The following is a 55,107-nucleotide window of genomic DNA, read 5'->3' as shown; positions in this document are numbered from 1 at the left end:
AGGCCCGGCACGCGGCAGCGCTGGAAGCCGCACAACAGCAATGGGTGGAGATCGCCCAGGCACGAACGCGGCTCGATGAGACGCTGTCCGCATTGCAACAGGCCGAACAGGCCGAGCGCGCGGCCCTGCAGCAGCGGGCCCTGTCGGACAAGGATCTGCAGGCTGCCCGAGAGCGGGCGGATGAGTTGGCGCGGCACCTCCAACAGCAGCAGAGCCAGCACGCCGAGGCCGAAGCGGCGCTGGCGGACCAATTGCGAACGTTGGGCTACACGCTGCCCAGCGATGGGGCGGACTGGCTGCAGCAGCGTGCGCAAGAACATCGCGCGTGGCAATCGGCGCAGGCGCGCCTTCAGGCATTGGCGGCCAGTGAATCGGCATTGAAACAGGTGGCCGACATGGCGGGGGATGCCGCCCAGCGTTGGGCGGCCGTGGGAGCGCCTGGCACGCGGGCCGAAGTCGATGCCCTGCTGCGGGAAGATCCCGAATCCGGGTCCGAAGACTTGGTACAGGCGGTCGAACAAGCCGAAGCGCTCTGGCGTGCGGCAGAGAACGAGCTGGCCACGCTGCAAGGCATGCTGGAGTCCTTGCAGCGCCGGCATGCCGAGGTGCAGGAGGCCCAGGTCCGGGCCGAGCAGGATTGGGTGCAGGCGCTGTCGCTCAGCCCCTTCGCCGATGAAACCGCTTTTCGCGCGGCAGGCATGGGCGAGCCAGAGCGCGAAGCGCTGCGCGCACAGCTGGCGCAGCGGCAGCAGGCGCTGGCCGAGGCGAACGCCCTGCAGGCAGCCGCTGAAGCAGCCTTGGCGGAGTTGCAATCCCTGCCGCTCACCGAACGGAGTTCAGAGGATCTGGCCGCGCTGATGGCACAGTGGGAGGCCGAGCTCACCTTGGCGCAGCAGCAGCAGGGCGCCATCGCGAGCCGGCTGCAAGACGATGCGCAGCGCCGCGATGGCTTGCAAGCGCTGTTGGCGCAGATCCAGGCCCAGGAGGCCGACCACGATCTGTGGCAGCACCTCAATGGCCTGATCGGCTCTGCAGACGGCGCCAAATACCGGAAGTTCGCGCAGGGCCTCACGCTGGACCACCTGGTGCATCTGGCGAATCGTCAACTGGGGCGGCTGCACGGGCGCTACCGGCTGGGCCGCCGCTCTGCGGGCGAACTGGAGCTGGAGGTGATCGACACCTGGCAGGCCGATGTGGCCCGCGACACCCGCACCCTGTCGGGTGGCGAGAGCTTTCTGGTGAGCCTGGCCTTGGCGCTGGCGCTTTCCGACCTGGTGAGCCACAAGGCCAGCATCGACTCGCTTTTTCTCGACGAGGGATTCGGCACGCTGGATGGCGAAACACTGGAGACCGCCCTGGACGCGCTCGACACCCTCAACGCCAGCGGAAAGACCATCGGCATCATCAGCCACGTGGAGGCCCTCAAGGAACGCATCCCCGTGCAGATTCGCGTGCACAAGGGCGTGGGCCTGGGCTACAGCGCGTTGGAGCGGCGATTCTCCGTGGGCTGAGCGGGCCGCGGTCCGTTGTACGCAGCGCGCGGCCGGATGAGCTGTCCGCTGTCGCGCTGCTCCAGCGCATGGGCCACCCAGCCGATGGATCGCCCCAGTGCGAACAGGCCGAAGGCCGCTCCTTCCGGAAGCGCCAGATGGCGTCGAAGGGCGACCAGCGCAAAATCGATCGAAGGCCGTTGGCCGGTCAAGGCCTGGGCCTCCGCGATCCAGCGCTGCAAGCGTTCGTTGTGCGGCAGCAGAGGGCGCAGCAGGCATTCGGCGCGCACATCCCCTTGCGGATAGAGGTGGTGGCCGAAGCCTGGCAGGTCTTCTCCCCGTGCCAGGCGCTGGCGCAGGCGTTGCTCCGGCGCGGCGTTGTCCAACTCGTCCCAGAGGGCTTCCACGCGTGCGGTGGTGCCGCCGTGCTTGCCGCCCGTGAGCGCGGCCAGACCGCCGATCACCGCGGCCCGCAAGCTCGCGCCGGTGGAGGCCACACACCGGGCGGTGAAGCTGGACGCGTTGAGTTCGTGGTCGGCGCAAAGCACGAGCGCCTGGCGTACGAGGTCCGCCCCGTGGTGGTCCAGCCCCCATGCCGCGGCGCATTGTCGATGGATGGGGGCCGTTAGGGGTGCCGTGCCCAGCAGGCACGCAGCCAGCAGCCGCACCAGCGCACCGCATCCTTGCGCCAGCCGCTCTGGCGACGTCTGCCACACAGCGGTGCTGGCGTCCTCGCTGCCCGCGGTAAAGAGCGGCAGCAGCGTTTCTTCGGGCCGGAGCCCGGCCAGGCAGGGCTGCAATGCCGCCATGGCCCGGGGCAACGCAGGCGTGTCGGAGCCGAAAGCCGATTCGGTGGGGCAGCGCCACAGTCGGCCTGCGAGATCTTCCACAGTACAGGCGGCGGCCAGCGAGATGGTGTTTTCTCCACGGTAGTAAAGCTGCCCATCCTCGATCAATGTGATGGAGGACTCCAGCACCGGCAGGCCCCAGTCCAGCGCCGCCTTGACCACCTCCTTCGGCTTGCGGCCCCGCGTGCGCTGGCCTGCGAGCCGTTCCACGTCCTGCTGCAAGTATCGGCTTTCGCGGATGCTGTCGCCCGCGTGGGCTGGCAGCAGGCCCCGGCTCACATAGGCGTAGAGCGTCTGTCGGGAAACACCAAGGCGGGCGGCAGCGTCAGGGGCTGACAGATAGACGGGCATCACGGCTCCCGGATAGAAATAGGTTGATGTTGAAAATATAAATCAATATTGACAATTTAATGGGTTGATCTAGGCTGATGCATCGTTTTTGAGGCCTGCCATGTCCACCCATTCCTGCGCTCCTTTGCCCCCTTCTGCGTCACTCACCCATTTCGCGCGCACGCTGTGGAAGGGCTTGGGCGGCACAACGGATCCGATGGATGCGCTGTCTTTCACGGGCGCTGGGCAATTGCCATCGGTCTTTCCCGTGACCGACCTGGCCAGTGCCTCGATGGCGGTGGCCGGTCTCGCATTGGTGGAGGTCGCCGCACCTTCCCGCGCACCGGTGCCGCAGGTTCGGGTGGACCGGCGGCTGGCGTCCTTCTGGTTCGGTGGGTCGTTGCGTCCGATCGGCTGGGCCTTGGCACCGCTGTGGGATACCGTCGCAGGCGACTACCAAGCTGCGGATGGATGGATCCGCTTGCACACCAATGCGCCGCATCACCGGGCCGCGGCGCTGGCGGTGCTCGGCGGGGTGACGGACCGGGAGTCGGCGGCCCAGGCGGTCGCTGGCTGGCGTGCAAGCGATCTGGAGTCCGCCATCGTGGAGCAGGGCGGGTGTGCCGCAGCCATGCGAAGCCTGGACGAATGGTCGTCTCATCCTCAGGGAGAGGCTGTCCAGGCGGAACCGTTGCTCCACATGGCCTTTGGTGCGGAAGGACCTGCGCGCGCCTGGGTGGGAACGGCGCAGCGCCCCCTGCATGGCGTGCGTGTTCTGGACCTCACCCGCATCCTGGCGGGGTCGGTGGCGACGCGTTTCCTCGCCGGCTTTGGCGCCGAGGTCCTGCGCATCGACCCGCCGGGCTGGGAAGAGCCAGGCACTGTGCCCGAGGTGGTTCTGGGCAAGCGCTGCGCGCGCCTGGACCTTCGGCAAGCCGCCGACCACGCGGTGTTCGAGCATTTGCTGCGCCAGGCCGACGTGTTGGTACACGGGTTGCGGCCGGAAGCCCTGGAGCGGCTGGGGCTGGGCGTTTCATGGCGGCGCGCGGTCCATCCCGGATTGATCGACGTCTCGCTCGACGCCTATGGGTGGAGCGGTCCGTGGCGCGGACGCCGGGGCTTCGACAGCCTCATTCAGATGAGCACCGGCATTGCCGAGGCAGGCATGCGCCGGACCGGGCGGCAGGTGCCGGTGCCACTGCCCGTGCAGGCCATCGACCATGCTACCGGCTACCTGATGGCGGCCGCGGCCCTGAAGGCGCTGGCGCATCGCCGGCAGACCGGCCGGGGCTGCGAGGTGCGAGCATCGCTGGCGCGAACCGCCCACTGGCTGGCACAGGCGCCGTCGTCGCTGGACCAGGAGCCGCTGTTGCCCGAGGCCTTGCATGACCAGTCTCCGGAGATCGAAGCCACCGCCTGGGGGCCGGCCAGGCGCTTGCTGGCGCCGCTGTCCATCGAAGGCATGCCGATGCGCTGGGAGCTGCCTGCACCTGCGCTGGGATCGTCCGCCGCCGCGTGGTCCGGTACTTGAGCGGGGAGGTTGCGGCCTTCAGCAAAAAGCCCCGCAGACCGGATGGCCTGCGGGGCTTTTGGATGTACACGGGAGCGGCGCAAGCCACCCCATGCGAACGGCAAAAATCAGCCGCCGCGGCGCATCATGTCGAAGAAGTCCACATTGGTCTTCGTCGCCTTCATGTTCTTGATCATGAGTTCCATCGACTCGATCTCGTCCATGTTGTACATGAACTGGCGCAGGATGCGGGTCTTTTGCAGGATCTCGGGCGGCAGCAGCAGTTCTTCGCGGCGGGTGCCGCTCTTGTTGAGCTCGATGGCCGGGAACACGCGCTTTTCGTACAGGCGGCGGTTCAGGTGGATTTCGCTGTTGCCCGTGCCCTTGAATTCTTCGAAGATCACTTCGTCCATGCGGCTGCCGGTATCGACCAGCGCCGTGGCGATGATGGTCAGCGAACCGCCTTCTTCCACCTTGCGCGCCGCGCCGAAGAAGCGCTTGGGGCGCTGCAGCGCAGCGGCATCCACGCCGCCCGACAGCACCTTGCCGGAGGAGGGCACGACGTTGTTGTAGGCACGGGCCAGGCGCGTGATGGAGTCCAGCAGGATCACCACGTCCTTTTTCAATTCGACCAGGCGCTTGGCCCGCTCTATCACCATCTCGGCCACGTGCACGTGGCGTGCGGCAGGCTCGTCGAAGGTGGAGGCGATGATTTCGCCCTTCACGGTGCGCTGCATTTCGGTCACTTCCTCGGGGCGCTCGTCAACGAGCAGGACCATGAGGTGAACGTCGGGGTTGTTGGCGGTGATGGCGTGCGCGATGTGCTGCATCATCATCGTCTTGCCGCTCTTGGGCGGTGCGACGATCAGTGCGCGCTGGCCGCGGCCGATAGGGGCGATGATGTCGATGATGCGGCCGGTGATGTTCTCTTCGCCCTTCATGTCCCGCTCGAGCTTCATTTGCTCCTTGGGGAACAGCGGCGTCAGGTTCTCGAACATGACCTTGTGCTTGTTCTGCTCCGGCGGGCCGCCGTTGACCGCATCGAGCTTGGTCAGCGCAAAGTAGCGCTCCCCATCCTTGGGGGTGCGCACTTCGCCTTCGATCATGTCGCCGGTGTGCAGGTTGAAGCGCCGGACCTGGCTGGGCGAGATGTAGATGTCGTCGGTGCTGGCGGTGTAGCTCGTGTCGGGGCTACGCAGGAAGCCGAAGCCATCCGGCAGGATTTCCAGCACACCGTCGGCAAAGACCTGCTCACCGGCCTTTGCGCGCTTCTTGATGATCGCGAACATCAGCTCTTGCTTGCGCATGCGCCCGGTGTTCTCGATCTCCAGCTCTTCGGCCTGCTTGAGCACTTCGGACACGTGCAGTGCCTTGAGTTCGTTTAAATGCATGGGGTGACTCCTGAACGGAGCGGATTTGAATCAGGGGGGAGGCCGGGAGCCGGGCTGCCGCTGTTTGCGGACCTCGGATGGCCTGGGGATCTGGAACCGGCCGCTAGTGCATGCGGACGCGATGATCTGCGGCGATTATGACAGGAAAAAAAACCGGTTTGCCAAGGCACGTGCAGCAAGATCGCTGCCATCGAACAATGCGTGCACGCGGGATGGCGCGCTGCGGACGAGGCCGCCGCCCACGCCAGCCCCGACCGTCACCAATCAGGCCAGTTGCTGGTCGATGAACGCGGTGAGCTGCGTCTTGCTCATCGCGCCGACCTTGGTGGCGGCCAACTGGCCGTCCTTGAACAGCATGAGGGTCGGGATGCCGCGGATGCCGAACTTGGCAGGCACTTCGCGGTTCTCGTCCACATTCATCTTGGCGACGGTCAGCTTGTCTTTGTAGGTGCTGGCGACTTCGTCCAGGATGGGCGCGATCATTTTGCAGGGACCGCACCATTCGGCCCAGTAATCCACCAGCACCGTGGTGCCCGGTTGCAGTACATCGGTTTCAAAACTGGCGTCGGAAAGGTGTTTGATGAGTTCGCTTGCCATGGCACATTCCTTTGTGGAGCAAGTTGAGGTGGGCGGGTACGGATAAAGTCAGGGGATTGTGACAGAAAGATATTTCCCGCCCCACGGTGTGGCCGCGGCCTCCACCGCTATGACAGTCATAGCGAAAAACGATGCGCCCGGCAGCGTTTGGGGCCCGGTGCTGGACCGGGTGCAGGCCCACATCCGGCGCACCGGCGCGCACCCCGCGGCCACCGTGGTGCTGGTGCCGTACGCCCAGCTCATGGCCGAGGCGCAGCGCGAATGGGCGCGCCGCGTGCCCGATGGCTTCGCGCCGCGTTTCGAGACAACCCGGAACTGGGCCTCCCGCATCGCCCCGTTCGTGCCGGAAGGCGACGACCTCTCGCACGACATGGGGCGCGACACCCTCACGGCGCGCGCGTTGCTCGACCGGGTCGGCCTGACGGAGCAGCGCGACGTGCTGGCCGCGTCGCTGCTGGAGGCGGCGGCCCAATTGGCCAGCGTCGTCTGCGCCGTGCCGCCGTCCGAGCGCGACGCTTGGGCGGTGGGCGCGCGCGAATCGATGCCCCCCGCAGGTGACGGCGCGGCACTGCGCTACGAGGCGGCGGTGGCGCGCATCGCTCTCGAATGGGTGCTGGCGTCCCGCCACGCAACGGACGTGCTGTTCGATCCGGGCACGCAATCGGCCGTGGATGCGCTGGTCGTGCTCGGTGGCTTCCAGGCCGATCCGCTGGCCAAGACGCTCTGCACGCGGTGGGGCGACCGCGCACTGTCCCTGCCGCTCGGTGAGCCACCTGAAACGGCGTTGCCCGCGCTCGGCGAGGTGTTCCTGCACGAGGCCACCGATGCCGAGGATGAAGCCCAACGCGCGGCGGCGTGTGTGCTGCACCGCCTGGCGCAGGGCCACGCGCCGCTGGCCCTGGCCGCGATCGACCGGGCGTTGACGCGCCGCATCAGCGCGCTGCTGCAGGGCCGCGGGGTGGCCGTGCACGACGAGAACGGCTGGACCTTGTCCACCACGCGCGCGGCGTCCCATGCCATGGTGGCGCTGCGGGCCTGTGCCTGGAACGCCTCCGCCGACGCGGTGCTGGACTGGCTCAAACACGTGCCGGCCGCCAGCCCGCAGGCGGTGGGCGCGGCCGAGAAGTGGCTGCGCAGGGCCGGCACCGGCCACTGGACGGCCATCGAGGAACGCAGCGATGCCATGCCGCCTGCAGCGGCTGCAGTGCAAGCGCTCATCGCGCAGGTACAGGCCTGGCGCACGCCCTGGCAGGCCGCGAGGCCGGTGGCGGCATGGCTGGACGCACTGCGCGAGCTGCTGCAGGCAACGGGGCAATGGGAGGCGCTGCAGGCCGACGCCGCGGGGGAGCGCGTGCTGGCGGAGCTGCGGCTGCAGGACGGGTTGCCCTCTGATCTGGAGGGGCTGGCGAGCGCAGGGCGGCCCATGGCGCTGGCCGAGTTCACCCGCTGGGTGAACGAGGTGCTCGAAGCCGCACGCTACCGGCCCGGCCACGACGGCAGCGCCTCGGTGTTCGTCGTGCCGCTGCCGCAGATCCTGGCGCGCCGGTTCGCCACGCTGGTGGTGCCCGGCTGCGACGAAAAGCGCCTGCCGCCCGCTCCGGAGCCCCCCGGCACCTGGACCCGGGCGCAGCGCGAGGGCCTGGGCCTGCCCACCCGCGAGGCGCTGGAGGCCGCCCAGCGCGCGGCCTGGCGCAATGCCTTGTGCACCGCCCACGTGGATGTGCTGTGGCGCAGCGGCGATGACGGGGGAGAGCCGTTGCTGGCCAGTCCGCTGGTGCTGGCCCTGCAGCTGGCCGGCCAGGCCCGCGCCGGCACCGATCCGCGAAGCGTGCGCGAAGTGCCGCTCGCACCCGTGCCCCGGCCGATGCCGACGGGCGAGGCCCTGCCCGTGCTGCAGTTGTCCTCCACCGCCTATTCCGATCTGCGCCACTGCCCCTATCGTTTCTTCGCGCTGCGCCAGTTGGGCCTGCAGGAATCCGACGAGCTGGGCGCCGAAGTGGGCAAGCGGGATTTCGGCAACTGGCTGCATGCCGTGCTCCAGCACTTCCACGAGGCGCTGCAGGCGGCGCCCACCGAAGCGCTGCCGGCGCGCCGCGCGCTCATGGATGCCGCGGCCGAGGCCGTCACCCGGGCGCAGCGGCTGGCGTCGGGCGAGTTCCTGCCGTTCGCCTCCGGCTGGCCGGCCCTGCGCGACGGCTACCTTCGCTGGCTGCAGGACCACGAGGGGCAGGGCGCAGCCTTCCGGCAGGCCGAGGTGCGCTCGACGCAGTCGCTCGGTCCGCTCCAACTGGTGGGCCTGCTCGACCGCATCGATGCCGTCCGCTCCGGCGTTCCGGGCGAAGCACCGACCTTGCTGGTGATCGACTACAAGACCGAGAACGAAGCCGTCACCCGCAAGCGCCTGGCTGCCGGCACCGAGGACACACAGCTGGCGTTCTATGCCGCGTTGCTGCACGACGACCACCTGCGCGCGGCCTACGTGAACGTGGGCGAGCGCGGCGACACACGGACCTTCGAGCAGCCCGACATCGTGGCCCTGCGCGACCAGCTGGTGGAGGGCATCCTGCACGACTTCGAACGCATCGCTGCCGGTGCCGCCATGCCGGCGCTGGGCGAGGGGGCCGTGTGCGACTACTGCGCCGCGCGCGGCCTGTGCCGCAAGGATTTCTGGGCATGAAGAACGCACCATGACGCTGGCCGCCTACGAACACAACGGCCGCCCGGTCACGCGCGAGGCGTTCTATTCGATTGCCTGCGATCCGGACCGCAGCGTGGCGGTGGAAGCCTGCGCGGGCGCGGGCAAGACCTGGATGCTCGTCTCCCGCATGCTGCGTGCCTTGCTGGACGGCTGCGCGCCGCACGAAATCCTGGCCATCACGTTCACGCGCAAGGCCGCGGGCGAGATGCGCCAGCGGCTGCAGGAATGGCTGGAAGAATTTGCCGAGGCCAAGCCCGAGCGCCTGGCCCGGGAACTGGTCGCCCGCGGCATCCCGCCCGATAGCGCGCTGGAAAAGCGCGCGCTGCTGCAGACGTTGTACCGCTCGATGCTCGAATCCGGGCGGCCGGTGCAGATCCGCACCTTCCACAGCTGGTTCGCCGCGCTGCTGGGCACCGCGCCGCTGGCGGTGCTGCACGCGCGCGGGCTACCCGGCAACTACGAGCTGCTGGAGGACGACGCCGAGGCCGTGCGCCAGGTCTGGCCGCCGTTCCTGCAGCAGGTGGCCGACGATGCGGCGCTGCATGCCGACTACCTTGCGGCGGTGGCCTCGCATGGGCGGTCGCAGACGCACAAGGCCCTGGGCGCAGCGCTGTCCAAGCGCATCGAGTTCGAGCTGGCGGACGCGGCCGGCGTGATCGACGCCTCGGTCCCGCCGTTCCATGCGCAATTCCCCGACCTGCAGGGGCTGGACAGCCCGGCCCACGCGCTGGAGGGCGATGCGGCGCGCGCCCGCTGGCTGGCCCGCGCGAGCGCCCTGGGCACCGAATCCAACAAGACGCCGCAAAAGGCGGCCGACGCGGTGATCGATGCCTTCGCATGCGAGGACCCGCACAAACGCCTGGAGCGTTTGCGCCGCGCCTTCTTCGTGGCCAAGGAAGACCGGCTCAGCAAGAACCTGGAGAAGTTTGCCGTGGCGCAGGAGGCCGAGGCCGAGCTGCAGCGCCTGTGCCTGGCGCGCCGCCAGCACGAGGCTTGGGGCCACCACCACCGCATGGCCCGGCTCACGCGCGCCCTGGTGGCTGCATTCGCTGCGCTCAAGCGCGATCGCGGCTGGGTGGACATGAATGATGTCGAACGCACGGCGCTGGTCATGCTGTCCGACCCGGTGCTGAGCGGATGGGTGCAGGAGCGGCTGGATACGCGGGTGCGGCATCTGCTTGTGGACGAGTTCCAGGACACCAACCCGCTGCAGTGGCAGGCGCTGCACGCCTGGTTGTCTGGCTATGTGGGCGCGGGCGGTGGGCGTGCGCCCAGCGTGTTCATCGTGGGCGATCCCAAGCAGAGCATCTACCGCTTTCGGCGTGCCGAGCCGCAGGTGTTCCTGGCCGCGCAGGCCTTCGTGCGCCAAGGCCTGGGCGGAGACCTGCTGAGCTGCGACCACACGCGCCGCAATGCCACGGGCGTGATCGACGCGGTCAATCACGTGATGCAGGCCGCGCAGGGCCAGGGGGAATACGCTGGCTTTCGCGACCACACCACCGAGTCCACCGACCCGGGAATGCGGCTGCGGCTGCCCGCCATCACCGCGCCCGACGATGGCGCGGGCCCTGCCTTGGACCCCATGGCGTGGCGCGACAGCCTCACGCAGCCGCGGCACGAGGCCGAGGAAACCCTGCGCATGCGCGAATGCACGCAGGCCGCCCGCTGGGTGGCCGGGCGCATCGCCGACGGCGTGCCGCCGCGCGAGGTGATGGTGCTCGCCCGCAAGCGCGACCGGCTGGCCGCCATGCAGGACGCGCTGCGCGACCTGCACCTGCCCTGTGTGCAGCCTGAAAAAGCCGAGCTGGCCGAGGCGCCCGAAGTGCAGGACGTGGTGGCGCTGCTGGATGCGCTGGTCTCGCCGGGCCACGACCTGTCGCTGGCCCGCGCGCTGCGCTCGCCGCTGTTCGGGGTGGGCGACGACACGCTCGTGCGGCTGGCGCTGTGGCGCCGCCAGCCGGAGAACCTCGAATGCAGTTGGCTCGATTTGCTATTAAAAAGTGAGCATGATGCCCTAGAATTTATTGTGCTGGGAGCCGATTTGGCTCTGTACAAGGGTTGGTTCGACGCATTGCCGCCCCACGACGCGCTGCAGGCCTTCTACACCCACCGCGACGTGCTGGCCCGCTATGCTGCCGCCGCGCCCGCCACCCAGCGCGCCAGCGTGCTCGCCAATCTGCGCGCGTTGCTGTCGGCCGCGCTGCAGATCGACGGCGGGCGCTACCTCACACCCTACGCCTTCGTCCGGGCGATGAAGCGCGCCGGCCAGCGCGCGCCGGGCCGGGTGGACGCGCAGGCGGTGCGCCTGCTCACCGTGCACGGCGCCAAGGGCCTGGAAGCGCACAGCGTGCTGCTGCTGGACACCGACACCCGCCCGCAAAAGGCCGAGACCATGGGCGTGCTGGTGGACTGGCCGGGCGAAGAGCCGCTGCCGCGCCGCTTCGTGTTCCTCGCCAGCGAAAGCACGCCGCCGCCCAGCGCGGTGGACATGCTGGCCGCCGAACAGGCCGAGCGACAGCGCGAAGAACTCAACACCCTGTACGTGGCCATGACGCGGGCCAAGCACTGCCTGGCGGTCTCGTCGGTGCAACCCTCGTCCTCGGCGCCCGGCAGTTGGTGGAACCGGCTGGCGCCCCTGCTGCAGGATGAGGACGAGAACGTCTTGGCTGAACCTGCCGGCGAAGCCTTGCCGCAAAACGATGGGCGGGCGCAGGACCATGCCGTGCTGGCCGAACTGCCGGCCTGGTCGCCGCCGCCGAAGCCGGAGCCCGATGGTCCGGCCGTGCCGGCGGTGGCCGTGTCCACCCCGGCATCGCGCCAGGGCGAGGCCATGCACCAGTTGCTGGAGCAGGCCGCCATGGCAAGCGCTGGCGGGCCGGTCCCGTCCGGGGGCGGATGGCCCGCCACGCGGCTGGCACGGCTGGCGGCAGACTTCGACCTGGCGCCGGAGTCCGCCACCCTGGCCGCCGGCATGGCCCAGCGCATCCTGGGCGGCCAGGGCGCCTGGGCATGGCAGGCCGACGCGGTCGATCGGGCGGTGAACGAGGCCACCATCGTCCACGCCGGGCAGACCTTGCGCATCGACCGACTGGTGCGGCGCGTCGATTCCGGCGGCGAGCCGGTGTGGTGGGTGCTCGACTACAAAAGCGCGGCGGACCCCGAGCGCCGCCCCCATCTGATGGCCCAATTGGCGCGCTACCGCGAAGCCGTTCAGGCCCAGATGCCGGGCCACGCGGTGCGCGCGGCGTTCCTCACCGGCGACGGGCGGATGGTGGAGGTGGGCAGCGAGACTGCGCCACCGCCACCGCCACCGCCACCGCCACCGCCACCGCCACCGCCGGCTCCGGCTCCGGCTCCGGCTCCGGCTCCGGCTCCGGCTCCGGCTCCGGCTCCGGCTCCGGCTCCGGCTCCGGCTCCGGCTCCGGCTCCGGTGCAGGTGCAGGTGCAGGGCGCCCTGTTTTGATGGCGCGGCGCGCTGCAGGCTCCCGGCCTGCGGCGCCGCGCCCCGATGTTTCAAAAGCAAAGGTTGAAGATGACTGTTTCCGAATCGATCGCCCCCGTGCTGGCCTGTGATGTCGCCGTGATCGGCGGCGGCCCCGCCGGCCTGATGGCGGCCGAAGTGCTGGCCCGTGGCGGCCTGGCCGTGCATTTGTTCGACGCCATGCCTTCCGTGGGGCGCAAGTTTCTGCTGGCGGGCAAGGGGGGGCTCAACCTCACGCACTCCGAGGCGTTCGAGCCGTTCGCGGCCCGCTTCAGCGATCGCCGTGCCGCCATCGAGCCCCTGCTGCAGGCCTTCGGCGCCGATGCGGTGCGCGCTTGGGCGCAGGGCTTGGGGGTGGAGACCTTCGTCGGCACCTCGGGCCGGGTGTTCCCCTCCGACATGAAGGCCGCGCCGCTGCTGCGCGCCTGGCTGCACCGCTTGCGCGGGCAGGGGGTGGTGTTCCACATGCGCCACCGCTGGCTGGGCTGGAGCGACGAGGGCGCCGCGCAGGACGGCGATGCGGCCGCCATGACACTGGGTTTCACCAGCCCTGCGGGCCTGGTGCCGGTGCAGGCCCGGGCCGTGGTGCTGTCGCTGGGGGGTGGCAGCTGGGCCCGGCTGGGCTCCGACGGCGCGTGGGTGCCGCTGCTGGCCGAAAAGGGCGTGCCCGTGGCCCCGCTGCGCCCGGCCAACTGCGGCTTCGACACGGTGCGTGCCGGTGGCGCCCAGGCAGGCGAGACGCGGCGGGAATTCCTGCGCGAGCTGATGGGGCGGGCACCCGATCCGGCCGGCTGGACGCCGCATTTCACCGAGCGCTTTGCCGGACAGCCCTTCAAATCGGTCGCGCTGCATTTCTCCGACCACCAGGGGCGCACGTTCAGCCGCCGGGGCGAGTTCGTGGCCACGGCCACCGGCGTGGAGGGCAGCCTGATCTACGCGGTCTCCAGCCTGCTGCGCGACGAGATCGAGGCGCATGGCCATGCCACGTTCACCCTGGATCTGCTGCCCGACCACACGCCCGAGCGCGTGCTCAAGGAAGTGCGCCATCCGCGCGGTGCCCGCAGCCTCAGTAGCCACCTCAAGAGCCGCCTGGGGCTGGACGGCATCAAGATGGGCATCCTGTACGAGCAACTGGGCAAGGAGGGCATGAACGACGCCACCGCCCTGGCCCAGGCCATCAAGGCGCTGCCCATCACCGTGGGCGCGGCCCGTCCGCTGGACGAAGCCATCAGCACCGCGGGCGGGGTGCCGTTCGAGGCGATGGATGGCCGCCTCATGCTGACGGCCCTGCCCGGTGTTTTCTGCGCGGGAGAAATGCTGGACTGGGAGGCCCCCACGGGCGGCTACCTGATGACGGCCTGCATGGCCAGCGGCATGGCGGCTGCCGAAGGGGCGAAGGCCTGGCTGCAGCGCGCCTGATCAGGCGCTTTGAGGCTGGGGCTGGGGCGGTGCCGTCGCTGCCGGGGGCGCCTCGCCGTCGGGGCCGAAGTGCATGCAGAAACGATTCTTGCCTTCGCGCTTGGCCCGGTAAAGGCCCAGGTCCGCGCGCCGGATCAGTTCGGAGGTGGTGCAGTCCGCCTCCCCGCGGGTCAGGCCGGCGCTGATGGACAGCCGGCGGCCCTGGAAGGCAGGGTGGTCCACGGGCACCGCGTACAGCGTGTTCACGGTGTTGACCAGCGCCTGGGCGAGTTCACAGGCCTCGGGCAACGTGGCGGCCTCCACCACCACGCCGAACTCCTCGCCGCCCAGGCGGCCGCACAGGTGCCGGCCGGCCTGCCGCTTCAATGCCGACGCCACGTCCTTCAGCACCACGTCGCCCTGGTCGTGCCCGAACTGGTCGTTGATCGACTTGAAGTCATCGATGTCGATCATCATGAAATACAGGCCTTCGATGTACCCGGCGTCCTGCAGCGACTGCATGTGCTTGAGCAGGCTGCGGCGGTTGGCCAGGCCGGTCAGCGCATCCTGGTAGGCCAGGGTTTCCAGTTCCAGTTGCTGCCGATGGCTGTCTTCCCGCAGGCGAAAGAGGGCCATGTTCAGCAGCATCCCGCACAGCGACGACAGGGTGACGATCAGCATGCTCCAGACGGGGTCGTGCGCGGAACGCATCTGCTGGAAATCGCCGTGCCCGAACGCGAGCCAGATGACGGCCACGGATGCCAGGTACTGCCATTTCGAAATGAACATGAAGGCGATCAGCAGCGTGAAGGCCACCCCCAGGGCCAGGCAGAAGTAGACCCCGACCGGGCTCGGCACCGACAGCAGCCAGAACCCGTGGGCCAGCAAGCCACAGGCCGGCAAGGCGGCCAGCACGACCCTGCCAGGGGTGCTTGCGAACATCGATGTGATGATGCAGCAGTAGAAGGCGATCGCCAGCAGGGCGAACAGGATGTTGTCGTAGTGGTAGGTGGGCGCGGCCGTCCACCACGCCGCCAGCCAGCCCAGGGAGCCGAACGCAAGGAGGGAGCCGTTGACGCGCCGCATCTTTTCGAACGTGAACTGGTCCAGCGGCTTGGCGTTGGACTTTTCCTCGATCACAGACGGGCTGGCACTGGCGACACGCGCCGGCTCGGCCGCCGGTGGCGCATCAGCCGTGTCGCACAGGTAGGCGGTTCCTTGCGCTTGACCTTCTGCCATATCGGCTCCTCAAAAGAAACAAATGGTAACTTGAAAATGCTAAATGTGAATATTTTGGAAAGTCGCCTGGGGTCTTAAGCCTTGAACGGCCGGCTTGGCATGACAGTCGGCGGGGGCAGGTCTGGCTTTCTTGGGCATACGCCAATAGACAAAAGCAGCCACTGCACAGGACAGGCTTGGCAAGAAGGCATGGAACATGCCCCATCCACGCATGCCGATGCCGTTGCCTGTTTCCGTGAGTTGGGTTGGAACATGCGCGTTGCAGGGAACGCACAGGATGCGCAGGGCTCAGGCTGCGAGCGGTGAGTGCCCAGGCGGCGCTTGCCGGTCACTGGATTGGCCGAGCCGGATGTCGCGAGAGTTTTGGAAAGGGAAAAAAGCCGCGGCGTGGACCGCTTTGAGGGGACATGCCCTGCGCCAAGGGCCGTGAAAGGCTTGGCAGGGATGGCTGGAAAGATAGTTGACGAGCCTTACCCCCGGCACTGACTCTACAGTTAGGGCTGCTTGGTTCCCCACCTGACCCGGTTGGCTGCTTCACCATGCGGGGAGGCCCGTCACCGCCGATTGTAGGCGATAAAGCAGGCCGTTCCGGCCGGGCCGACCCTGCACGCCGTGCAGGTGTTGGCCACGGTGGCCTGACAGCGGGGCGCACCGGTGCGCGGTGTGGAATCGGTACCCCGGCGATCCGGGAGGGCGCGCCCAGCCACATAGAATCCCCCCATGTCTTACCTCGTGCTCGCCCGCAAATACCGTCCCAAGACCTTCTCGGAGATGGTGGGCCAGGAGCATGTGGTGCAGGCGCTGTCCAATGCGCTCACGCAGCAGCGGCTGCACCATGCCTATCTTTTCACCGGCACGCGCGGCGTGGGCAAGACCACGGTGTCGCGGATCCTGGCCAAGTCGCTCAATTGCCAGGGGCCGGACGGGCAGGGCGGCATCACGGCCACCCCTTGCGGCGTGTGCCAGGCCTGCACCGACATCGACAGCGGCCGCTTCGTGGACTACACCGAGCTCGATGCCGCCTCCAACCGCGGCGTGGACGAAGTGCAGGGCCTGCTGGAGCAGGCGGTCTACAAGCCGGTGCAGGGGCGCTTCAAGGTCTTCATGATCGACGAAGTGCACATGCTCACCAACACGGCGTTCAACGCCATGCTGAAGACGCTGGAAGAGCCGCCCGAATACCTCAAGTTCGTGCTGGCCACGACCGATCCGCAGAAGGTGCCGGTCACGGTGCTCTCGCGCTGCCTGCAGTTCAACCTGCGCCCGATGGCGCCCGAGACGGTGCTCGAGCACCTGGGACGCGTTCTGGCGCAGGAGAACGTGCCGGCCGAACCCCAGGCGCTTCGCCTGCTGTCGCGTGCGGCGCGGGGCTCGATGCGCGATGCGCTTTCGCTCACCGACCAGGCCATCGCGTTCGGCAGCGGCCAGTTGCAGGAAGCGGGCGTGCGCCAGATGCTGGGCAGTGTGGACCGGTCGTACGTGTTCCGCCTGATCGAGGCCCTGGCCCAGGGCGATGGCCGCACGGTGGTGGAAACCTCCGATGCCCTGCGCTTGAACGGCTTGTCTGCCGCCTCCACGCTGGAGGAGATGAGCGCGGTGCTCCAGCGCATGGCCGTCATGCAGGCCGTGCCGAACATGGCCCAGGCGCTGGATGCCAACGACCCCGAGGCCGTGGAAATCGCCCGCCTGGCCGCACAGATGCCCGCAGACGAAACCCAGCTGCTCTACAGCATTTGCCTGCACGGCCGTGCCGAACTGGGGCTGGCCCCGGACGAATACGCAGCGCTGACCATGGCGTTGCTGCGGTTGCTGGCCTTCAAGCCGGCGGATGGCTCGGCCGCCCCGGCCCCTTCGGCTGAAAAAAAAACTCTGACGCCGGTTGAGCCGGCACCCGCGCAGCCCGCGACCCGGGGGGCAACCGCCACCGATGCGATGCCATTGCAGCGGCCGGCGGCCGAATCGGCGCGCGATGCGGGTGCGCCTGCAGCGCCGGTGCCGGCGCAGGCCGCCAGCGCCGTTGTTGCCGAGACGGAACCATCCGTTGCAGCCACGCCGGTGCCCGCGCCCGATTCCGCGCCTCCGTGGGAAGACGCTGCGGCGCCGGTGCAGCCCTCTCCCGGCGAGCCGGGGCCGGCAGCGGCCCCTGTGCGGCTGCCGGTCCATTCGGCCGAGGATTTCCGCCGCGCGGCGGCCCCACCTGCGCCTGTGCCAGCGCCTGCGCAACGACCGGTGGCGTCGGCGCCGTCGTCGCCCGAATACATGGCGATCCCCGTGCGCACGTCGCCCGAACCGGGCGCGCGCCTGCAGCCGCTCGCGCCGACGGGCTCCCTTCCTGCATCCGCCCGCTACACGGCCACGGAAGAGGGCGATGTCTGGCACGCCACCGTGCAGCAACTGGTGGCTGCCGAGGCCATTGCGGCGCTGGTGCGGGAGTTGGCCCTGCAGTCCCAGTTGGTGGCGCGTGACGCCGGACACTGGCTGCTGCGCGTGGAGCGCGAATCGCTCAACCAGCCGGTGGCGCGCGAGCGCCTGCGGGCGGCGTTGGAGGCCGCGGGCCATGCGACCCAGATCAGCGTCGAACTGGGCGTGGTCATCGACAGCCCGGCGCGGCGCAATGCGGCCGCGGCGGCAGAGCGCCAGCGCGTGGCCGAGGAGATCGTGCACAACGACCCGTACGTGCAGACGCTGGTGCGGGACTTCGGCGCCAAGATCGTGCCGGGCAGCATCAAGCCGGCGTGACGGAAGTCGTTGCCATCTGTCCCACGGTTCATTCGCTCATTCATTCAAGCCTCCCCTTCATTCCCATCAGAAAAGGAAAACTCACATGTTCAACAAGGGACAACTCGCCGGCCTCATGAAGCAGGCCCAGGCCATGCAGGACAACCTGAAGAAGGCCCAGGACGAACTCGGCAACATCGAAGTGGAAGGCGAATCCGGCGCGGGCCTGGTGAAGGTGCTCATGACCTGCAAGCACGACGTCAAGCGCGTGACCATCGACCCCAGCCTGTTGGCCGATGACAAGGACATGCTCGAAGACCTGGTGGCTGCCGCTTTCAATGCGGCCGTGCGCAAGGCCGAAGAAACCTCGCAGGAGAAGATGGGCAAGCTGACTGCGGGCATGCCGGGACTGCCTCCCGGAATGAAATTCCCTTTCTGAGACAGGCGGCCGTCCCAGTCCGTGCGACTGCAGCGGCTGGAGCGCCGGTGGATGGCTTGGACAGGGGCCGGATCGTTCGCTTGCCTTCCGTTTGCGGCCGCCGGGCTTGCCGCACCCTTTCCATGCCCTTCACGGGCATGTTTTCTTGATTCTTGAACGGCGCCTTGCATGTCCGACACCAATTCCCTCGATGCCCTGGTCCAGGCGCTGCGCCGCCTGCCGGGCGTGGGCGTGAAGTCGGCGCAGCGCATGGCCTTCCATCTGCTGCAGCACGACCGCGAAGGCGCCGAGGTGCTGTCGCGGGCGCTCCATGAGGCGACGGTGTCGGTGCACCACTGCGAACGCTGCCACACCTTCACCGAAGCCGCGGTGTGCGACACCTGCCTGGACCCGGAACGCGATGCCAGCCGGCTGGCCGTGGTGGAAACCCCGGCCGATCAGGCCGCGCTGGAGCGTACGGCGGCGTTTCGCGGGCTGTATTTCGTGCTCATGGGGCGGCTGTCGCCACTGGACGGGGTGGGTCCGAAGGACATCGGGCTGCAAAAGCTCATGGAGCGGGCCACCGATGGCGTGGTGCAGGAGGTGATCCTGGCCACCAATTTCACGGCCGAGGGCGAGGCCACGGCCTATGTCATCAGCGAGGCACTCAAGAGCCGGGGGCTGCACGTCACCCGGCTGGCCCGCGGCGTTCCGGTGGGCAGCGAACTGGAATACGTGGACCTGGGCACCATCGCGCATGCGCTGGTCGATCGCCGCTGACACTATAAAATTGATAGCTGCCAGCGCAATACTCAGTTGCGCTGGAGCATGAAAAGGCTTGAACCATGAATTCCCTGCATGTCGCGCATTTCACCGTCGCCTACTGGTGCGTGCTCCTGATGGCGCTGCTGCCCATAGTGTGCGCCCTGATCGCCAAGCGCGGCAGCTTCCAGGTGTCCGACAACCGCGATCCGCGAGGGTGGGCCTCCCGGCAGACCGACTGGCGCGCCCGCGCGCTGGCCGCGCAGTCCAACACCTTCGAGGCGCTGCCGTTCTTCATCGGTGCGGTGGTGATCGCGCACCAGTTGGGGGCCGGGCAGACGCTGCTGGATATCCTGGCGTTCCTCTTCGTGATGCTGCGCGTCTTCTACGTGATGATGTACGTGTCCGACCTGCCCACCGCCCGCAGCGCCGTGTGGCTGGGGGCGCTGGTGGTCAACATCGCCATTCTCTTCACCGGCTACCGCTGAGGCGGCGCCGCGGTCATGTCGCGGTGATCCACCTGCCTGGATCGCCCTGGCACCCATCCTATTAACCCGACTTTCCGTTCATGTCCCTCAGGGATTGCCCTGACGGGGCGGCTGCGCGCAGGTGGCACGATTGCTGCACTGCAGCATTTTCTTGAATTCGCTTTTTCCCATGGATTTTCCTCGCATCCGCCGCCGCCACTTCGGTACCTTGTCCGCCCTTTCGATGGCGGGCTGGGCGGGTGCGGATGCCTTGGCGGTGCCGTCGCCGTTCACGGCCGGGACCGGTCCGCTGCGGGTGGCGGTCGGGGGCTCGGGGCTGCTGTACCACCTGCCGCTGACCATCGCTCAGGAGCTGGGTTTCTTCCGGTCCGAGGGGCTGCACGTGGTGGTTCAGGACTACCCGGGCGGTGCCCTGGCCCTGCAGGCACTGCAGGACGGCGAGGCCGACGTGTGCTCGGGCGCCTACGACCACGTGCTGCGCCAGCAACTGCTGGGCCGCAGCTATTGCACCATCGTGCTGCAGGGGCGTGCGCCGCAGCTGGCTCTGGCGGCATCGGCGCGGGCCTGGCCTGTCAAGAGCGTGAGCCGCTTCAAAGGCATGCGCGTGGGCGTGTCGGCCCTGGGGTCTTCCACCCACCATGTGGCGCAATTGATGCTGTCGCGGGACGGCGCGCCGCTGGACGAGGTGTCCTTCGTCGGCGTGGGCTCCGCCCTCGGGGCGGTGGCCGCGCTGCGACAGGGGCGGGTGCATGCGCTGTGCCATGCCGACCCGATCGTTAGCGCGCTCGAGCAGCGCGCCGAGGTGCGGGTGATGTGCGACACGCGCTCGCTCAAAGGGTCGCAGGAGCTGTTCGGCGGCACCATGCCGGCCGCCAGCCTCTATGCGCCGCAGTCGTTCGTGCAAAAGCAGCCGGCCCGCTCGCAGGCCCTGGCCAACGCCATGGTCCATGCCCTCAAATGGCTGCAGACGGCCAGCCCGGCCGACCTGGTGCGCGCCGTGCCGTCCGGCTACCTGCTGGGCGAGCGGGGCGCCTACCTAGCGGCATTCCACAAGGTGCGCGACACCTTCTCGCCCGACGGCCTCATGCCCGATGACGGCCCGGCCAACGCGGCGCGGGTGGTGGCCCGCCTGCGATCCGAACTGGCGCCGCTCAAGATCGATCTGGGGCGCACGTTCACGAACGAATTCGCGCGCAAGGCCAAGCAGAAGTTCAACGCCTGAAGGGTGGGGGGCACACGGTGCCGTGCCGGGGGCGGCCGGCACTTTGGCTGAACTGTCCGACACACGGCGGCAAGGGTGTGGCGCTAGAGTCGACGGGGCGCCGACGGCGGTCTTGCCACGGCGCTGCAACGCACCGATTGCGCTCCTTCATTCCATCACTCCAACAAGGATCTTTCCATGTCGCTGAACCTCAGTATCGGCCCCCTCGTTTCCCTGATCGCAGGCATCCTGATCCTGGTCATGCCCCGCCTGCTGAATTACATCGTGGCCCTGTACCTCATCGTGATGGGCGTGCTGGGACTGGTCGGCATGCACAACCTGCGCCTCTGAAGCGCATGCTTGCCGGGCCGCCCCGCGCCAGCGCTGGACGGCCAGCCTCGCCGGGGCGATGCCTTGATTCGGCCCAGCCCGGCCTGCCGCTCAGCGCTTCTTGCGCGAGGGCGTTCCACCCTTGCGGGTGGGGGCCGCAGGGGCCTTGGCGCCTCGCGTGGAGGTCTGCTTGATGGCCGGGCGCGCGGACGAGGTGGCGGCCAGCTTCACCGGCAGATACATCACGACCTGCTGGCCGGCCTTGAAAGCGGCGTTGGCCTTGACGTCGTTCCATTCGGCCACGTTGGCGGCGCTCACCTTGTAGCGGTTGGCGATGCTGGCGACCGAGTCGCGCTTGCCGGCGCGCACCGTGGTGCGCCGCGTGACGATTTCCGGCGTGAAAGCGACCTGCCCGTTGTCTGCCACCTGGCTGGACACGTCCTGGCGCGTGGTGGTGGCGCGGGGCACCATCAGGGCCGAGCCCGCCTTGATCATCATGCGTGGCGGAATGCGGTTCACGCTGCGCAGGTCGTTCTCGCTCATGCCGACGCGTTGGGCGGCGGTCGCCACCGTCATGGTGGTGGGCACGCTCCAGACCGTCCAGCTGGCGTACTGGCCTTCGCGGTGGGCTTCCAGGTTCTTGAGGAACACCTTGGCGTTGTCCCAGGGCAGCAGGATTTGCGGCATGCCCGCGGCCAGGATCACGGGGCGGTGCAGCGAGGGGTTGAGCGCGCGGAAGTCCTCTTCGCGCACCCCGGCCAGGCTGGCCACCAGCGAGACATCGATGTCGTGCGTGATGTCCACCGTCTGGAAGTAGGGGTGGTTTTCGATGAGCGGCAATTCGGTGCGAAACGCCTGCGGGTTGGCGACGATGTTCTTCACCGCCTGCAGCTTGGGCACGTACATGCGGGTTTCGGCCGGCATGGTGAGTTCGGTGTAGCTGGTGCCCAGGCCCAGCTTCTGGTTGCGGGCGATGGCCCGGCTCACGCTGCCTTCGCCCCAGTTGTAGGCGGCCAATGCCAGGTGCCAGTCGCCGAACATGCCGTACAGGCGCTGCAGGTAGTCGAGCGCGGCGCGCGTGGAGGCCAGCACGTCGCGGCGGTCGTCGCGGAAGGCGTTCTGCTTGAGCTGGTAGTCGCTGCCGGTGGCCGGCATGAACTGCCACATGCCGGCGGCCTTGGCGCTGGAGACGGCCTGCGGATTGAAGGCGCTCTCGATGTAGGGCAGCAGGGCCAGCTCGGTGGGCATCCCCCGCAGTTCGAGCTCTTCGACGATGTGGAACAGGTATTTGCTCGAGCGCTCGGTCATGCGCTGCATGTAGTCGGGGCGCGTGGCATACCACTGCTCGCGGTCGCGCACGAGGTCCTGGTCCAGGTCGGGCATGGCGAAACCGCGGCGGATGCGGTCCCACAGGTCGGAGGGCGCGTAGAGCGATGCCACCTCGCCGTTGCTGGCCTGCACGGCCGAGATCGGCTGCAGCGGCCCGGAGGGGATCAGGGGGGTGTGGGAAGAAGACGAGGTGTCGGTGGTGGCCGGCGCAGAACCGTCCTTGTTCGCGGCGCTTCCGGGCGACGTGCCTTGCGTGGCGCAGCCGGTGAGCCAGACCACGCTTGCCAGGCCCAGGATGTGCAAAATTTTCATTGAAACTCGTTTTTCCATTGGCGCAGCGCCGCGAGAACGGCCACTGCATCTTGGGGATCGACCTGCGCATCGAAGGCCCGGGCGGCCTGGGCCACCGTGGGTTGCCGCGTGCGCAGGAAAGGGTTGATGTCGCGCTCGGTGGCCAGGCGCGAGGGCAGCGTGGGCCGGCCCTGCTGCCGCAGCGCCTCGCAGTCGCGGGTGTATTGCCGCAACGCCCCGTTGCCGGGCTCCACCGCCCGGGCGAACTTCAGGTTGGACAGCGTGTACTCGTGTGCACAGCACACACGGGTGTCGCCCGGCAGCGCGGCCAGGGTGTCGAGCGACGCCTGCATCTGCGCGGGCGTGCCTTCGAACAGCCGGCCGCAGCCGCCGGAAAAGAGGGTGTCCCCGCAGAACAGCACGGGGGCGCCGTTCACATCGGGGGCGTAGTAGGCGATGTGCCCCGCCGTGTGGCCGGGCACGTCGAAAACCTGAAAGCGCAGGCCCAGCACCTCGGCCGTGTCGCCCTGCACCAGGCGGGCGATGGGCTCGGGCACGGTTTCGTGCGCGGGTCCGAAGACGCGGGCGCCAGTGGCCTCGCGCAGCGCCGGCACGCCGCCGACATGATCGGCGTGGTGGTGCGTGACTAGAATCGCCTGCAATGGCAGGTCCAGGGTTTGCAATGCCTGCAACACCGGGCCCGCTTCTCCCGGATCGACCACGACCGCAGCCTGCGCGTCGTGCAGCATCCAGATGTAGTTGTCGGTAAAGGCGGGCAGCGGCAGCAAGTTCATGAGCGATGAAATTATGGGTTCCTCGCCATTGCTGCTATGCCCCACACCCTCGCTGCAGCGGGGTTCTTCATGACCTCTAGCTCGCATATCGTTTCCTCAAACGGCAGTTCGGCCTTATCTGAGTAGTACTTCACCTCGGTGGGGGTCAAGCTGCAGCTACCTGCTTTTAGTTTGGTGATCCGGGTTTTGTTGTAGCCAAGCTCTGCGGCCATGGCTTGCAGTTCCATCCCGCTTCTATCTTTAGCAAGATCAATCAACCTTGCTGGAGTAATAGGCATATTCAATAGCATATTTCTGCTCCCAGTGGCATAATTTGGTTACTGCTACTGATAACCCGTAACGGTTACCGGTAACGGTTTTAGTTTACCACCCTTCCCCGCGCCCGTAAGGGCTACTGCCAGAAGCAGCGGGGATTGACAGTGACAAGCCCTGGAATGGGCTGGCATCGGTGTCGAAAGCGGCCCGGCTGGTGTGGTGATTGGTCGATCCCTCATGGAGCTACCCATGCTGCATTCTGTCTCTTCGGATTTCCCTGCCGTCTACGCTGCCGAATTCTTCGGTGCTGAGGCGGCTAATGATTGCACTCCCCCTGCTGTTCCGGTGCCTGATCCCAGCGCGGATGCTGGATTGGTAGCTCAGTCCAGCGGCAGCAGTGGGGGGTGCATTCCGTTTGTTGGCCCTTGGGAGGCGCATCGTCCTGCTGGCGGTCTGCGTGATGACGCCTACGACTGTTACCTGACGCCCGAATGGGCTTGCGGTGGTATGGATGCGCCGCGTGACATGCCAAGTGGTGGCCATTCGGCTTACGTCTCTGGGCCTGTTGGCAGTCCTTGGGCGACTGTCTACGCTGACGGCTATGTGTGTCGTCACTGGTGCTGACATGAGCCGTCACCTTTCCGCGCGCATCGGCGGTAGCTCGTCTCCCGTCGCCCTGCTGATCTCTACTGTCCGTTGCCATCTGTCCCCAAGCCTGGATTCGTTGATGCCGTCCCGGATCGCGCATTTGATGACCACGTATGTGATCCATATCCCAATGATCAGCGCTATCAATTGGATAGCGAAAAAGAATAGCGCGGCGCGCGTTAACTCCGTCTGGAATGCTTGCAGGGTCTGCATTTTTGGTGTTCCTCCGGCGTCGATGTTATCCGTTGGGTCTGGGGCGTGATATGGCGTCAAACCTCGATCTAAACGACAAGCTCGTTAAGCGCGGTCTAACCGTGTCCTGGCACGGCTACCGGGCCACTGTGCAGCGTGTTCGCACTGGTCGCTGCCTTGTCCAGTTTGCTGCTGCGCAGGGTGGGTTGCTTACCTCTGCCGAATTGGCTGTCAAGTGGCTCTCTTGCGCCTCTGTTCAGGTGGTGCAGCCATGAAGGACAGGCCTCCGGATTCGGTCCTCGTGGCGTTCGTCCTGTTTTACAGCCTGTGTTTTTTCCTTTACTTCTGCTGCCAGGACCCTTTTTTTCCCTGAGTGTTTAGCTGGGCTAAACAGTCCGGCCGTTCTGTGATGCCTCCCCCGGTGGCATCCCAGAGCGCTAATGCTCGTAACCAGCCACATAAAGGCGTACTCACCATGGCATACACCAGCACCATCCAAATCCTCAAGGTCGAGGTCCAGCACTCCAAGAAATTGGACCCCAACACTCAGAAGCCTTACGAATCGACCATTGCCCGCACGGCACTCCTGAACGATGACGGCGAACTCGAAACCGTCGGCCGTCTGCGCGTCCCCCGCGATCTGGTGGACCTCGCCAAGGTGGGCACCTACCGTGCCACCTTTGCGCTGTCGGTGCCCGATTACGGCGAATTCAAGGGCGATGTGGTGAGCATCCTCACCGGTCTCGTCCCTGTCCCTCCTGCCCGCCAAGCTGCGCCGGCTCCTGCGCCTGCTAAGGCCTAAGCCATGAGTGTCCAAGAGCTTGAAGCTCTCGCCTATGCCGTGGCAAAGCTGGCGTTCGCCTTTGGTTTCCTTGGCGCAATGTCCTGGTCCTTGCTCGCTGTCCTGTGGGATGGACTTTGCGATGTGTTCGCCTCTTGGGAGGATCGTCGTCAGCGTGTTTGGCATGCCCGCATGCGTTTCCAGTGCGGTCCGCTCCTGATGCCTGGGGCGCCCCGCTGGCTGCGTGCTGTGTATGCCCGCGCTCTCAGAGTGCGCCATGGCTGACCCGACCACCATCGAATGCGCCGCTGCTTGCACGGTCACGGTGGTGCATGAATTAAGTCTCCCCCCGCTGCAGTTGTCTCCAGCGGAGGGAGCCGCAATCGCAAGTGCTGTGCTTGTGATCTGGGCCATTGGCTGGGTGTTCCGCCAGCTAATCAGGATGGTCCAGCCGTCTCACAGCGATCCTCAACTACCTGAAAGGTAAACCATGCAAGTTCGTGAAAAGTTCGCCTCTGCCAAGGCCAAGACCGCCGCTGCCGTGGCTCTCGCAACCGCTGCCGTCATGGCATCCCCTATGGCTCAAGCGGCCATCGATGTGACCCCTACGGTGACCGAAATCGGCGAGGCCAAGGCGCCTATCGGCCTGATCGGCCTCGCTGTCCTGGGCGTCCTCGTGGCACTGGCCACCTTCGCCTGGGTCCGCCGTTCGGTGAAGTGATCCGTGTGTCCTCGGTCTGCAGGCCGGGGACCTTTTTGCATAGCGTCACTGGTGGCGCTGCGCAAAGGGGGCGTCGTGGGACTATTTGTAATCATTGCCGTGCTGGGGGCCGCATGGCTAATCTTTTCCGCCTGATCGTCCTGTTGATGGTTGCGCTCTTTGGCGGCTTGGTGCACGCGCAAACTGGCGCTGAGCCTGCTCGTATCTCGACGTGCAGCCACTATGCGAGCAACCCGACTTGTAAAGCTCCTGGCCCTTTTGATGGCTGGTACCTCGCCAAGACCGACCAGTCTCAGCCGAATCCGGACATCGTTTTTTCCTATGCCTTTTGCCGCGTTGGCACTGCATTGACTGTCGAGGCTTCCGGCGTATATATGTGCGTCCCTAAGCAGTGCGAGGCAGGCGCCGAGTTGGTCAACGGCCAGTGCCAGTGCAAGGAGGGCTTCGAATCAAAGGATGGTGCTTGCGTCAAAAAGCCCGACGACAAGTGCCCCGAGGGCCAGATAAAGGACGCCTCCGGGGCCTGCGTGCCCGACCCCAAGAACAAGACCGACGACCAGCGCTGTGCTGATGCGGCGGTGATGCACAACGCTGTCGGTGTCGATCGCGTGGGCCGCATCGGCGGTAAGCAACCCCTCGGCGAGGAAATGGGCGTATGCCGAAATTCCGGGGTCACGGGTGGCAGTGGTCAGCCTCTCGGCTGCATGCATCGCTTCACCGGCGAGGTAGCTTTTCAGACGCCCAACGGTTGGATCACGGAGGGCGAGTCTTGGGCCAATAACACCAATGCCTCCGGCACGACTGCAGGCCTCGCCTGCGCTCTTGGCTTGGAGAAAGACCCCAACAACCCTGCTGACGCCGATAAGGCCCCCGAAGCGAACAAGCCTCCCAAGGACTGCCGCGGCGGATTCACCGGCTCGGTGAACGGCGTCAACGTCTGCGTGGATCGCGCCAGCACCAACACCAACGGCGTTGATTGGACCCGCATCACCGATGGCGATGGTAAGCAGGTCGACATCCGCACCGATGTCAATTGCACCGGTGACCGGTGCTTGATCAGTCAAAGCAAAAAGCCAGTCGATGGCGGCGCCACGGTCACCACGCAAACCAGTGTCGACCGCACCCAGTTCTGCAGGCAGAACCCCAAGAACCCGGTGTGTGGTACGGCTACCGGTGCGTCCACCAACAACGGCAACGGCACCACTGGGGGCAACACCGGCGGCAACGGCAATGGCAATGGCAATGGGGACGGCGACAAGGAACCTAGCTCGTTCGGCGGCAGTTGCGGTGCCTTCACCTGTGAAGGCGACGCCATCCAGTGCGCGATTGCCAAAGAACAGCACAAGCGCGCTTGCGAGATGTTCGATGCCAAGGACACACCGGAAATGAAGCTGGTCGATGCTGCTCGCGCGCTCGATGGCAAGGGCAAGGTCACTGGATCACTGGAGGGCAATCGTGAAGTGGACTTGTCTACCGTCATCAGCACGCGGGATCAGTTTCTAGGCGGCGGCGGCTCTTGCCCTGCCGATACCACTGTCACTTTGCCCGGTGGCGGTTCCTTCGTGATCTCCTGGGCCTCGGTGTGTCCGGTCCTGGTTCTCATGGGTCATGTGCTGGTCATCTTGTCCTCGATTTCCGCCGCCTTCATCGTGCTCAAACGGGAGTAACCATGCCTGCTTTCATCCCCATGATCGGAGGGCTGCTGCTCTCCCTCGTTGCCGGCTTTGTCGGCCGTACCCTGGCCTCCTTGGGCCTGTCGGTGGTCACCTATGTGGGCATATCCAAGGCCCTCGATTTTCTCAAGGACTTGATCGTTCAGAGCTTGGCGCATCTGCCTGCGGTCGTGGTCCAGTTGCTCACTCTCATGAAGGTCGGGACGGCCCTGTCCATCGTCTTCAGCGCCATGTTCGCCAGCATGCTGCTGAACGGCCTCAACAGTGACACTTTCAAGCGCTGGGTGCTGAACTGATGCTGTACCTAATCACTGGCGCCAACGGCGCAGGCAAGACCCTCAATGTGCTCAAGTGGGTCCGCGAACGGCAGGTCAAGGAAACCCGCCCGGTGTGCTTCAACGGTCGGTTTGAGGTGGTCGAAGATGGTGAACTCAAGGACTGGAAAAAGATTGACTTCAAGGACTGGCAGGCCGAGCCCGACGGGACCATCTTTTTTGTGGACGAATGCCACAACGATCTGCCCAACCGCCCCACCGGCGCTGTGGTTCCTGATCACGTCAAGATGCTAGCGGAGCATCGCAGGCGTGGCTTTGACTTCTACTTGATCAGCCAGCACCCCGGCAACATCGATAGCTTCGTGCGCCGGCTGATCGGCTCCCCTGGGTGGCATCGCCACCTCAAGCGAACCTTCGGCGGCTCCAGTCTGGTGAGTTGCATTCAGTGGGATGCCGTCAATCCGAACTGCGAGCGCAACGGGTCGGGCAGCACGGGCGAGGTCACCATGGTGCCTTTCCCGAAGCACGTCTTCGGTTGGTACCGCTCGGCCAGTTTGCATACTGCCAAGGTCCGTATTCCCAAGGCGCTGTGGATCGGCTTGGCGGCCGTCGCAACAGTGGTTGTCGCGGGCTACTTTGGTATTGCATCGCTCAAAGCCAAGTCGGGCATTGCAGACAAGCCAGCGACTGCTGCAGCCGGGTCCCAGTCTGCGGCTGCAGACATGCCGATGTTCGGCGGCTCCGGTCGTGATCGCAAGCCCATGACGGCCCTTGAATACCTGCAGGACCGCAAGCCGCGATTGCCAGACTTTCCCCACACGTCGCCCGTCTATGACGGTGTGACCCAGCCCACGGTGGCCCCGTACCCTGCCGCCTGTGTGCAGATGGGCTCCAAGTGCAAGTGCTATACCCAGCAAGCCACGCTCATGCAGGTAACCGCCTCGGTCTGCGAACAGATCGTGAGACAGGGCTACTTTGTAGACTGGGCCCAGCACCAGCAGGGCCCCCAGCCGGCCCAGCAGCAGGTGCAATTGCAGATGCCGCAGGGTATCCAGCAGCCGCAGCAATTGCAGCCGCTCCAGGCCCGCACGGTGCCATTGCCGGCGCCCGTGCAACCGCAGGAAGGTCTGATCACTCCTGAGCAGTTGTCCTCTGCCCTGGCCGTGCGCAACCCAGCCTATGCAGGTCTCCCCCGTGTGTCCACTCGCTGAGCCTGTGCTGCGCTCCTTTCTGGAGACAAACCGGGGACCCGCCAAAGGCCGAATAGGCCGTCGAGCGCAGCGAGCTTGGTGGGGGCGGGGTATGGGGTGCCACACCCCATGTCAACACTCATGCGACCCGTACCCCATGCCATGGGGCCGGTTCTTGATCGCTCAACGGATGGCTGTTTCAGGAGGCTGCGGCACGTGCGGCCCGGCGCAAGCGGAGCGCGACGGGCCGCGCGGAGCGCGGCCTAGATTTATCCCATAAACACTTTGGAACACGTAGGCACAAGCGCCTCGCGAATGTCAGAAAAAGGTGATCCCGGCAACGGCTGCAACCGTCCCGGGATCGTGATGTCAACCACAACGACTGGTCAACATGATCCGCATTGTCTCTGAAACGAATCCGACTGCAAGGCACACCCCTGCTGAACTGCTGCAGATGCACCGCCAAGGCATCCCCCTGGTACCTTTTGAAGGCAAGACCGGTGACGGTATCAACCTCAAGGCCCATGACCTCGGTCATGGTTACACTGAAATCACGGGCTCGGCTCCCACCGTCTGGGAAGAACTGGATTGGTCCTCCATGGTCCTGGAGCACTACCTTGAAGCTGCTGTCCAGCATCGCGAGGAAAACGCCGATGAGCTGCGCGAAAAGGCCCTCACCATCGCTGCCAATCGGGCCAAGGTGAAGGTACGCAAGCTGTGCAAGGCCATGGGTGCCGATACCCTCTTGACCCTGACCTATTGGGCCAATGAAACCGACCTCCAGCGGTCCAAAAAGGACCTCAAGGAATTTGTCCGCAGGCTTCGCCGAGTGATGCCCGAATTCCGCGCGGTGGCGGTGTATGAGCATCAGGCCCGTGGCGCGTTGCACTGGCACATGGCCACGGCCAACATACCGGCAACCTTCACCCGAACGGCCGACAACGGCCAGCCCTGCAAGGTTAAGAGCTTTGACGTGATCCGCGCCATCTGGCGCTCAGTGACGAAGGAGCGCAAAGGCAATATCGACATTGCCCGTCGCAAGGCCAATAGCCGCAAGAGCCCTGCGCAGATTGCCTCCTACATTGCCAAGTACATCGTCAAGGCGTTCCGCGATGGGCAGGCATTCAGCAACCGCTACAGCGCCTTTGGTGACTTCGATATCCCGCAACCGGTTTCAATGGGCTACTACCCCTCGCTCCGTGATGCCTGGGCCGCTGCATACGGCTGTGTCCTCGATGCCCAGCAGGTAGTGCTAGAGCGCCTTTCGCATTTCAAGGACTGGTTCGTCCTGCACGCGGAGATGCCCAAAAAGGCCCGCAGCCGGCTCGTTCCACTGGAGGTGGTCCATGCCTAAGCAGCATCCTCAATCGCAAATCGTTACCGGAAACACCAGCGCTGCCAGAGTCGCGGCGCATCGGTCCCAGCATGAGCGGTTGGATGTGTCCGTGTCTCTCAAGATGGGAGCCACGATTGCGGACATAGCATGTTTTTACGGCTGCACGAAAGCCGAAGTGGTCCGGTCAATGCTGCGGTGGGCTGCTGCGAACCGGGATTGGAAAAAGCAAGGCTTGATATGGAGGGATTGACGATGGGGCGATTGGTCGGTTACGCGAGGGTGTCCACACGGGAGCAGGAAACTAGATTGCAACTCGATGCATTGAATCGCGCTGGTGTGGATGTGGTTTTTCAGGAAAAGGCCAGTGGCGTTAGTCATCGGCCAGTTCTTCGCGAGTGTTTAGCTGGCATGCACACTGGGGACGTTTTTGTGTTCTGGCGCCTTGATCGTGTTGCCCGGTCACTCATTGATTTGCTGGCTATACATGATGATCTGCGCGGTAGAGGTGTGGCTCTGCGCTCGTTGACCGAGCCCTTTGATACCACCACACCTTGGGGCGTTTGTGCGTTTCAAACCCTTGGTGCGTTTGCTCAGCTTGAGCGATCCACGATTCGTGAACGTGTCGTTGCTGGGCAGGTCGCTCACATTGCCCGTGGTGGTAGTCACGGTCGGCCACGCACACTAGACCCTGTGGCTGTAGCGCGGGTGCAGTCGTTGCAAGCGTCTGGTTTTACTCAGGCTGCTATTGCGCGTGAGATGGGGTGCAGCCGTGCTGTTGTTGACCGAATCATGAATCCATGGCGCCCTCGGTATCAACCTCAAAGACCTGTTCTTGGGCCTCTGCTGGCACAATCTTTTCCCCGATGACATGCTCCGAAGTAATTACTTCGTCACTTCGTTGGGGCATTCAACAATGGCCCTAAAACGGGTCTCTGTGGCGCATAACGCGTCCGCCAAGGATTCATCACTCGATCCACGACAGCGCGACTAACCTGCAATTGTCGCGCAATCTCCGCCTGAGTCGCACCGAGCAAAACTAACCGGCGAACCTCGGCCTCCTGTTCCATTGTTAATGTGCGAGGCCTGCCATGGCGCTGCCCCCGAGAAATCGCCGCCACCTGGCCGGCAATCACTCTCTCCCTGATGATGCCGCGTTCGAGCTGGGCCACGGCGCCCAGGACCTGCAGCATGAACACCCCCATCGGGCTAGTCGTATCCAGAGGCTCGTTCAAACTTCGCACCTCGGCGCCGGCCAGCTTGATGCGATCCAGGATCGACAGTAGATCTACCAGCGAGCGGGCCACCCTGTCCAGTTTGTAGACCACAAGCACATCTCCCCGTGTTAGGGATTTCAGGCAGCGCTGCAGCTCGTACCGCTGGCCGATGCTGCTGGCCTTCTCCTCGTAAATCGTGCCCACTCCAGCAGCAGCAAGCGCGTCCAACTGCATGCGGGTTTCTTGCTCACGGGTCGAGACTCTGGCGTATCCAATCAAGCGCATATCGGTTTCCTCCTGCGGGAAATGTTGCGGCTTTTGAGGAGTGTCAAAAGCCCGAATTGCCGGCCTCCAAATCAAGTCGGATATCAGTGCCTGGTCAGGGCTGTGTGGTGCGTCGCTGCACACCTCTGCCGGAAATCTGCGATTTCCTCTGAGGTGCTCCGCTGGGGGTGGGGCGCTGTCGCGCAACACCGTGTTATCAGCGACGAGTGAGGGCCATGCCTGTTCCTCGAGGGCGCCTCGCGGCAGGCCTGGGCGGTGGGGTGATCGCTGCGTTGCGCCTGGCCAGGCTCGCAAGCCGTGTGCATGGTGGCCAGGGCGCGCTGGTGGCCACTTGCCCGATGGCGTGGGGTACGTCGCGCGGCGAAGGTCTACATGGGGCGCTGCCCCATACCCCGCGGGGGCCTGCAATCACCTGCTGGGGAGGTGCGCTACAGACTCCTGCCACAAATCTACGATTTGCTCTGGAGTCCTCCGCTGAGCTGTCAAAAATCCGTGGGTCATGCCTGACGGCAAAATGCGCCAATGATTGAAGTTCACGCATACACCTTCTATGGCCTGATTGTCCTGGGAGCAATGGGCATGCTCCGCGCAGCATGGGACGTATGGGGTAGCAACCAGGGCGAGACAGGCTTCCTGCAAAAACCAAACGCGCCAGCGGGGCATGAATGGGTGCTGATGACGGAGCGAGACGCCGAAGAGTGGCGTTCCAAAGGCAGCACGCAGCACTAGCGCTGCAGCTCGCCGCGGACCTGCGAATTGCGAAGAGCCAGGGCCTCGAGGTAGCCATTTTGCTGCGGCGCAGCTTGGCCTTGAGCGGGCATGTTGATGACGACTGGCGGCTGAGAAGGTGCGGCAGCGTGAGAAGGCTCATCGCGCCGATTGGACGGCTGTGGCGGCTCAGACTCAGGGCGCTTCCAGTCCATGAAATAGCCGCGGCTAACGATCTGCATGCACACGTCGAATGACACGCGCAGCATGGTGGCCTGCTGCGTATAGCACTCACAGCGCTTGCCCATTTGTACACACGCAGCTGGGTAGGGCGCCTCAGTAGGCTGCGTGATTTGGTCATAAACAGGCGCAGTGTTGGGGAAGTCCGGTAGCCGCGGCTGGCGAGCCTTGACGTACTCAACGGTGCCGATAACAGCAGGCCCGCCCTGACCAGGGGCAGCAACGCTCGCCTGTCCTGGAGCGCGGGCCACGGCGGATGTTGCGCCTGGCGCTACAGCCCCTGCGGAGGTCTTCATCCGATCACCGAAGCTCAGCACGGAGGACACGGCAAACCACACAGCGCCGATGGCCAGAAAAATGAGGAAGGGGATAGCGACCAGCTTCAGCGGGATCTGGCGCTTGATGTTGTGGACGTCAGCGCTCTTGTACCAAGGCTTGGTGATCCAGTTGCCGGCATTGTCCTTCTTCCCGAAGGCTTCCTTGGGATATCGCCAAGGGTATTTCTCGGCCTTCTGCACCACCTTGCCGGGGTCGGTCTGCATCCCTTTGAATTTGTACGCCAAGGCATTCTCGGTGCCGAAGGCTCGCACCACGTACCAATGGGTCTCTGTCAGCTTGCGCGGCGTGTTGTGGACCAGCGTAGGGTCCTGCGTGATGAAGTAGAAGTCGATGCCGCGTTTTCCATGCTTGGAGAGCTCAAGAATGGGCTCAGGAACACGCGCGCCGCTGGATGCAGAGCCCCAAAAATCCTGCAGTTCGTCCACGACGATGATGGAGTCGTTGGGACACTCCATCCACTTGTCTGGATGGTCGATCTCGGTCCATCCTTCGAGCGTGACCTCGGGAATGTTGCAGTAGAAAACGGGGCGGTTTTCTTTCTTGGCCCGCTCCTGAATCTGGATGAAGGCAAACAGCGTTTTCCCCTGCCTGGGGAGACCGGTAACAAAGTTGATCGGCATGGCTTACTTCTGAACGAGGCGGCGCACGGTGGAGCCGCCGAGGCTGTTGAGCAGCACCTTCACACCGATGGCGCTGATGACGATGCTGATGTGCTGATCCAGGCGCAGGAACCCCGCCCATTCAGCGAGCATGGAGGTGCCGACAGTGCCGAACATCGAGAGGGCGGCGGTCTTGGCCTGGTCGATCAGGTAGCTGACGCCCGTGTATTCAACGAAACCGAAGCCGAGCGCGATCAGCACGCGGCCGACCATCGATCCAGCAATCTGCATCAGGCCACCGAGCAAAACGGAAACGATCCACGGCATGTGTCAGTCCTTCTTTCCAACAACCCACAAAACGCAGCTCAACAGCGTGAGCCCGAGCGCGGCCAGAGCCATCACATTGAGGATGGGACAGACTTTGGAAAACGGTATGGCGAAGCTCTTGCCTGCAACGTCGAACGACAGATCTGCAGGGCATGCGCGGCCCCAGCCCATGCCATTGGTGTCCAACTGGCTCACGCTGATCTGCTCAGCCGATTTACGCAAAGCATCGGCGCTCTTATCGTCCGTGCCGTCGATAGCCCTTTTGTAGTCGGGAGAAGGGGTGCTTTCGTCAAACAGCTTGCAGTTTTGCTTGTGCTGCTCTCTAGCGATGGCGCATTGAATTGCGTCACCCTCGCACGAAAACCCGCTGCCGCACGATCCACCAAACGAACCAGTCTTGCAGATTGACACCTCAGGGTTGAGCTTGCAAAACTCCTCCTGAGGCTTTTCGTCGGTGGTGCCGTCCGGCTTGGTGGTGGTGCACTTGCCGTCCTTGCACGCGGTGTTGCCGGTGATCACGTTGTCGGCTGGGATGCAGACGCCGACAGCGTATTTGCTGGGAACCTCTCCCTTCGGGCACTTGGCTTTGTTGCCTGTCTCGTTGGTGCCGTCCGCGTTGTCGCTGGAGTCGGGCACGCACACGCCGGCGGCGTACTTACTGGGCGACTGGCCCTTAGGGCAGGGAGATTCGTCGGGGATGCACACGCCCGCGGCGTATTTACTTTCACTGGAACCCGCAGGGCACTTGCTTTCGTTGGGCACGCAGACGCCAACAGCATAGGCTGAAGGGCTGGAACCTTCAGGGCACCCTTGATTCGGGTCAGCCTTGTCGTCGCACTTCGAGCCCGTGAAAGACGCGCCAGTGACCGAGCAGCCAGACCCGCCGCCACCTGCAGACCAGCAGCCTTCGACGGTGCCACTCACAGCACAGCCCCCTGGGTAGCAACCCGTCGTTGGCTTGCCGATCATGCGACCCAACGCGCCAGCGCCCCGCGGCCCGTAGTCAAAATTCACGGAGACGCCGAGAGGCTTGCCCGCGAGCTCGGCGCACAGGTCCTGCGGCTTTTTCACGCACACGCCGTTTTTGCGCTCATAACCGGCCTTGCACTGGCACTGGCCGTTGACCTTCTCCTCATTGGCTTGGCACTGCTGGACAACGCACTTGATCACGCCGTTTGGGTAGGTAACGACATTCGTGCCGATGCGGCAAAAGATATAGCTGAACACGGTATCGGGCTGAGGCGGAGACTTGACGGTTTGCGCGAGGTACCAACCGGGCTTTGCCGCAGGAGCGCTACAGGTAGGCGCCCAGTCGTAATGCGAACAGCTGGAAATCTCAGGAGACTCCCCCTCCTGGGCATGAGCAGCACCCGCCCAAAAGCAGCAAGCACAAAGCACGAACAATAGCCGAGCGAAAAGCAAAACAACGGACGTCACGGCCAGAACACAATGGCGCCGCCAAGGACCATGGCGAGCAGAATCCAGAAACCCATACGACCTCCCAGGCATAAAAAAAGGGCGCCCCCTCACGCGAGAGGGCACCCCAGGACCAGCGATTAACGCAAGGCGAGCTTGACCCAGCCGAACAGGCGCACGGTAACCACGACAGACAGCACAGCAATGCCGATGCTGCTGCAGATGGCGGCCACAGCCAAAACGGCAGTGATGATTTCGGCCACGTCAGGCAACGTGATCGCAGCGTGCGCACTGCTGGTAGCTGCCAGCGTGGCAATACCGACGACAACAGTCGGCAGGGATGCCACCCGAGCCAGCTTAGGGAAACGGCGCTTCACAGCGTTTTCCAGAGAGAGGCGGATTGGTGTCTTCATTGATTACTCACTTTCTTTGGTTTCGAGGGATTTGCGCAATTGCCGCATGCACCATGCAACGGCCATCACGAGCAGCAAGGCTCCCCCTATTTGCCCTGCAGATTCAGGATCGAGATAAAACGGGCTGTACTGCACCAGCTCCAGCCGCGTGAGGACCACCAGGGCATCCGGCGTATCGCAGGACACCTCGGTAATCGTGCTGCTATCGGCACGCATGCAGTACATCGATCACGCCCTCTCTATGCGTGCCAGGCGGCGCGCCAGTCGCCCAGCCGCTCGCAGGCTCGCCACTGGGCGCCCTGCGCGCTCACGGGCAGCACTGATACGGGCGTGGCGATCCACCCATTGGCCGATGAGCGCCACCACACGGGAGGCAGTCAGAATGAGCAAATGGGCAGCAATGGCGCCGCCAAGGCCAGCCACGAACGCGAGCTTTGCCACCCCGTGGGCAAGAGCTTCGAGCTCTGCGGTGGTCATCACTCGACAGCATCCAAGGTCAGATCGACAGGGGTCACACTGGTGACCTCGCCGGTCTCTTTGTCGGTGCTGCGAAAAGGCTTGCGCGTGTATCCGCCCAGCTGGGCCAGAACCGCGACTTCTTCGCCCTTTTGACCCAGCTGGGCCTTGCTGCGGACCTCGACGGTCTGCGGACGGCTGTAGGGGTCGGGCGCGGGCGTCACGATGCGGGTGTAGCGCGTTTGTTCGTGGCGGCGGGACGCGTCAATGCGGCCCTTCACCAGCACCTGCATGGGCTGGATCTTGGTTCCCTGGGTTGGGGAGGCTACGGGTGCGTTCATGATGGTCTGATCCTCTGTATCTGGGCCTGCAACTCCGGCCACTGGAGGCCGGCACTGCCGCCGGCGGGGTCTAACTTCTTGGGCAGGCCGAAGATGCGGATTTCTTCGACCAGGTCAGCGGCTGAGCAACCTGTCATGGAAAGCGCCTGATGCATGTATTTGCCGTAGCAGCGCTCTGCGTGATAGAGCCCGTGGGCCAAGCTGCCTTTGGCCTCTTCGCGTTGCGTGGGTATCTCCAGCGCCGCGGCTTCGAGCATGTCGCGCAAGGCTGGATACGCTGCGATGAAAGCACCGTCAGGGTTGGTCAACACATTGAGCGGGATCGTTCGGTCCCGGTTGCCGAGCCGGACCTCAAAGCGGGTCCAGTCGCTGTCAGGCATGCCTTGCTGTCGGCCCTTTTCGTATACGCAGAGCGTCTTTCCGTGCTTCAGTTTTCCGACGTACATGGTTCGTCCTTTCGTGCCGCCTTCGTGCCAGCTACCCTGCGTGTCAAGCTCAGGGTTACGCCCACGGTTGATGAATGCCCCTTGGTCATAGAGGCTGTATGCGTCATCGACGCTGTATTCGCCGTCGAGAAAGTCCACGGCGAGATCGACGCGAGAGATGACAGCGCCGAGGCCCTCCAGCAGCTCTTGCACGCTCTCCCAATCGGTGACCATGCCGCACCCTTTGCCGTTGAGCTGCAGGAGCCACCGACCCAGCTGTGACTCCCCGCCGAGGGCAATGGCGCCGACCTCGACCTTTGCGTCGTCGTGCAGCTGCAGGACCAGGCGGTATCGCTCCGTGAAGCCAAAAAGGCCACCATCCAAGACAGCGGTGAGCCGTCCGTCCATGATCCCGTCCAAGAAGCTCATGAGGCCGTGAACGCTCATGGATGGCCGATCAAACGTGGCATTGAGCCAATCAATCTTTGCGCGGCGCACCGAATCAGCAGCGGGGGTAGAACTTTCCACCCGTGTTACAGCACGGGCGGAAGGCGCTGACGCGCCAAGAGGCCGAGGCCGAACGCGCCAGGAGACGCGATCACCCCTGGCGGATGGGGGGGAGTCGTGCAACGCTGAAATGGTCATTTGGAGGAGGCCTCCACGGTGACCGTGAAGGGGGTGTGCCACTGCACCGTGCACCCGAGCATGCGCAGCTGGGAGACGTAGCCTTCAAAGGCCTGCAGGGAGGTGAAGCGTTTGACCAGGTCACCATCGGGCAGCATGCCGGGAGGGCAGGTGACGTGGTAGCTCTTGGGCATGTGGATCAGGGCGGAGCTCATGCGCGCGACCTGGTCATCTGCTCACGCAGCATTGCGGAGTGGATGGCCGGAGTTACCACCTGCCCTCGGTACACATCCCCAACCCGGGGAAGCGGGTGCAGGTCTTGGGCACGGAGCTCAAGAAGATCGCGCTGACGGGACAGAAACGCGAGTTGGGCCTCGCCAGGCTTGCGCTGCAGCTTGTGGCTGTTGCAGATGCCGCCGCTGGTCACCTCGAGGTCGTGCAGCGTGCAGGCCGTGCGGGGGGCGATCACCGGGCTGTCGTGGCGCACCACTTCAAAGTGCGCGCAGTTGCGGCAACCAGGGCGGTCACCGGGGGTCTGGTAGCCCACCTGGGCGTGCTTGGCGACGAGTCTCATGGCTAGTTCCAGAGATCGAACTCGTTGCACTCAGCGCAGAGTGCGTGACGGCCGGTATGCGAACGCAGGCAGTACGGGCATGCTCGAATGCCCTCCCCCTGCCCGGCGGCTGGAGCCGGCAAGCTGGCCACCGTTTGGGTGGCAGGGGTCGGGCAACTGGGTTCGTCCCCGGGTTGGGGAGGGGTCGTAGAGAGGGGCATGCCGGCTCCGGTAAATTCGGTGACAACTCGTCACCGGCCGGACTGTAGCTGAATGATGACGATGCGTCACCATCTTTTTGATGACGGTGCGTCAAAATATCGGCATGGAAACGACTATGGACCTCCTAGACCGAGCCCTGGCACGCCAGCGTCAAGCAGCGTGGGCCCGTCAACTAAACATCGACCCTTCGGCTCTGGCGCAAGCGAAGAAAAGGAATCACCTAAGCCCAACGCTGGCAGGGGCCCTTGCAATGGAGATGGGGGAAGACGAGCGAAAGTGGTTGCTGATTTCTGCTTTAGAAGGTGAGCCAGAAACACCTCTTCTTCAACGGATAAAGAAGGCAACCGCAACTATGGTTTTCGGAGCGGCGAAATCATAGGTTTGCACCACTGGTTCGACTCTTCCCCCGGCCGATACCTGCTGGCGTGGGAGCAGGAACGCTATGACGAGCTGGTGGCCGACATCTTCGGCTACCACGCCCTGCAGCTCGGAATGCCGGGTTTGCAGGGCCTGCGCGCCAACCGCATGCCCCACCGCTGGCTGGCGTTGGGCGCCGAAGAAACCCTGCTGTGGACCGACGAGGCGGCCGGCTGGCACGCGGCCGGGGCCCTGGGGGGCGGAGAACCGGGCGAGCCCGCCCTGCTGGCCGATCCGGTGGCCCTGCCTTTCTCGGAGAACAGCCTCGATCTGGTGCTGCTGCCGCATGCGCTGGAACTCAGCATCGACCCCCATGCCGCGCTGCGCGAGGTGCAGCGCGTGCTGGTGCCCGAGGGGCGGGTGGTGATCAGCGGGCTGAACCCCGTGAGCCTGTGGGGCCTGCGCCAGCGCCGGGCGCGGCTGTACCAGCGCCTGGGGGCGGGCGGGCGGCTGTATCTGCCCGACGTGGGCGAGTTCATCGGCCACTGGCGGCTGCGCGACTGGCTGCGGCTGCTCAATTTCGAGGTCGAGTCGGTCAGCTTCGGCTGCTACCGGCCGGCGGTGCGCAGCGCCCCCTGGCTGGAGCGTTTCGACTGGATGGACGGACTGGGGGCCCGCTGGTGGCCGATACTCGGGGCCGCCTATGTGGTGGTGGCGGTCAAGCGCGTGCACGGCGTGCGGCTGCTGGGCGCGCCCTGGCGCCGCGCGCCCAAGGGCGCTGCGGCGCCGGTGCCGGTGGCCAATCGCGGCACGGTCCGCGATGGCGGGCCGGCCTTTCATGTGGATGGACGGGAGTAACGTTTTTGAATCAGGTTGTGATCTATACCGACGGGGCTTGCAAAGGCAATCCGGGCCCTGGCGGCTGGGGGGTGGTGCTGCGTTCGGGCGCGCTGGAAAAGGAATTGTTCGGGGGGGAACTGGGCACGACGAACAACCGCATGGAGCTGCTCGCGGTGATTGAGGCCCTGGGCGCGCTCAAGCGGCCGTGCGAGGTGACGCTGTTCCTCGACAGCCAGTACGTGCGCAAGGGCATCACCGAATGGATCCAGGGCTGGAAGAAAAAGGGCTGGCGCACGGCCGCCGGCCAGCCGGTCAAGAACGTGGAGCTGTGGAAGCGGCTGGACGATCTGGTGGCCCAGGGCGGCCATGTGATCGACTGGCGCTGGGTGAAGGGCCATGCGGGCGACCCGGGCAACGAGCGTGCCGATGCACTGGCCAACAAAGGGGTGGACAAGGCGCTCGGGCGCGGTTGAGGCCGCCGTCGAGGCCCGCGTCCGCCAGGCATGCGTCCGTCAGGCCCCGGGCGTGATCGCCTGCAGGCCGGCCTGCAGCGGCTCCGGTCCCTGGGGCCGCACCACGCGGTCCACCTCCTTGCCGTCGCGCAGGAAGACGAGGGTCGGCCAGAGCTTCACACCGAAGCTGCGGCCCAGTCGCTGGCCCGGTCCGTCCTCGACCTTGACGTGGGCCACATCGTCCCGGCCCTCCAGCGCGGCCTGGATGAGCGGCTGCGCTCCCTGGCAGTGGCCGCACCAGGGCGTTCCGAACTCCAGTACCGTGGCGCCGGCCAGGCGGTCCACGTCTTCGCGGGCGGGGGGCTGTTCGAGGTGGCGGGCGCAATAGGTCATGGCGATGGGGTCCTTGTCATGTGGTTGTGGGCAGGGCCTGGGTTGGCGGGGGAACCTGTCTTTCAGCATAGGCCTGTGCCCGCAGGCACGGCGTCCGGCGCATGCGCCGCCAGGCTGTGGGATCGGACTGGCAGGCATTTCACAGCACGCCATCGAACATCATCACGTCCACGGTCTCCCCCGCGGCCACCGGTCCCCGGGGCGGGTGCAGCACGATGAGGCCGTTGGCCTGCACCATCGAATGGAGCACCCCCGAGCCCTGGTGGCCGGTGGTGCGCACCTGCAGCGATCCATCCGGCGCGGTGCTGACGATGCCGCGCTGGTACTCGGTGCGGCCGGCCTTCTTGCGCAGCGGCTCGGTGCTCACCGCGTGCAGCAGCGGCGGGGCCGCGCGGGTGCAGCCCATGGCGCGCAGCAGCGCAGGCCGCACGAACGCCAGGAAGGCCACCATCACGGCGACGGGATTGCCGGGCAGGCCGAACCAGAGGGTCCCGTTGGTTGAAATGGGTTTGCTATTTTTTTCATAGCTGTATGCCCTAGTACTGATTGTGCTGAAGGCCATTTCGGCATCTACTCCCGAGGCGTGCTCGCTGCGCAGCCGCCCCACCGCCATCGGCCGGCCGGGCCGCATGGCGACTTGCCAGAACGCCACGTCGCCCAGCCGTTGCACCGTGGAGCGCAGGTGGTCCGCATCGCCTTCGCTCACGCCCCCGCTGGTGATGACGGCATCCGCCTGCAGCCCTGCCTGGCGCAGCGCGGCTTCGAGTTGCGCGGGCGAATCGGGCACCACGCCCAGGTCGATCGGCTCCACGCCCAGCCGGGCCAGCAGGCCGATGAGGGCGTACCGGTTGCTGTCGTACACGGCGCCCTCGCGCGGGGCGTCGCCCGGGCCCAGCAACTCGTCGCCGGTCGAAAAGCACGCCACGCGCAGGCGGCGGAACACGGTGGCCGTAGGCAGGCCCAGGCTGGCCACCAGGCCGAGCGCGGCGGGGGTGAGCCGCTCGCCACGGGCCAGCGCCACGCCGCCCTGCACCAGGTCTTCGCCCGCGCGGCGCCGGTGGTCGCCGGGCCGCACCGCGCCGGCCGCGAGGTGCACGGTGCCGCCCTGCACGGTGACCAGCTCTTGCGGCACCACCGTGTCCAGCCCTGGCGGCATGACGGCGCCGGTCATGATGCGAACGCATTCCCCGGGTGCGGCACGGCCCGCCCAGGGCCGGCCGGCCAGGGCGGTGCCGGCCGCCCGCAGCGACAGCGGCTGGCCGGCGCGCAATGCCGAGCCGTCGAACGCATAGCCGTCCATGGCCGAGTTGTCGTGCGGCGGCACGCTGATGGGCGAGACGAGGTCGCAGGCCAGCACCCGGTCGAGCGCCGCGGACAGCGCCACGGTTTCGGTGCCGGCCACCGGCTGCACCAGTTGTTCGAGGAAGGCGGTGACGGCCTCGGCACCCAGGGCGTGGGCGTCGTAGCCGGGCAGGCCGGCGGCGATCTGTGCAAGGGTCTTCATGCGGCAGAAAAAAGAGGAGAGGCCGGCAGCCACCGCACCATGTGCAGCTTGTCGTGCCCGATGCCCTGGATGACCACCGCGCGCGGCAGCAGGCCACAGGCGCGAAAGCCCGCGCGCTCGTACAGGCGCACGACGTGGGTGTTGGCGGCGGTGACGGTCAGCACCAGCTGTTCCAGCCCGGCCACCTGTTCGGCGAGCTGCACGCAGGCCTGCACCAGCGCGCGCCCGACGCCGCCGCGCTGCGCGTGCGGCGCCACCATCATGCCGACCACGCTGGCGCAGTGGCGCTGCTGCAGGCGGGCCTCGCGCTCGCAGCCGATGCTGCCCAGCAACTGGCCGTCCGCGGCGAACGCTCCGAGGAAGAAGGTGCCCGTGGCGGGCGCGCCGAAGCGCTCGGCATACGACTCGGCCGGGCGCAGCACCGCGCTGGCGTGGTCGGAAGTGAAGGCCTCGGGCGCGCAGCGCAGCGCCTCGTCGCGCAGGGCCTTGTAGGCGTGCAGGTGCGCGGTGCCGAGCACGTCGATCCGGAAGGGGGCAGGGGTCATGGGGCGAGCGCGCGTTCGAGCGCGTGCAGTTCGGCCAGGGTGTTGGCGTTGCAAAAGCCGAGCGGGTCGTCGCCGGGCTGGTCGAAGGCGGCCACCGCGCACCGGTGCTGGGCGATCCAGGCGCCGATCTTGCGGCCGCCGCCTGCCATGAATTGCGCGAGCGACTCCTGCAGCGAGGCCCGCAGGAGGCAGAACACCGGCTGCGTGCGCAGGGGCGCGGCTGTATGGTGGGCATCGGCTGCTGTCGGTCCATCGGCTTGCGGCGCGGCGGCGATGGCCAGATCCGCAGGACCGCCCGCCGTGTCCATGGCCCAGGCCGCGGCCATCAGGCGCCGGGCCAGATCGGGCGGAAACAGCGGCGTGTCGCAGGGCACGGTGAGCAGCCACGGGGTGTCGCAGAGCGACAGGCCGGCCAGAAAACCCGCCAGCGGCCCGGCGTGGCCGGGCTCGGCATCGGTCACGACCGGGACGCCGAAGGCGGCGTAGCGGTCGAGGTGGCGGTTGGCGCTGACCAGCCGCGGGCCGACCTGGGACTGCAGCCGCTGCAGTGCATGCAGCGCCAGCGGAACGCCCTGGAAGGGCTGCAGGCCCTTGTCCTGCCCGCCCATGCGCGTGCCCTGGCCGCCGGCCAGCACCAGCCCGGTGATGCGGGTGGCGTCATCCATGCGTCAGCCGCCGATGTAGCTCATTTCCACCCGCCGCGCGCCCTGGCCGGTGTCCGCAGGCAGGCTGCTGCGCAGTTCGGAATAGCGGTCGCCGCGGCCGTTCCAGATGCCGGCGATGGCGGCGGCGATGTCGGCATCGGTGGCGCCGCCACGCAGCAGGCTGCGCAGGTCCCAGCCCTGGGTGGCGAACAGGCACAGGTAGAGGCTGCCTTCCATCGACAGGCGGGCGCGGTTGCAGTCGCCGCAAAACGCTTGCGTGACGCTGCCGATCACGCCCACCTCGCCCAGCGCCGGGTCGTGGCGCCCGGTGGCATCGGCGTAGCCCCAGCGGCGCGCGGTTTCCCCGGGGGCCTGTTCGGGCAGGGGCACCAGGGGCAGGTGGGCCTGCAGCCGCGCGATCACGTCGGCGGATGGCAGCACCTCGTCCATGCGCCAGCCGTTGGTGGCGCCCACGTCCATGTATTCGATGAAGCGCAGCGTCACGCCCGTGCCGCGAAAGTGCCGCGCCATGGGCACGATCTCGTGGTCGTTGGTGCCGCGCTTGACCACCATGTTGACCTTGATGCGCGCGAACCCCGCGGCCTGTGCCGCGTCGATGCCGGCCAGCACCTCGGCCACCGGAAAGTCCACATCGTTCATGTGCCGGAACACCGCGTCCTGCAGGCTGTCCAGGCTCACCGTGAGGCGGTTCAGCCCGGCGTCCTTGAGCGCCTGCGCCTTGCGCGCGAGCAGCGAGCCGTTGGTGGTCAGCGTGAGGTCGGGCGCCGTGCCGTCCGGCATGCGCAACTGCGCCAGCATGCCGACGAGGTTTTCGAGGTGCTTGCGCAGCAGCGGCTCGCCGCCGGTGAGCCGGATCTTGCGCACGCCGTGGTCGACGAAGCTGCGGGCCAGTCGGGTGATTTCTTCGAAGCTGAGCAGCGCGCTGTGCGGCAGGTAGGGGTAGTCCTTGTCGAACACCTCCTTGGGCATGCAGTACGCGCAGCGGAAGTTGCAGCGGTCGGTCACGCTGATGCGCAGGTCCCGCAGCGGGCGACCGAGCGTGTCGGTCAGCCATCCCGATGGAATCCCGGCCAGGCCCTGCGGCACGGCGGGGCGCAGCGCAGCGATGCGCTGGTCCACCAGGGGGATGACACGTTCAGCCATGGGCCGATTTTGCCGCATGGGGTGCGGTAGGGTTATCGGCGCAATGGGCCGCGCCGCTGTTGGCCGGCGGCGATCAGACGCAGCGGGCGCCATCCACCTCGATGCACACGCCGCTCACGAAGGCCGCTTCGTCGCTGGCCAGGTACAGCGCCGCGTTGGCCACGTCGAGCGCGGTGGAAAAACGCCCCAGCGGAATCGAGGCGAGGAATTTGGCACGGCGCGCGTCGTCCACCGGCCCGCCGGCGAACTCGGCGGCCAGGCCCGTGTCGGGGTTGAACACGGGGTTGATGCAGTTCACGCGGATGTTGTCGGGGCCCAGCTCGGCCGCCATCGACTTGCTGGTGGTGATGACCGCGCCCTTCGACCCGTTGTACCAGGTGAGGCCCGGGCGGGGCCGCAGGCCGGCGGTGGAGGCGATGTTGATGAAGCTGCCGCCCGCCGTGCCCGGGTTGGCGCGCATGGCCGGCACGGCGTGGATGGCCGAGAGGTAGAGGCTTTTGACGTTGATGGCGTACACCTTGTCGAACTCTTCCTCGCTCACCTCCAGCATGGGGCGGTTGCGGTGCGTCCAGCCGGCGTTGTTCACGACCACGTCGAGCCGGCCATGCAGGCGCACGGCCTCGTCCACCAGGGCTTTCATGTCGCTAGAGCGGGTGACGTCGGCGGCGAAGAAGTCCGCCGTGCCGCCCGCCGCGCGGATCTCGGCCGCCACGCGCTGGCCCCCGGTGGCCTGGATGTCGTTGACGATGACCCGGCCGCCCTCGGCCGCGAGCCGCTTGGCGATGCCTTCGCCGATGCCGTTGCCGGCGCCGGTGACGATGATGGATTTGCCTTGCACGCGCATGAAGCCTCCGATGGCGCTATGTTTTCGATAGCTGCCTGCGCAATTTTCACCAGGGCGGTGGCGGGATTCCGTTGGATGGACTCTCGCGGCCGGTGGCCGTTGGCTGCGCGGGCGGCCAAGGCAGTGTAGCCACCGCTTTCCCGCCCGGCGTGCCCGGCACTGCCCCCTGCGCGACAGGGTGGCTCGCCTGCCGGCGCGCCCAGAAGGCGGCACCGGGCCAGCGCGTTTCCATCGCGTAGAAGCCCTGCAACTGCTTGCGGTACACCCGGTGGATGTCGCGCAGGTGGTCGGCATAGCGCTGCGGCGCCTGCAGGTCGCCCGCCCCGTGCGCCAGCACCGCCTGTGCCGCGCGCATGCCGGTGTAGAGCGCGTTGCCGATGCCCTTGGACGACAGCGGGTCGAAGGCGAGGGCGGCGTCGCCCACCGCCAGCCAGCGCTCGCCGGCCGCACGATCGAGTTCGGCGCTGCAGGCATCGGCGCCCTGCACCGCGCCGTGGGGGCGATAGCCGTGCTCGGCGCACAGCGCGCCCAGGTGGGTGGTGTGCTGCAGGTGCTGCCACAGGCCGTCGTCGTCCAGCAGGGTGCGGCGGTCCAGCAGGTCGGCATCGCCCAGGAAGGCCACCACGCGTTCGCCACTGGGCAGCAGCACGCTGTACCACCAGCCGTCTTCGACCGCCTCGACCCAGGTGCGGCCGTCCAAGTCGGTGCGGCTGTCGGTGCGCAGGCGCTGGTAGAAGGCCAGCAGCCGGTCGTAGTGGCGGCGGCGCGCGCCGAGCCGACAGGCCTGGGTCGCCATGCGGCCGCTGGCGTCGATCAGCCAGCGTGCCGTCACGTGCGACAGGGATTCGCCCGCGCGGCGCAGCTGCAGCCGGTGCAACGGGCCGGAAGTCTCCTGCGGGTCCGCCGAGGCGGTGCCGTTGCTGCCGGCGGGGTCGGCGCCTTGCGCATCGTCGCACTGCAGGTGGGTGGAAAGCGCGACCGTGCAGCCCGCCTCGCTGGCCGCCGCCCGCAGCGTGGCGTCGAAGCGCACGCGGTCCAGTTGCAAGCCATTGCCATGCAGCTGGCGCAGGGTGTCGTTGGCGTGGCCGGCCAGCCCGCCCCAGTAGGCCAGCGTGCCGTAGCTGGGGCGGTGGCCGTCCGCCAGCACGCGGTCGAGCACGCCGAGTTCCCCCAGCAGACTGCGCACGGGCGGCGGCAGGCCCTCGCCGATGCGAAAGGCCCGCTCGCCGCCGCCATCGGCCAGCAGCACGCGCAGGCCGGCGCGGGCCAGGGGAATGGCACAGGCCGCGCCGGCAGGGCCACCGCCAGCGATGGCCACGTCGAACGCCTGCGCGGTTTCCAGGCGGGGCACGCGCTCAGCCGCCCGGCGGCCGGCGGCGCACCGGCAGCGGCGCGTTCCGGGCTTCGGCGTGCGAGCCGAAATTGGCGCCGTGCGGCAGCGGGCGCGCCTTCGGGTGGATGGGGGCGGTGGCATCGGCCGCGTCGCTTTCGACGGCGGCGGCGCCCAGCAGGCGGGTCTGCGCGGCCAGCGCGGCGTCGCTGAGGCTGGCGGCGTCGGCGGCCGAGACATCGGGGCCGTACGACGCCACCATCATCTGCGCCGGGAAGGCCGGATCGTCCGGCACGCCCGGGCGCACTTCCACGAGGCCCATCGATCCGAAGATGCGCACCATTTCTTCCATCTGCCCGGCCGTGGTGCCGTGCAGCGGCTTGTTCCAGCTGGTGCGGTTGGAGAACGCCTCGATGCGCCGGGCCATGGGCTGCTGCCGGTCCACGACGATGGCGTAGTCCTCGGCCGTCAGCACGTGGTTGGGCACGCGGGCCGGCCAGAAGGTGGGCGCGAACGGGTCGTACGCGGTGTCGTACCCCGCCCGGCAGTAGGCCGTGTCGGCCTGCCAGGGCAGGCCCATCCAGCGGTTGATGTCGCCGGGCCCCTGGGCATACAGCGGCCCCTGGGCCGACAGCGCGGTGGCCTGGTCGAGCGTGGGCCCATAGCTGGGCTCGGCCGTGCCCGCCGGACGCTGGCGGATGCGGAACGGGCGGCTGTACAGCGTCAGATGGCGCATGGGCCAGGTCATCTCGCAGCCGGGGTGGAAGGCGTCGGCCAGGCAGAATTCCAGCGCCGCCCGGTCCAGCGTGGCGGGCTGCTGCGCGAGCGGCACCGCGTCGATGCTGGCCGGCAGCTGGCGGCCGGCATCCCAGTTGGAGACGAAGTCGCCCTGCACCCAGCGCGCCAGCACATTGCTCTGCGTCTGGCTGATGCTGGCGTTCTGGCGCGGGCTCTGGCCTGCGGGCACCGTCATCGCATCGCCGTACAGCCAGGGCCAGGGCATCTGGTTGCCGTCCGGTGGGCTGGGGGGGCGGAAGCTGTTGAACACCTGCCGGCGCAGTTCGGCGTTGGGGTCATAGCCGCCTGCGGGGGGCAGGGCGGAGAGCCGCTCGATCAGCGCGGGGTTCTCGAAGTCGTACTGCCCCTGGTGGCCGAACAAGGTGGCGAAACCCTGGTTCACCCATTGCAGGCCCGACAGGCGCTGCAGGATGGGGTACACGTCGTCGGCGAACGAGATCGTGGCAGGCGCGGGCAGCCAGCCGGCCTGCACGTACAGGTCCTGCAGCAGGTCGTACAGCGTGCGCTGGGTCTTGACCTGCGGGGCGTAGTTGGGCGGGGCGGTCACCACCCAGGCGGATTCCACCGGGATGTCCTGGCCCTCGATGCGCACCGTGGCCGAGACCGGGCCGTCGCAGGTGTCGTCGTACCAGCCGTCGGCGTTGATGAACGAGTCGCCGTCCGCGGGGTTGAAGATCGGGCTGCCCGTGGACGAGGCCGAGACGCCGTGGCCGGGCAGGAACACCAGCCGGCCGCTGGCGTCGGTCTGCAGCTCGCCGATCTTGACCGGCACGCCGGTGAACTGCCCGGTGCAGGGCACCGGCGCCGCGTTGCGGCCGGCGATGCGCTGAACGCCCGCGTCGATGACCAGCGTGTCGCGCGCGGCGTTCTTGGCATTGCGCAGCGGCAACTGGGTTTTGGCCGCCTCCGGAATGTCGAGCGCGATCTGCCACTGGTACCAGGCCGCCTTGCTGTTGGCGACGTGCACGGACCATTCGATGTCGGCCCAGTCGGCGGTCAGCTCGCGCACCACGTCGCCCGCGGCGTTGTAGCCGTAGATGCGGAACTGCGCGGCCTCGCGCTTGAGCGCGCCGGTGGCATCGCGGTAAAAGCCCTGGGGCTGCGGCGGCGGGTCACCACCTGCGGGCCCAGGTAGAACGCCGTCTCGCTGTTGCCCACCCGGGCGATGCCGATGGCCGGGTGGATGGCGGCGCGCACGATGCGCGTGTCCTTCGCGGCGGGGTAGTCCACGCCGGGCGCGTACTGCGCCGGACGGGGCACCACGGGCTCGCCCAGCGGCACGCCGTTCACGTTGCGGCGGTTTTCGGACGAGGCCCGGTACACGGCCTTGCGCGCCTCGGCGATGCTGCCCATGGGCATGTGCTCGGGCAGGGCATGCCAGGGGTTGTAGGCCAGGTTTTCGCCGTAGCCCGACTGGCCCCGGGCGTCCAGGTCCTGCTGGGGCAGCTCCAGGATGCCGACCTCGATCGGCACGCTGGCCTGCTCGCTCCAGCGCACCGTGGCGGCGTCGAGCGGCATGTCATGGTCGTTGGTCTGGAACTGCACCAGGAAGCGAAAACGCGCCGGGCCCTTGCGCAGGCGGGCATGCAGATCGGCCCGCAGGTAGAACGGGTCGTCGAAGTCCGGCGGCGCGTCGGCCGGCGGCGCCTGCACCGGCTCGATCTTGTATTTGACGAAGCGGCCCTGGCCGAAGCAGGAGGGCAGCACGCTCCAGTAGTCGGTGGCCAGCACGGAGTCCACCGTCTTTTCCATGTCGTTCAGGATCTGCGCGGTGACGGGGTGCGCCTTCAGGTAGGCATCGCCCCGGCCGTGCAGCGATTCGCAGGTGAACTCGCACATGTCCCGCGCGGTGTCGGTGAAGAACACGTCGTGGTTCTGCAGGATGAAGTCCTGCGTGGTGGCGTCCTGATCGGGCTCCAGCAGCTTGCGCCCCTGCACCCCGAAAAGCTTGATCGCGATGCCCGTGGTGCCCTTGAGATCGGGGTTGCCGGGCTGCACGTCGGCCGAGAAGCGCACCCACACCGGGTACTGCGGCGCCTGTCCGAACACGCCGACCCGCAGCTCGGGCGGCAGATTCGGATCGATGGTGAACTGGCCATGCGCCACGCCGTGCAGTCGCAGGAACACGGGCCGCGTGGCCGGGTCGCGGCCCGCCGCCATGCCCTTGCCCTGGAAATAGTCCACGAACAGCTGTTTGAGCCCGGCCACCGGATCGCTGTCGCAGCAGCAGGGGCTGGGCGGCAAGGTCGGGGGCAAGGTGATGGGTGTGCCGGCGCAGGTGCTGGTGGTGGCCGACGGCGCGGGTGGAACTGACGTGCTTTTCATCGCAACCCTCCTTTGTTTTATGGATCGTCCTGGACGATGTAACGCTCCCTCCCGAAAAGGCCGGCTTGAACGCCGTGCGCTTTGGGACCCGAACATTCTGCGGGGGAACGGCAGGGGGAATATGCAGGGTTTCCACCGGGTGGAAAAAGAGCGACACCACGGCGTGGCGCGTGCATGGCAGGCGCAAATCCCACAAAACCCTGCGCAAAACCGTGCCATCATCGTGGTGAATGAAAATAATTATCATTTCGAAAACCGGGGTTTTCTGGGCGGGCCACCGTCTAGAGCCCGTTCCCAGGTCGTCCGGTCACCCGTTTCCGCTCCCTTTTAGAAAGTGAAAACCATGCCCCATACGCTTCCCGCTCTGCCCTATGCCTACGACGCGCTCGAACCCCACATCGATGCGCAGACCATGGAAATCCACCACACCAAGCACCACCAGACCTACGTCAACAACCTGAACGCCGCGCTGGAAGGCACGCCGCAGGCCGACCTGTCCATCGAGGCGCTGGTGGCCCAGGTGCAGACGCTGCCCGAGAAGCTGCAGGCGCCCGTGCGCAACAACGGTGGCGGGCATGCCAACCACAGCCTGTTCTGGACCGTGATGGCGCCAGCGGGCCAGGGCGGCGGCGGGCAGCCCTCCGGCGCGCTGGCGCAGGCCATCGATGCGGAGCTGGGCGGGTTCGACGCCTTCAAGGAGGCCTTCACCAAGGCCGCGCTCACGCGCTTCGGCAGCGGCTGGGCCTGGCTGTCCGTCACGCCCGGCGGCCAGCTCGCGGTGGAGAGCAGCGGCAACCAGGACAGCCCGCTCATGGCAGGCCTGCTGTCGGGCAACACGCCCATCCTGGGCCTGGACGTGTGGGAGCACGCCTACTACCTGAAGTACCAAAACCGCCGCCCGGAATACATCGCCGCGTTCTATAACGTCGTGGACTGGGCCGAAGTGGCCCGCCGCTACGCGAAGGCCCGCGGTTGACGCCAGGGGAGGGCCGCAGCGATTCTTCGTTCTGACGGCGCTCCCCGTTTTCGATCCATCGATCCACCCTCCGACCAGGGCCTCGCACATGAACGCTGACGACACACTCACCGGACGCACCGGCTGGCGCATGCGCAGATGGCTGGGGGTGGCCATCGTGCTGGCCGGCGTCCTGGTGCTGGGCCGGCAGTTCTTCCAATTCCTGGCCGACAACCCGCGCGTGGAGCAGGCCTGGCATGGGGGGCTGGTGGCGGCCCTGGCGACCGCGCTGGGCACGCTGCCGGTGGTGTTCTCGCAGCGGCTGTCCGAGCGGGTGCAGGACACGCTGTTCGGCTTCGGCGCCGGGGTGATGCTGGCCGCCTGCTCGTTCTCGCTCATCATTCCCGGCATTGCTGCGGCCCAGTCGGCGGGCGCGGGGGCCTGGGGCGCGGGCGGCATCATCGGCACCTCCATCCTGCTGGGTGGACTCGCGCTGCTGGTCATGGAGCGGCTGCTGCCGCACGAGCATTTCATCAAGGGCGTGGAGGGCGGCCCGTCGCCGCGCACGCTGCGGCGCACCTGGCTGTTCGTCTTCGCGATCGCGTTGCACAACCTGCCCGAGGGCCTGGCCATCGGCGTGGCCTACGGCGGGGCCGATGGGCTGCGCGCCGGCACGCTCACGGCCGGCATCGCCATCCAGGACGTGCCCGAGGGCCTGGTGGTGGCCGTGGCCCTGCTGGCCGCCGGCTACAAGCGCTGGCTGGCCGTGGCGCTGGGCATGGCGTCAGGCCTGGTGGAGCCGCTGGGCGCAGTGCTGGGCGCCACGGTCATCGGCTTTTCCTCTCACCTGCTGCCTTGGGGCCTGGGCTTCGCGGCCGGGGCGATGCTGTTCGTCATCAGCCACGAGATCATTCCCGAGTCGCACCGCAAGGGGCACGAAGCCTGGGCCACGGGCGGGCTGATGATCGGCTTCGTGATCATGATGATCCTGGACACCGCGCTGGGCTGATCCCGAGGGCTTGAAGCCGAAAAGGCCTCCAGCACAATATCCACTAGGGCATGGTGCTATCTATTTTGTAGCAATCGCTACCCGTGGCGGATGGCCACCGTTTTGAGGGTGGTGAAGCCGTACAGCGCCTCGAAGCCCTTTTCGCGCCCGTGGCCGCTCGATTTCACGCCGCCGAAGGGCAGTTCCACCCCGCCGCCCGCGCCGTAGTTGTTGATGAAGACCTGGCCGCTGGCGATGCGCCGCGCCATGCGGAACTGGCGGGCGCCGTCGCGCGTCCACACACCCGCCACCAGGCCGAAGCGCGTGGCGTTGGCCAGCTCCACCGCGTGGTCCTCGTCCTCGAAGGCCATGGCCGAGAGCACCGGGCCGAACACCTCTTCCTGCGCCAGGCGGTGGTCCACCGGCACGTCGCGCAGCAGCGTGGGGGCCTGGTAGAAGCCGGTCTCGGGCGCCTCGTCCACCACCGTGCCCTGCGCCACCAGCGGGATGCCGGCCACCTGGGCATCGGAGAGGAAGTCCCACACGCGCTGCTGCTGACTCTGGCGGATGAGTGGGCCCACGTCCAGGTCCATCGCCGCGGGGCCCACGCGCAGGGCCTCGAAGGCACGGCCCAGGCGCTCCAGCAGCGGCTCGTAGATGAGCGAGTCGATCAGCACGCGCGAGCCGGCCGAGCAGGTCTGCCCGGCGTTCTGCACGATGGCGTTGATGACCACCGGCACCGCCGCATCCAGGTCGGCGTCGGCGAAGATCACCTGCGGGCTCTTGCCGCCCAGCTCCAGCGTGACGGGGCAGTGCCTCTCCGCCGCCGCCTGCTGGATCAGCGTGCCGATGCGCGGGCTGCCGGTGAAGCTGATGTGGTCGATGCCCGGGTGGCGGGCCAGCGCGTCGCCTGCCTCGTGGCCGTAGCCGGTGACGATGTTGATGGCCCCCGCCGGAAAGCCCGCCTGCGTGGCCAGCTGTGCCACGCGCAGCAGCGACAGGCACGCATCCTCGGCCGGCTTGACCACGCACACGTTGCCCGCCGCCAGCGCGCCGCCCACGCAGCGCCCGAAGATCTGCATCGGGTAGTTCCACGGCACGATGTGCCCGGTCACGCCGTGCGGCTCGCGCCAGGTGAGCACGCTGTAGCCGTCCAGGTAGGGGAGGGTCTCGCCGTGCAGCTTGTCGCAGGCGCCGGCATAGAACTCGAAGTAGCGCGCGAGCGCCTGCGCATCGGCCCGGGCCTGCTTGGTGGGCTTGCCGCAGTCGCGCTGCTCGATGGCGGCCAGTTCCTCGGCATGCTCGGACACCAGCACCGACAGGCGCATCAGCAGGCGGCCCCGCTCGACCGGCGCCAGCTTTCGCCACACGGCCTCGTGGCACTGTCGCGCCGCGTGGACCGCCGCGTCGATGTCCTCCTCGGTGCCGCGCTGGATCTCGTCGAAGGGCTGGCCGTCGGAGGGGTCGATCACGGCGATGGTGCGGCCGGAGGACGAGGCCACGGGCGCGTTGGCGATGTAGTGGAGCTGCATGGGCGGATTGTGCGCCAGCAGGGCCCGGGCGGCGCCCGCGAAGCCCGCAGGCTGGCAGCGGTCGAGGGGCCTGCGCTCAGCCGCCCGCCGCGCGCAGCGCCGGCAGGTCGCACACCTCGATCTCCCCGCGGTGCACCTGCAGCAGGCCGCGCGCCTGCAGGTCTTTCAGGATCTGGTTGATGGTCTGGCGCGACAGCGCCAGCATCAGCGACAGCTCCTCCTGCGACAGGGCGATCACGCGCCGCGACCGGCCCGCGTCCGTCCATTGGCCGTAGCCTTCGGCCATCAGCGCCAGCCGCCGCGCCACCCGCTGCGGTGCGGGCAGCAGGGCCATCTCTTCCATGGCGACCAGCGCGGTGCGCAGCTTGTCGGTCAACAGCAGGGCCAGCGCATGCCAGTGCTGCGGATTCCGCGCCAGGTAGGCCAGCAGCGGCTCCTGGGGCACGTGCAGCAGCGTGGCCTGGGTGGCGGCGTGCGCATCGTGCGTGCGCACCGAGCCGTCGAACAGCGCGATCTCGCCGAACCAGGCCGGCGCCTCCAGCCGCGTGAGCAGCGAGGCGCGCGCCTTGTCGCTCTGTCCGCCCACGCCCGAGATGTCGATGGCGCCGCGCACCACGGCGTAGAGCCCGCACGGTGCGTCGCCGCGCAGAAACAGGGCCTGCGCCGGGGCCAGAGACCGCAGCTCGGCCCGTGCCATCAGGGCCTGCGCCAGATCGGCGGGCAGCGCGGCGAACCAGCGGCCGGAGCGCAGGGTGGGAAGGTGGTCGGCGGGGGAGGTCATGAAAGAGGAGGAGGGCGGTGCCCGGAGCGTGTTCGCGGCCCCCAGCCGTGGCCCGTTGTGTCGGCTGGCCGACAGACGCCCTGGCCGCACTGGCGCGATTATTCCGCGCAGAGGCGACGCACAGACCCCGGAGACACCCTATGAAAACCCTGATCGACCACCTGTCGGGCTATGCCGACTGCCACCGCGACCCGCGCAACATCCAGACCCATTTCATCGGCGTGCCCATGATCATGCTGGCCGTGACGGTGCTGTTGTCGCGCCCCGCAGCGATGCTGGGCGGCCTGCCCGTGTCGCTCGCGCTGCTGGCCGCGCTGGCCGCATGCGTCTTCTATTTCCGGCTCGATGCGCGCTACGGCGTGACCATGGCGCTGGTTCTTGCCGCCATGCTGGCCGTGGGTCAATGGCTGGCTGCGCAATCCACGGCGCTGTGGCTGGGCGCGGGGCTGGGCCTTTTCGTGGTGGGCTGGGTCATCCAGTTCGTGGGCCACTACTACGAAGGCCGCAAGCCGGCATTCGTGGACGACCTGGTGGGCCTGCTCGTCGGCCCGCTGTTCGTGGCGGCCGAACTGGGCTTTGCGATGGGCTTGCGGCGTGAGGTGCAGGCGGCCATCGAGGTGCGCTCCGGCCCGGTGCGGTTGCGCCCGCACGGGCAAGGCACGGCTGCCTGACACGCCGTTGCGGGTTGTTTTGATGTAAATGGTTGATTTCCTATTCGCATGGGCACATGCCATAACTGAATAGAAAATTCGAAGCGCTAAGGAAGGTCTGCACAACACGCATGAGTGTGCCGACGCACTCAGCCCGTTGATGTACAAGGCAGCCCAGGTCCTTTTTTCCTCACCTTGGGTGCACGCGGCGGCAGATTGGCTGCCCTTGGCGAACTGCAGACGCACTCATGCCATTGCCGCCAGCAATTTACGCCGCACCAGCCACAGATTGACCAACGCAAACAGCGTGTGCAACTGCGCGGTGTTCTTGACCAGCCCTCGGTAGCGCACCTTGATGTGGCCGAACTGGCGCTTGATCACTCGGAACGGGTGTTCCACCCGCGCCCGAATGCTGGCCTTCACGCGCTCCAGTTTCCCGGTCAGGGCCTCGATCGGTTT

54 protein-coding genes and 1 other RNA gene (1 of these 55 only partly in view) are annotated in these 55,107 nt (G+C 66.9%); 25 read left to right on the top strand and 30 right to left on the bottom strand.

The genetic code is table 11. From position 1 onward, the window contains the following. Positions 1-1,511 carry the final stretch of an AAA family ATPase gene (locus tag AVAK2825_RS16755; protein ID WP_284400975.1) on the top strand. The gene continues 1,951 nt to the left of window position 1, outside the view, so 1,511 of the gene's 3,462 nt are visible here — the last part of the coding sequence; its start codon lies off the left edge, out of view; its stop codon occupies positions 1,509-1,511. Here the strand turns inward: AVAK2825_RS16755 and AVAK2825_RS16750 are convergent. Then, entirely contained in the window at positions 1,475-2,689 is a 1,215-nt protein-coding gene (locus AVAK2825_RS16750; RefSeq protein WP_284400971.1) for a citrate synthase family protein, read from the bottom strand. The two genes, AVAK2825_RS16755 and AVAK2825_RS16750, sit on opposite strands and share 37 nt — an antisense overlap. A 100-nt stretch (positions 2,690-2,789) precedes the next feature. Here AVAK2825_RS16750 and AVAK2825_RS16745 point away from each other — a divergent pair, with 100 nt between their 5' ends. Further along, entirely contained in the window at positions 2,790-4,199 is a 1,410-nt protein-coding gene (locus AVAK2825_RS16745; protein WP_502870556.1) for a CoA transferase, read from the top strand. A gap of 107 nt (positions 4,200-4,306) precedes the next feature. Here the strand turns inward: AVAK2825_RS16745 and rho are convergent, their stop codons facing one another. Together rho and trxA are read right to left on the bottom strand one after the other, a co-directional pair. Continuing rightward, positions 4,307-5,569: a transcription termination factor Rho gene (gene rho, locus AVAK2825_RS16740; protein WP_272547856.1), complete on the bottom strand. Its 1,263-nt coding sequence runs from the start codon at positions 5,567-5,569 to the stop codon at positions 4,307-4,309. Between the two features lie 264 nt (positions 5,570-5,833). After that, positions 5,834-6,166: a thioredoxin TrxA gene (gene trxA, locus AVAK2825_RS16735; RefSeq protein WP_284400967.1), complete on the bottom strand. Its 333-nt coding sequence runs from the start codon at positions 6,164-6,166 to the stop codon at positions 5,834-5,836. Between the two features lie 109 nt (positions 6,167-6,275). On the opposite strand from trxA, the gene AVAK2825_RS16730 reads away from it, so the two are divergent. From AVAK2825_RS16730 to AVAK2825_RS16720, 3 genes are all read left to right on the top strand, one after another. Next, positions 6,276-8,843 (top strand): PD-(D/E)XK nuclease family protein, encoded by a 2,568-nt coding sequence (locus tag AVAK2825_RS16730; RefSeq protein ID WP_284400963.1) that lies wholly within the window; start codon positions 6,276-6,278, stop codon positions 8,841-8,843. A gap of 10 nt (positions 8,844-8,853) precedes the next feature. After that, positions 8,854-12,327, top strand: a complete 3,474-nt coding sequence (locus tag AVAK2825_RS16725; RefSeq protein WP_284400961.1) for a UvrD-helicase domain-containing protein — start codon at positions 8,854-8,856, stop codon at positions 12,325-12,327. Positions 12,328-12,396: 69 nt separating this feature from the next. Continuing rightward, entirely contained in the window at positions 12,397-13,764 is a 1,368-nt protein-coding gene (locus AVAK2825_RS16720) for a TIGR03862 family flavoprotein (RefSeq protein ID WP_284400959.1), read from the top strand. Here the strand turns inward: AVAK2825_RS16720 and AVAK2825_RS16715 are convergent, their stop codons facing one another. Then, positions 13,765-14,982 (bottom strand): GGDEF domain-containing protein, encoded by a 1,218-nt coding sequence (locus AVAK2825_RS16715; RefSeq protein ID WP_284400957.1) that lies wholly within the window; start codon positions 14,980-14,982, stop codon positions 13,765-13,767. A gap of 459 nt (positions 14,983-15,441) precedes the next feature. Next, positions 15,442-15,538, bottom strand: an RNA gene (ffs, locus tag AVAK2825_RS16710) — signal recognition particle sRNA small type. 164 nt (positions 15,539-15,702) lie between these two features. Here ffs and dnaX point away from each other — a divergent pair. The 6 genes from dnaX to AVAK2825_RS16680 all read left to right on the top strand — a co-directional run bounded on the left by dnaX (position 15,703) and on the right by AVAK2825_RS16680 (position 20,920). Next, the gene (gene dnaX, locus AVAK2825_RS16705; RefSeq protein ID WP_284400955.1) at positions 15,703-17,721 is read left to right on the top strand and encodes a DNA polymerase III subunit gamma/tau; all 2,019 of its coding nucleotides are present in this window, start codon (positions 15,703-15,705) and stop codon (positions 17,719-17,721) included. Between the two features lie 85 nt (positions 17,722-17,806). Further along, positions 17,807-18,139, top strand: a complete 333-nt coding sequence (locus AVAK2825_RS16700; protein ID WP_272568985.1) for a YbaB/EbfC family nucleoid-associated protein — start codon at positions 17,807-17,809, stop codon at positions 18,137-18,139. Positions 18,140-18,307: 168 nt separating this feature from the next. Continuing rightward, a complete protein-coding gene (gene recR, locus AVAK2825_RS16695; RefSeq protein WP_284400952.1) occupies positions 18,308-18,898 on the top strand; it encodes a recombination mediator RecR in 591 nt (196 codons plus the stop codon). A 65-nt stretch (positions 18,899-18,963) separates the two neighbouring features. Beyond that, positions 18,964-19,368: an MAPEG family protein gene (locus tag AVAK2825_RS16690; protein ID WP_284400950.1), complete on the top strand. Its 405-nt coding sequence runs from the start codon at positions 18,964-18,966 to the stop codon at positions 19,366-19,368. 169 nt (positions 19,369-19,537) lie between these two features. Further along, on the top strand, positions 19,538-20,590 hold the full coding sequence (locus AVAK2825_RS16685) for an ABC transporter substrate-binding protein (RefSeq protein ID WP_284400948.1): 1,053 nt from the start codon (positions 19,538-19,540) through the stop codon (positions 20,588-20,590). Between the two features lie 177 nt (positions 20,591-20,767). Beyond that, positions 20,768-20,920 (top strand): DUF3096 domain-containing protein, encoded by a 153-nt coding sequence (locus AVAK2825_RS16680; RefSeq protein ID WP_272547845.1) that lies wholly within the window; start codon positions 20,768-20,770, stop codon positions 20,918-20,920. 90 nt (positions 20,921-21,010) lie between these two features. Here AVAK2825_RS16680 and AVAK2825_RS16675 read toward each other — a convergent pair whose 3' ends face one another. The 4 genes from AVAK2825_RS16675 to AVAK2825_RS16660 all read right to left on the bottom strand — a co-directional run bounded on the left by AVAK2825_RS16675 (position 21,011) and on the right by AVAK2825_RS16660 (position 24,429). After that, complete coding sequence (locus AVAK2825_RS16675) at positions 21,011-22,540, bottom strand: transglycosylase SLT domain-containing protein (RefSeq protein ID WP_284400941.1); 1,530 nt, start codon at positions 22,538-22,540, stop codon at positions 21,011-21,013. Further along, complete coding sequence (gene gloB / locus AVAK2825_RS16670) at positions 22,537-23,313, bottom strand: hydroxyacylglutathione hydrolase (protein WP_284400939.1); 777 nt, start codon at positions 23,311-23,313, stop codon at positions 22,537-22,539. The genes AVAK2825_RS16675 and gloB overlap by 4 nt, the downstream gene beginning before the upstream one ends. An 11-nt stretch (positions 23,314-23,324) precedes the next feature. Further along, positions 23,325-23,540, bottom strand: a complete 216-nt coding sequence (locus tag AVAK2825_RS16665; RefSeq protein ID WP_284400935.1) for a hypothetical protein — start codon at positions 23,538-23,540, stop codon at positions 23,325-23,327. A gap of 661 nt (positions 23,541-24,201) precedes the next feature. Continuing rightward, entirely contained in the window at positions 24,202-24,429 is a 228-nt protein-coding gene (locus tag AVAK2825_RS16660; RefSeq protein WP_284400933.1) for a hypothetical protein, read from the bottom strand. 454 nt (positions 24,430-24,883) lie between these two features. On the opposite strand from AVAK2825_RS16660, the gene AVAK2825_RS16655 reads away from it, so the two are divergent. The 7 genes from AVAK2825_RS16655 to AVAK2825_RS16625 all read left to right on the top strand — a co-directional run bounded on the left by AVAK2825_RS16655 (position 24,884) and on the right by AVAK2825_RS16625 (position 31,251). Then, positions 24,884-25,210, top strand: coding sequence for a hypothetical protein (locus tag AVAK2825_RS16655; RefSeq protein ID WP_284400931.1), 327 nt, complete (start codon positions 24,884-24,886; stop codon positions 25,208-25,210). A 469-nt stretch (positions 25,211-25,679) separates the two neighbouring features. Next, complete coding sequence (locus AVAK2825_RS16650; RefSeq protein ID WP_284400929.1) at positions 25,680-25,910, top strand: major capsid protein; 231 nt, start codon at positions 25,680-25,682, stop codon at positions 25,908-25,910. A 113-nt stretch (positions 25,911-26,023) separates the two neighbouring features. Continuing rightward, positions 26,024-27,577 (top strand): virulence factor TspB C-terminal domain-related protein, encoded by a 1,554-nt coding sequence (locus AVAK2825_RS16645; protein ID WP_284400927.1) that lies wholly within the window; start codon positions 26,024-26,026, stop codon positions 27,575-27,577. A 2-nt stretch (positions 27,578-27,579) separates the two neighbouring features. Then, complete coding sequence (locus AVAK2825_RS16640; protein ID WP_284400925.1) at positions 27,580-27,879, top strand: DUF2523 domain-containing protein; 300 nt, start codon at positions 27,580-27,582, stop codon at positions 27,877-27,879. Next, the gene (locus AVAK2825_RS16635) at positions 27,879-29,069 is read left to right on the top strand and encodes a zonular occludens toxin domain-containing protein (protein WP_284400923.1); all 1,191 of its coding nucleotides are present in this window, start codon (positions 27,879-27,881) and stop codon (positions 29,067-29,069) included. Before AVAK2825_RS16640 ends, AVAK2825_RS16635 begins: the two co-directional genes overlap by 1 nt. A 370-nt stretch (positions 29,070-29,439) precedes the next feature. Further along, positions 29,440-30,402, top strand: a complete 963-nt coding sequence (locus AVAK2825_RS16630; RefSeq protein WP_284400921.1) for a rolling circle replication-associated protein — start codon at positions 29,440-29,442, stop codon at positions 30,400-30,402. Between the two features lie 129 nt (positions 30,403-30,531). Further along, positions 30,532-31,251, top strand: coding sequence for a recombinase family protein (locus AVAK2825_RS16625; RefSeq protein WP_349817179.1), 720 nt, complete (start codon positions 30,532-30,534; stop codon positions 31,249-31,251). A 23-nt stretch (positions 31,252-31,274) separates the two neighbouring features. Here the strand turns inward: AVAK2825_RS16625 and AVAK2825_RS16620 are convergent, their stop codons facing one another. Beyond that, positions 31,275-31,883, bottom strand: a complete 609-nt coding sequence (locus AVAK2825_RS16620) for a recombinase family protein (protein WP_284400919.1) — start codon at positions 31,881-31,883, stop codon at positions 31,275-31,277. Between the two features lie 522 nt (positions 31,884-32,405). Between AVAK2825_RS16620 and AVAK2825_RS16615 the strand changes: the two genes are divergently transcribed. Then, complete coding sequence (locus tag AVAK2825_RS16615; protein ID WP_284400917.1) at positions 32,406-32,612, top strand: hypothetical protein; 207 nt, start codon at positions 32,406-32,408, stop codon at positions 32,610-32,612. Here AVAK2825_RS16615 and AVAK2825_RS16610 read toward each other — a convergent pair. The 9 genes from AVAK2825_RS16610 to AVAK2825_RS16570 all read right to left on the bottom strand — a co-directional run bounded on the left by AVAK2825_RS16610 (position 32,609) and on the right by AVAK2825_RS16570 (position 38,345). Beyond that, positions 32,609-33,790 carry a zonular occludens toxin domain-containing protein gene (locus AVAK2825_RS16610; RefSeq protein WP_284400915.1) on the bottom strand — a complete coding sequence of 394 codons (1,182 nt, stop codon included), beginning with the start codon at positions 33,788-33,790 and terminating at the stop codon, positions 32,609-32,611. The two genes, AVAK2825_RS16615 and AVAK2825_RS16610, sit on opposite strands and share 4 nt — an antisense overlap. Before the next feature lie 3 nt (positions 33,791-33,793). Continuing rightward, positions 33,794-34,096, bottom strand: a complete 303-nt coding sequence (locus tag AVAK2825_RS16605; protein ID WP_284400913.1) for a DUF2523 domain-containing protein — start codon at positions 34,094-34,096, stop codon at positions 33,794-33,796. A 3-nt stretch (positions 34,097-34,099) separates the two neighbouring features. Continuing rightward, on the bottom strand, positions 34,100-35,323 hold the full coding sequence (locus AVAK2825_RS16600) for a virulence factor TspB C-terminal domain-related protein (RefSeq protein WP_284400911.1): 1,224 nt from the start codon (positions 35,321-35,323) through the stop codon (positions 34,100-34,102). Between the two features lie 329 nt (positions 35,324-35,652). Beyond that, positions 35,653-35,925 (bottom strand): major capsid protein, encoded by a 273-nt coding sequence (locus AVAK2825_RS16595; RefSeq protein WP_284400909.1) that lies wholly within the window; start codon positions 35,923-35,925, stop codon positions 35,653-35,655. Positions 35,926-35,928: 3 nt separating this feature from the next. Continuing rightward, on the bottom strand, positions 35,929-36,141 hold the full coding sequence (locus AVAK2825_RS16590) for a hypothetical protein (protein WP_284400906.1): 213 nt from the start codon (positions 36,139-36,141) through the stop codon (positions 35,929-35,931). Between the two features lie 260 nt (positions 36,142-36,401). Continuing rightward, positions 36,402-36,722: a single-stranded DNA-binding protein gene (locus tag AVAK2825_RS16585; protein WP_284400904.1), complete on the bottom strand. Its 321-nt coding sequence runs from the start codon at positions 36,720-36,722 to the stop codon at positions 36,402-36,404. Continuing rightward, positions 36,719-37,594 (bottom strand): replication initiation factor domain-containing protein, encoded by an 876-nt coding sequence (locus tag AVAK2825_RS16580; RefSeq protein WP_284400902.1) that lies wholly within the window; start codon positions 37,592-37,594, stop codon positions 36,719-36,721. The genes AVAK2825_RS16585 and AVAK2825_RS16580 overlap by 4 nt, the downstream gene beginning before the upstream one ends. Positions 37,595-37,788: 194 nt before the next feature. Then, the gene (locus AVAK2825_RS16575) at positions 37,789-37,986 is read right to left on the bottom strand and encodes a hypothetical protein (RefSeq protein ID WP_284400899.1); all 198 of its coding nucleotides are present in this window, start codon (positions 37,984-37,986) and stop codon (positions 37,789-37,791) included. Further along, the gene (locus AVAK2825_RS16570; RefSeq protein WP_284400897.1) at positions 37,983-38,345 is read right to left on the bottom strand and encodes a hypothetical protein; all 363 of its coding nucleotides are present in this window, start codon (positions 38,343-38,345) and stop codon (positions 37,983-37,985) included. Before AVAK2825_RS16570 ends, AVAK2825_RS16575 begins: the two co-directional genes overlap by 4 nt. Positions 38,346-38,625: 280 nt before the next feature. On the opposite strand from AVAK2825_RS16570, the gene AVAK2825_RS16565 reads away from it, so the two are divergent. Genes AVAK2825_RS16565 through rnhA form a run of 3 tightly spaced genes read left to right on the top strand, consistent with a single transcriptional unit; the run spans position 38,626 to position 40,216 of the window. Beyond that, entirely contained in the window at positions 38,626-38,925 is a 300-nt protein-coding gene (locus AVAK2825_RS16565; RefSeq protein ID WP_284400895.1) for a hypothetical protein, read from the top strand. Positions 38,926-38,927: 2 nt separating this feature from the next. Then, entirely contained in the window at positions 38,928-39,761 is an 834-nt protein-coding gene (locus AVAK2825_RS16560) for a class I SAM-dependent methyltransferase (RefSeq protein ID WP_284400893.1), read from the top strand. A 5-nt stretch (positions 39,762-39,766) separates the two neighbouring features. Then, positions 39,767-40,216 (top strand): ribonuclease HI, encoded by a 450-nt coding sequence (gene rnhA, locus AVAK2825_RS16555; RefSeq protein WP_284400891.1) that lies wholly within the window; start codon positions 39,767-39,769, stop codon positions 40,214-40,216. A 39-nt stretch (positions 40,217-40,255) separates the two neighbouring features. On the opposite strand, the gene AVAK2825_RS16550 is transcribed toward rnhA, so the two are convergent. The 8 genes from AVAK2825_RS16550 to AVAK2825_RS16515 form a co-directional block, all read right to left on the bottom strand. Beyond that, entirely contained in the window at positions 40,256-40,588 is a 333-nt protein-coding gene (locus AVAK2825_RS16550) for a thioredoxin family protein (RefSeq protein ID WP_272568995.1), read from the bottom strand. Between the two features lie 139 nt (positions 40,589-40,727). Continuing rightward, on the bottom strand, positions 40,728-42,092 hold the full coding sequence (moeA, locus tag AVAK2825_RS16545; protein ID WP_284400884.1) for a molybdopterin molybdotransferase MoeA: 1,365 nt from the start codon (positions 42,090-42,092) through the stop codon (positions 40,728-40,730). Next, entirely contained in the window at positions 42,089-42,637 is a 549-nt protein-coding gene (locus tag AVAK2825_RS16540) for a GNAT family N-acetyltransferase (protein ID WP_284400881.1), read from the bottom strand. Before AVAK2825_RS16540 ends, moeA begins: the two co-directional genes overlap by 4 nt. After that, positions 42,634-43,302, bottom strand: a complete 669-nt coding sequence (gene mobA, locus AVAK2825_RS16535) for a molybdenum cofactor guanylyltransferase MobA (RefSeq protein WP_284400879.1) — start codon at positions 43,300-43,302, stop codon at positions 42,634-42,636. Before mobA ends, AVAK2825_RS16540 begins: the two co-directional genes overlap by 4 nt. Positions 43,303-43,305: 3 nt before the next feature. Next, complete coding sequence (gene moaA / locus AVAK2825_RS16530; RefSeq protein WP_284400877.1) at positions 43,306-44,445, bottom strand: GTP 3',8-cyclase MoaA; 1,140 nt, start codon at positions 44,443-44,445, stop codon at positions 43,306-43,308. A 73-nt stretch (positions 44,446-44,518) separates the two neighbouring features. After that, a complete protein-coding gene (locus tag AVAK2825_RS16525) occupies positions 44,519-45,289 on the bottom strand; it encodes an SDR family oxidoreductase (protein ID WP_284400872.1) in 771 nt (256 codons plus the stop codon). 46 nt (positions 45,290-45,335) lie between these two features. Further along, positions 45,336-46,640 carry an FAD-dependent monooxygenase gene (locus AVAK2825_RS16520; protein WP_284400870.1) on the bottom strand — a complete coding sequence of 435 codons (1,305 nt, stop codon included), beginning with the start codon at positions 46,638-46,640 and terminating at the stop codon, positions 45,336-45,338. A 4-nt stretch (positions 46,641-46,644) separates the two neighbouring features. Continuing rightward, a complete protein-coding gene (locus AVAK2825_RS16515) occupies positions 46,645-48,798 on the bottom strand; it encodes a LodA/GoxA family CTQ-dependent oxidase (RefSeq protein ID WP_284401113.1) in 2,154 nt (717 codons plus the stop codon). 1,287 nt (positions 48,799-50,085) lie between these two features. Between AVAK2825_RS16515 and AVAK2825_RS16510 the strand changes: the two genes are divergently transcribed. Together AVAK2825_RS16510 and AVAK2825_RS16505 are read left to right on the top strand one after the other, a co-directional pair. Then, a complete protein-coding gene (locus AVAK2825_RS16510; RefSeq protein WP_284400868.1) occupies positions 50,086-50,718 on the top strand; it encodes a superoxide dismutase in 633 nt (210 codons plus the stop codon). An 88-nt stretch (positions 50,719-50,806) separates the two neighbouring features. Beyond that, on the top strand, positions 50,807-51,706 hold the full coding sequence (locus AVAK2825_RS16505; RefSeq protein ID WP_284400865.1) for a ZIP family metal transporter: 900 nt from the start codon (positions 50,807-50,809) through the stop codon (positions 51,704-51,706). 77 nt (positions 51,707-51,783) lie between these two features. On the opposite strand, the gene AVAK2825_RS16500 is transcribed toward AVAK2825_RS16505, so the two are convergent. Both AVAK2825_RS16500 and AVAK2825_RS16495 read right to left on the bottom strand, forming a co-directional pair. After that, a complete protein-coding gene (locus tag AVAK2825_RS16500; RefSeq protein WP_272569006.1) occupies positions 51,784-53,217 on the bottom strand; it encodes an aldehyde dehydrogenase family protein in 1,434 nt (477 codons plus the stop codon). Positions 53,218-53,293: 76 nt separating this feature from the next. Continuing rightward, a complete protein-coding gene (locus AVAK2825_RS16495; RefSeq protein ID WP_284400860.1) occupies positions 53,294-53,998 on the bottom strand; it encodes a Crp/Fnr family transcriptional regulator in 705 nt (234 codons plus the stop codon). A 140-nt stretch (positions 53,999-54,138) separates the two neighbouring features. On the opposite strand from AVAK2825_RS16495, the gene AVAK2825_RS16490 reads away from it, so the two are divergent. Continuing rightward, positions 54,139-54,669 (top strand): Mpo1 family 2-hydroxy fatty acid dioxygenase, encoded by a 531-nt coding sequence (locus AVAK2825_RS16490; RefSeq protein WP_284400857.1) that lies wholly within the window; start codon positions 54,139-54,141, stop codon positions 54,667-54,669. Positions 54,670-54,894: 225 nt separating this feature from the next. Here AVAK2825_RS16490 and AVAK2825_RS16485 read toward each other — a convergent pair. Further along, the coding region (locus AVAK2825_RS16485) for a transposase (RefSeq protein WP_284400853.1) at positions 54,895-55,107 on the bottom strand (213 nt) is incomplete at its 5' end.

This window comes from Acidovorax sp. SUPP2825 (genome assembly GCF_030158995.1).
Lineage (GTDB): Bacteria > Pseudomonadota > Gammaproteobacteria > Burkholderiales > Burkholderiaceae_C > Paracidovorax.
Note: the sequence above shows the minus strand (reverse complement) of the source record. Positions and strands in the feature narration are given on the sequence as shown.

Excerpts from the sequence above, each read along its gene's own strand:
- AVAK2825_RS16750 (WP_284400971.1), bottom strand. The coding sequence starts at position 2,689 with ATGCCCGTCTATCTGTCAGCCCCTGACGCTGCCGCCCGCCTTGGTGTT.
- AVAK2825_RS16745 (WP_502870556.1), top strand. The coding sequence starts at position 2,790 with ATGTCCACCCATTCCTGCGCTCCTTTGCCCCCTTCTGCGTCACTCACC.
- rho (WP_272547856.1), bottom strand. The coding sequence starts at position 5,569 with ATGCATTTAAACGAACTCAAGGCACTGCACGTGTCCGAAGTGCTCAAG.
- trxA (WP_284400967.1), bottom strand. The coding sequence starts at position 6,166 with ATGGCAAGCGAACTCATCAAACACCTTTCCGACGCCAGTTTTGAAACC.
- AVAK2825_RS16730 (WP_284400963.1), top strand. The coding sequence starts at position 6,276 with ATGACAGTCATAGCGAAAAACGATGCGCCCGGCAGCGTTTGGGGCCCG.
- AVAK2825_RS16725 (WP_284400961.1), top strand. The coding sequence starts at position 8,854 with ATGACGCTGGCCGCCTACGAACACAACGGCCGCCCGGTCACGCGCGAG.
- AVAK2825_RS16720 (WP_284400959.1), top strand. The coding sequence starts at position 12,397 with ATGACTGTTTCCGAATCGATCGCCCCCGTGCTGGCCTGTGATGTCGCC.
- AVAK2825_RS16715 (WP_284400957.1), bottom strand. The coding sequence starts at position 14,982 with ATGGCAGAAGGTCAAGCGCAAGGAACCGCCTACCTGTGCGACACGGCT.
- dnaX (WP_284400955.1), top strand. The coding sequence starts at position 15,703 with ATGTCTTACCTCGTGCTCGCCCGCAAATACCGTCCCAAGACCTTCTCG.
- AVAK2825_RS16700 (WP_272568985.1), top strand. The coding sequence starts at position 17,807 with ATGTTCAACAAGGGACAACTCGCCGGCCTCATGAAGCAGGCCCAGGCC.
- recR (WP_284400952.1), top strand. The coding sequence starts at position 18,308 with ATGTCCGACACCAATTCCCTCGATGCCCTGGTCCAGGCGCTGCGCCGC.
- AVAK2825_RS16690 (WP_284400950.1), top strand. The coding sequence starts at position 18,964 with ATGAATTCCCTGCATGTCGCGCATTTCACCGTCGCCTACTGGTGCGTG.
- AVAK2825_RS16685 (WP_284400948.1), top strand. The coding sequence starts at position 19,538 with ATGGATTTTCCTCGCATCCGCCGCCGCCACTTCGGTACCTTGTCCGCC.
- AVAK2825_RS16680 (WP_272547845.1), top strand. The coding sequence starts at position 20,768 with ATGTCGCTGAACCTCAGTATCGGCCCCCTCGTTTCCCTGATCGCAGGC.
- AVAK2825_RS16675 (WP_284400941.1), bottom strand. The coding sequence starts at position 22,540 with ATGAAAATTTTGCACATCCTGGGCCTGGCAAGCGTGGTCTGGCTCACC.
- gloB (WP_284400939.1), bottom strand. The coding sequence starts at position 23,313 with ATGAACTTGCTGCCGCTGCCCGCCTTTACCGACAACTACATCTGGATG.
- AVAK2825_RS16665 (WP_284400935.1), bottom strand. The coding sequence starts at position 23,540 with ATGGAACTGCAAGCCATGGCCGCAGAGCTTGGCTACAACAAAACCCGG.
- AVAK2825_RS16660 (WP_284400933.1), bottom strand. The coding sequence starts at position 24,429 with ATGCAGACCCTGCAAGCATTCCAGACGGAGTTAACGCGCGCCGCGCTA.
- AVAK2825_RS16655 (WP_284400931.1), top strand. The coding sequence starts at position 24,884 with ATGGCATACACCAGCACCATCCAAATCCTCAAGGTCGAGGTCCAGCAC.
- AVAK2825_RS16650 (WP_284400929.1), top strand. The coding sequence starts at position 25,680 with ATGCAAGTTCGTGAAAAGTTCGCCTCTGCCAAGGCCAAGACCGCCGCT.
- AVAK2825_RS16645 (WP_284400927.1), top strand. The coding sequence starts at position 26,024 with ATGGCTAATCTTTTCCGCCTGATCGTCCTGTTGATGGTTGCGCTCTTT.
- AVAK2825_RS16640 (WP_284400925.1), top strand. The coding sequence starts at position 27,580 with ATGCCTGCTTTCATCCCCATGATCGGAGGGCTGCTGCTCTCCCTCGTT.
- AVAK2825_RS16635 (WP_284400923.1), top strand. The coding sequence starts at position 27,879 with ATGCTGTACCTAATCACTGGCGCCAACGGCGCAGGCAAGACCCTCAAT.
- AVAK2825_RS16630 (WP_284400921.1), top strand. The coding sequence starts at position 29,440 with ATGATCCGCATTGTCTCTGAAACGAATCCGACTGCAAGGCACACCCCT.
- AVAK2825_RS16625 (WP_349817179.1), top strand. The coding sequence starts at position 30,532 with ATGTTTTTACGGCTGCACGAAAGCCGAAGTGGTCCGGTCAATGCTGCG.
- AVAK2825_RS16620 (WP_284400919.1), bottom strand. The coding sequence starts at position 31,883 with ATGCGCTTGATTGGATACGCCAGAGTCTCGACCCGTGAGCAAGAAACC.
- AVAK2825_RS16615 (WP_284400917.1), top strand. The coding sequence starts at position 32,406 with ATGATTGAAGTTCACGCATACACCTTCTATGGCCTGATTGTCCTGGGA.
- AVAK2825_RS16610 (WP_284400915.1), bottom strand. The coding sequence starts at position 33,790 with ATGCCGATCAACTTTGTTACCGGTCTCCCCAGGCAGGGGAAAACGCTG.
- AVAK2825_RS16605 (WP_284400913.1), bottom strand. The coding sequence starts at position 34,096 with ATGCCGTGGATCGTTTCCGTTTTGCTCGGTGGCCTGATGCAGATTGCT.
- AVAK2825_RS16595 (WP_284400909.1), bottom strand. The coding sequence starts at position 35,925 with ATGAAGACACCAATCCGCCTCTCTCTGGAAAACGCTGTGAAGCGCCGT.
- AVAK2825_RS16590 (WP_284400906.1), bottom strand. The coding sequence starts at position 36,141 with ATGCGTGCCGATAGCAGCACGATTACCGAGGTGTCCTGCGATACGCCG.
- AVAK2825_RS16585 (WP_284400904.1), bottom strand. The coding sequence starts at position 36,722 with ATGAACGCACCCGTAGCCTCCCCAACCCAGGGAACCAAGATCCAGCCC.
- AVAK2825_RS16580 (WP_284400902.1), bottom strand. The coding sequence starts at position 37,594 with ATGAGCGTTCACGGCCTCATGAGCTTCTTGGACGGGATCATGGACGGA.
- AVAK2825_RS16575 (WP_284400899.1), bottom strand. The coding sequence starts at position 37,986 with ATGAGCTCCGCCCTGATCCACATGCCCAAGAGCTACCACGTCACCTGC.
- AVAK2825_RS16570 (WP_284400897.1), bottom strand. The coding sequence starts at position 38,345 with ATGAGACTCGTCGCCAAGCACGCCCAGGTGGGCTACCAGACCCCCGGT.
- AVAK2825_RS16565 (WP_284400895.1), top strand. The coding sequence starts at position 38,626 with ATGACGGTGCGTCAAAATATCGGCATGGAAACGACTATGGACCTCCTA.
- AVAK2825_RS16550 (WP_272568995.1), bottom strand. The coding sequence starts at position 40,588 with ATGACCTATTGCGCCCGCCACCTCGAACAGCCCCCCGCCCGCGAAGAC.
- moeA (WP_284400884.1), bottom strand. The coding sequence starts at position 42,092 with ATGAAGACCCTTGCACAGATCGCCGCCGGCCTGCCCGGCTACGACGCC.
- AVAK2825_RS16540 (WP_284400881.1), bottom strand. The coding sequence starts at position 42,637 with ATGACCCCTGCCCCCTTCCGGATCGACGTGCTCGGCACCGCGCACCTG.
- mobA (WP_284400879.1), bottom strand. The coding sequence starts at position 43,302 with ATGGATGACGCCACCCGCATCACCGGGCTGGTGCTGGCCGGCGGCCAG.
- moaA (WP_284400877.1), bottom strand. The coding sequence starts at position 44,445 with ATGGCTGAACGTGTCATCCCCCTGGTGGACCAGCGCATCGCTGCGCTG.
- AVAK2825_RS16525 (WP_284400872.1), bottom strand. The coding sequence starts at position 45,289 with ATGCGCGTGCAAGGCAAATCCATCATCGTCACCGGCGCCGGCAACGGC.
- AVAK2825_RS16510 (WP_284400868.1), top strand. The coding sequence starts at position 50,086 with ATGCCCCATACGCTTCCCGCTCTGCCCTATGCCTACGACGCGCTCGAA.
- AVAK2825_RS16505 (WP_284400865.1), top strand. The coding sequence starts at position 50,807 with ATGAACGCTGACGACACACTCACCGGACGCACCGGCTGGCGCATGCGC.
- AVAK2825_RS16500 (WP_272569006.1), bottom strand. The coding sequence starts at position 53,217 with ATGCAGCTCCACTACATCGCCAACGCGCCCGTGGCCTCGTCCTCCGGC.
- AVAK2825_RS16495 (WP_284400860.1), bottom strand. The coding sequence starts at position 53,998 with ATGACCTCCCCCGCCGACCACCTTCCCACCCTGCGCTCCGGCCGCTGG.
- AVAK2825_RS16490 (WP_284400857.1), top strand. The coding sequence starts at position 54,139 with ATGAAAACCCTGATCGACCACCTGTCGGGCTATGCCGACTGCCACCGC.